This window comes from Bacillus sp. D48C, from assembly GCF_053345735.1.
The window spans coordinates 56,248-113,918 of the sequence record NZ_JBKFAQ010000014.1; the positions used below are offsets into that span (position 1 = coordinate 56,248).

The 57,671-nt window shown below is 34.5% G+C and carries 55 protein-coding genes, 1 riboswitch and 2 other annotated features (1 of these 58 running past the window's edge); of the genes, 40 read left to right on the plus strand and 15 right to left on the minus strand.

The annotated features are described in order from the left end of the window. The first annotated feature begins 245 nt into the window (after positions 1-245). The 6 genes from ACLBXA_RS25225 (at position 246) to ACLBXA_RS25250 (ending at position 4,021) form a co-directional block, all read left to right on the plus strand. Positions 246-641, plus strand: a complete 396-nt coding sequence (locus tag ACLBXA_RS25225; protein WP_000347524.1) for a DUF3942 family protein — start codon at positions 246-248, stop codon at positions 639-641. A gap of 110 nt (positions 642-751) precedes the next feature. Next, a complete protein-coding gene (locus tag ACLBXA_RS25230; protein WP_000495050.1) occupies positions 752-1,165 on the plus strand; it encodes a BlaI/MecI/CopY family transcriptional regulator in 414 nt (137 codons plus the stop codon). 4 nt (positions 1,166-1,169) lie between these two features. Next, positions 1,170-1,982: a M56 family metallopeptidase gene (locus ACLBXA_RS25235; protein ID WP_000871954.1), complete on the plus strand. Its 813-nt coding sequence runs from the start codon at positions 1,170-1,172 to the stop codon at positions 1,980-1,982. Between the two features lie 54 nt (positions 1,983-2,036). Continuing rightward, complete coding sequence (gene ccdA / locus ACLBXA_RS25240; protein WP_000990435.1) at positions 2,037-2,750, plus strand: cytochrome c-type biogenesis protein CcdA; 714 nt, start codon at positions 2,037-2,039, stop codon at positions 2,748-2,750. Between the two features lie 18 nt (positions 2,751-2,768). Next, positions 2,769-3,323, plus strand: a complete 555-nt coding sequence (locus ACLBXA_RS25245) for a TlpA family protein disulfide reductase (RefSeq protein ID WP_000733184.1) — start codon at positions 2,769-2,771, stop codon at positions 3,321-3,323. Positions 3,324-3,340: 17 nt separating this feature from the next. Continuing rightward, entirely contained in the window at positions 3,341-4,021 is a 681-nt protein-coding gene (locus ACLBXA_RS25250; protein WP_000454851.1) for a prolipoprotein diacylglyceryl transferase family protein, read from the plus strand. Positions 4,022-4,144: 123 nt separating this feature from the next. Here the strand turns inward: ACLBXA_RS25250 and ACLBXA_RS25255 are convergent, their stop codons facing one another. Beyond that, entirely contained in the window at positions 4,145-4,282 is a 138-nt protein-coding gene (locus ACLBXA_RS25255; RefSeq protein WP_000724012.1) for a hypothetical protein, read from the minus strand. Continuing rightward, the gene (locus ACLBXA_RS25260; protein WP_000114844.1) at positions 4,282-5,376 is read right to left on the minus strand and encodes a response regulator aspartate phosphatase; all 1,095 of its coding nucleotides are present in this window, start codon (positions 5,374-5,376) and stop codon (positions 4,282-4,284) included. Before ACLBXA_RS25260 ends, ACLBXA_RS25255 begins: the two co-directional genes overlap by 1 nt. Positions 5,377-5,519: 143 nt before the next feature. On the opposite strand from ACLBXA_RS25260, the gene ACLBXA_RS25265 reads away from it, so the two are divergent. Further along, a complete protein-coding gene (locus ACLBXA_RS25265) occupies positions 5,520-5,696 on the plus strand; it encodes a hypothetical protein (RefSeq protein ID WP_003309331.1) in 177 nt (58 codons plus the stop codon). 39 nt (positions 5,697-5,735) lie between these two features. Here ACLBXA_RS25265 and ACLBXA_RS25270 read toward each other — a convergent pair whose 3' ends face one another. Continuing rightward, complete coding sequence (locus ACLBXA_RS25270; protein WP_000427637.1) at positions 5,736-6,281, minus strand: helix-turn-helix domain-containing protein; 546 nt, start codon at positions 6,279-6,281, stop codon at positions 5,736-5,738. Positions 6,282-6,431: 150 nt separating this feature from the next. Here ACLBXA_RS25270 and ACLBXA_RS25275 point away from each other — a divergent pair, with 150 nt between their 5' ends. Continuing rightward, positions 6,432-7,763, plus strand: coding sequence for a D-serine ammonia-lyase (locus ACLBXA_RS25275; RefSeq protein ID WP_000658546.1), 1,332 nt, complete (start codon positions 6,432-6,434; stop codon positions 7,761-7,763). Positions 7,764-7,917: 154 nt separating this feature from the next. Then, positions 7,918-9,165, plus strand: coding sequence for a DUF445 domain-containing protein (locus ACLBXA_RS25280; RefSeq protein ID WP_000058309.1), 1,248 nt, complete (start codon positions 7,918-7,920; stop codon positions 9,163-9,165). A gap of 32 nt (positions 9,166-9,197) precedes the next feature. Here the strand turns inward: ACLBXA_RS25280 and exsE are convergent, their stop codons facing one another. The 4 genes from exsE to ACLBXA_RS25300 are packed head-to-tail and all read right to left on the minus strand — an operon-like array spanning position 9,198 to position 12,136. Next, on the minus strand, positions 9,198-10,154 hold the full coding sequence (gene exsE / locus ACLBXA_RS25285; protein ID WP_001261433.1) for an exosporium protein ExsE: 957 nt from the start codon (positions 10,152-10,154) through the stop codon (positions 9,198-9,200). Continuing rightward, positions 10,151-11,221, minus strand: coding sequence for a hypothetical protein (locus tag ACLBXA_RS25290; RefSeq protein WP_001039098.1), 1,071 nt, complete (start codon positions 11,219-11,221; stop codon positions 10,151-10,153). Before ACLBXA_RS25290 ends, exsE begins: the two co-directional genes overlap by 4 nt. After that, positions 11,214-11,657, minus strand: coding sequence for a hypothetical protein (locus ACLBXA_RS25295; protein ID WP_000972351.1), 444 nt, complete (start codon positions 11,655-11,657; stop codon positions 11,214-11,216). Before ACLBXA_RS25295 ends, ACLBXA_RS25290 begins: the two co-directional genes overlap by 8 nt. Next, a complete protein-coding gene (locus ACLBXA_RS25300) occupies positions 11,654-12,136 on the minus strand; it encodes an RNA polymerase sigma factor (RefSeq protein WP_001195483.1) in 483 nt (160 codons plus the stop codon). The genes ACLBXA_RS25295 and ACLBXA_RS25300 overlap by 4 nt, the downstream gene beginning before the upstream one ends. A 283-nt stretch (positions 12,137-12,419) precedes the next feature. On the opposite strand from ACLBXA_RS25300, the gene ACLBXA_RS25305 reads away from it, so the two are divergent. The 6 genes from ACLBXA_RS25305 to ACLBXA_RS25330 all read left to right on the plus strand — a co-directional run bounded on the left by ACLBXA_RS25305 (position 12,420) and on the right by ACLBXA_RS25330 (position 18,854). Next, positions 12,420-13,058, plus strand: a complete 639-nt coding sequence (locus ACLBXA_RS25305; protein ID WP_000694093.1) for a response regulator transcription factor — start codon at positions 12,420-12,422, stop codon at positions 13,056-13,058. A gap of 4 nt (positions 13,059-13,062) precedes the next feature. After that, the gene (locus ACLBXA_RS25310; RefSeq protein WP_000397660.1) at positions 13,063-14,163 is read left to right on the plus strand and encodes a sensor histidine kinase; all 1,101 of its coding nucleotides are present in this window, start codon (positions 13,063-13,065) and stop codon (positions 14,161-14,163) included. A 136-nt stretch (positions 14,164-14,299) separates the two neighbouring features. Continuing rightward, positions 14,300-15,238, plus strand: a complete 939-nt coding sequence (locus tag ACLBXA_RS25315; protein WP_001093814.1) for an ABC transporter ATP-binding protein — start codon at positions 14,300-14,302, stop codon at positions 15,236-15,238. Between the two features lie 37 nt (positions 15,239-15,275). Beyond that, positions 15,276-16,385, plus strand: coding sequence for an ABC transporter permease (locus ACLBXA_RS25320; RefSeq protein ID WP_001020189.1), 1,110 nt, complete (start codon positions 15,276-15,278; stop codon positions 16,383-16,385). A gap of 1 nt (position 16,386) precedes the next feature. After that, on the plus strand, positions 16,387-17,532 hold the full coding sequence (locus ACLBXA_RS25325) for an ABC transporter permease (RefSeq protein WP_000651861.1): 1,146 nt from the start codon (positions 16,387-16,389) through the stop codon (positions 17,530-17,532). A 110-nt stretch (positions 17,533-17,642) separates the two neighbouring features. Continuing rightward, the gene (locus tag ACLBXA_RS25330; RefSeq protein WP_000591944.1) at positions 17,643-18,854 is read left to right on the plus strand and encodes a phospholipase D-like domain-containing protein; all 1,212 of its coding nucleotides are present in this window, start codon (positions 17,643-17,645) and stop codon (positions 18,852-18,854) included. A gap of 54 nt (positions 18,855-18,908) precedes the next feature. On the opposite strand, the gene pyrH is transcribed toward ACLBXA_RS25330, so the two are convergent. Next, the gene (gene pyrH / locus ACLBXA_RS25335; RefSeq protein WP_001248060.1) at positions 18,909-19,652 is read right to left on the minus strand and encodes a UMP kinase; all 744 of its coding nucleotides are present in this window, start codon (positions 19,650-19,652) and stop codon (positions 18,909-18,911) included. A gap of 376 nt (positions 19,653-20,028) precedes the next feature. On the opposite strand from pyrH, the gene ACLBXA_RS25340 reads away from it, so the two are divergent. The 6 genes from ACLBXA_RS25340 to ACLBXA_RS25365 all read left to right on the plus strand — a co-directional run bounded on the left by ACLBXA_RS25340 (position 20,029) and on the right by ACLBXA_RS25365 (position 30,161). Beyond that, positions 20,029-21,300, plus strand: a complete 1,272-nt coding sequence (locus ACLBXA_RS25340) for a cation:dicarboxylate symporter family transporter (protein WP_000713293.1) — start codon at positions 20,029-20,031, stop codon at positions 21,298-21,300. A 24-nt stretch (positions 21,301-21,324) separates the two neighbouring features. Next, entirely contained in the window at positions 21,325-22,764 is a 1,440-nt protein-coding gene (gene aspA, locus ACLBXA_RS25345) for an aspartate ammonia-lyase (protein ID WP_000224183.1), read from the plus strand. A 75-nt stretch (positions 22,765-22,839) separates the two neighbouring features. Continuing rightward, positions 22,840-24,552 carry an oxaloacetate-decarboxylating malate dehydrogenase gene (gene malS / locus ACLBXA_RS25350; RefSeq protein WP_000033289.1) on the plus strand — a complete coding sequence of 571 codons (1,713 nt, stop codon included), beginning with the start codon at positions 22,840-22,842 and terminating at the stop codon, positions 24,550-24,552. Between the two features lie 63 nt (positions 24,553-24,615). Beyond that, on the plus strand, positions 24,616-25,914 hold the full coding sequence (locus ACLBXA_RS25355; protein ID WP_086398502.1) for a sensor histidine kinase: 1,299 nt from the start codon (positions 24,616-24,618) through the stop codon (positions 25,912-25,914). Between the two features lie 2 nt (positions 25,915-25,916). Continuing rightward, positions 25,917-26,849, plus strand: a complete 933-nt coding sequence (locus ACLBXA_RS25360) for a response regulator (RefSeq protein WP_000500296.1) — start codon at positions 25,917-25,919, stop codon at positions 26,847-26,849. Between the two features lie 117 nt (positions 26,850-26,966). Continuing rightward, the gene (locus tag ACLBXA_RS25365; protein ID WP_000011069.1) at positions 26,967-30,161 is read left to right on the plus strand and encodes a DEAD/DEAH box helicase; all 3,195 of its coding nucleotides are present in this window, start codon (positions 26,967-26,969) and stop codon (positions 30,159-30,161) included. Positions 30,162-30,262: 101 nt separating this feature from the next. Here ACLBXA_RS25365 and ACLBXA_RS25370 read toward each other — a convergent pair whose 3' ends face one another. Next, positions 30,263-30,397, minus strand: coding sequence for a DUF3934 domain-containing protein (locus ACLBXA_RS25370; RefSeq protein ID WP_000047588.1), 135 nt, complete (start codon positions 30,395-30,397; stop codon positions 30,263-30,265). A gap of 406 nt (positions 30,398-30,803) precedes the next feature. Then, positions 30,804-31,062, plus strand: a binding site (T-box leader). A 70-nt stretch (positions 31,063-31,132) separates the two neighbouring features. Here ACLBXA_RS25370 and asnA point away from each other — a divergent pair. Further along, positions 31,133-32,116 carry an aspartate--ammonia ligase gene (gene asnA, locus ACLBXA_RS25375; protein ID WP_000284912.1) on the plus strand — a complete coding sequence of 328 codons (984 nt, stop codon included), beginning with the start codon at positions 31,133-31,135 and terminating at the stop codon, positions 32,114-32,116. 62 nt (positions 32,117-32,178) lie between these two features. On the opposite strand, the gene ACLBXA_RS25380 is transcribed toward asnA, so the two are convergent. Next, the gene (locus ACLBXA_RS25380) at positions 32,179-32,631 is read right to left on the minus strand and encodes a VOC family protein (protein ID WP_001107256.1); all 453 of its coding nucleotides are present in this window, start codon (positions 32,629-32,631) and stop codon (positions 32,179-32,181) included. Between the two features lie 226 nt (positions 32,632-32,857). After that, positions 32,858-34,087 carry an aspartate kinase gene (locus ACLBXA_RS25385; protein WP_000448041.1) on the minus strand — a complete coding sequence of 410 codons (1,230 nt, stop codon included), beginning with the start codon at positions 34,085-34,087 and terminating at the stop codon, positions 32,858-32,860. Positions 34,088-34,289: 202 nt separating this feature from the next. Further along, a riboswitch (Lysine riboswitch) is annotated at positions 34,290-34,476 on the minus strand. A gap of 191 nt (positions 34,477-34,667) precedes the next feature. On the opposite strand from ACLBXA_RS25385, the gene ACLBXA_RS25390 reads away from it, so the two are divergent. The 3 genes from ACLBXA_RS25390 to ACLBXA_RS25400 are packed head-to-tail and all read left to right on the plus strand — an operon-like array spanning position 34,668 to position 37,817. Further along, positions 34,668-35,576, plus strand: coding sequence for a DoxX-like family protein (locus tag ACLBXA_RS25390; RefSeq protein WP_000823953.1), 909 nt, complete (start codon positions 34,668-34,670; stop codon positions 35,574-35,576). Between the two features lie 4 nt (positions 35,577-35,580). Further along, on the plus strand, positions 35,581-36,192 hold the full coding sequence (locus tag ACLBXA_RS25395; protein ID WP_000002648.1) for a DUF4166 domain-containing protein: 612 nt from the start codon (positions 35,581-35,583) through the stop codon (positions 36,190-36,192). Between the two features lie 5 nt (positions 36,193-36,197). Further along, complete coding sequence (locus ACLBXA_RS25400) at positions 36,198-37,817, plus strand: YndJ family protein (RefSeq protein WP_000789396.1); 1,620 nt, start codon at positions 36,198-36,200, stop codon at positions 37,815-37,817. Positions 37,818-37,852: 35 nt separating this feature from the next. On the opposite strand, the gene ACLBXA_RS25405 is transcribed toward ACLBXA_RS25400, so the two are convergent. Continuing rightward, positions 37,853-38,338: an 8-oxo-dGTP diphosphatase gene (locus ACLBXA_RS25405; RefSeq protein WP_001130579.1), complete on the minus strand. Its 486-nt coding sequence runs from the start codon at positions 38,336-38,338 to the stop codon at positions 37,853-37,855. Between the two features lie 137 nt (positions 38,339-38,475). On the opposite strand from ACLBXA_RS25405, the gene ACLBXA_RS25410 reads away from it, so the two are divergent. Next, positions 38,476-39,738, plus strand: coding sequence for an MFS transporter (locus ACLBXA_RS25410; RefSeq protein ID WP_001161167.1), 1,263 nt, complete (start codon positions 38,476-38,478; stop codon positions 39,736-39,738). Positions 39,739-39,952: 214 nt separating this feature from the next. Here the strand turns inward: ACLBXA_RS25410 and ACLBXA_RS25415 are convergent, their stop codons facing one another. Continuing rightward, complete coding sequence (locus ACLBXA_RS25415) at positions 39,953-40,417, minus strand: hypothetical protein (protein WP_000823339.1); 465 nt, start codon at positions 40,415-40,417, stop codon at positions 39,953-39,955. Positions 40,418-40,820: 403 nt separating this feature from the next. Here ACLBXA_RS25415 and ACLBXA_RS25420 point away from each other — a divergent pair, with 403 nt between their 5' ends. The 4 genes from ACLBXA_RS25420 (at position 40,821) to ACLBXA_RS25435 (ending at position 45,584) form a co-directional block, all read left to right on the plus strand. Next, complete coding sequence (locus tag ACLBXA_RS25420; protein ID WP_000427314.1) at positions 40,821-41,624, plus strand: polyphosphate kinase 2 family protein; 804 nt, start codon at positions 40,821-40,823, stop codon at positions 41,622-41,624. A 152-nt stretch (positions 41,625-41,776) separates the two neighbouring features. Further along, positions 41,777-42,316, plus strand: coding sequence for a PadR family transcriptional regulator (locus ACLBXA_RS25425; RefSeq protein ID WP_000678344.1), 540 nt, complete (start codon positions 41,777-41,779; stop codon positions 42,314-42,316). Between the two features lie 36 nt (positions 42,317-42,352). Next, positions 42,353-44,101, plus strand: a complete 1,749-nt coding sequence (locus ACLBXA_RS25430) for an MFS transporter (RefSeq protein WP_000438123.1) — start codon at positions 42,353-42,355, stop codon at positions 44,099-44,101. A 208-nt stretch (positions 44,102-44,309) separates the two neighbouring features. Continuing rightward, entirely contained in the window at positions 44,310-45,584 is a 1,275-nt protein-coding gene (locus tag ACLBXA_RS25435; RefSeq protein WP_000884512.1) for an MFS transporter, read from the plus strand. Between the two features lie 46 nt (positions 45,585-45,630). On the opposite strand, the gene ACLBXA_RS25440 is transcribed toward ACLBXA_RS25435, so the two are convergent. Continuing rightward, the gene (locus ACLBXA_RS25440; RefSeq protein WP_000555769.1) at positions 45,631-46,614 is read right to left on the minus strand and encodes a ketoacyl-ACP synthase III; all 984 of its coding nucleotides are present in this window, start codon (positions 46,612-46,614) and stop codon (positions 45,631-45,633) included. Between the two features lie 686 nt (positions 46,615-47,300). Here ACLBXA_RS25440 and hflX point away from each other — a divergent pair. The 7 genes from hflX (at position 47,301) to ACLBXA_RS25475 (ending at position 55,123) form a co-directional block, all read left to right on the plus strand. Further along, a complete protein-coding gene (hflX, locus tag ACLBXA_RS25445) occupies positions 47,301-48,560 on the plus strand; it encodes a GTPase HflX (RefSeq protein ID WP_000393290.1) in 1,260 nt (419 codons plus the stop codon). Positions 48,561-48,771: 211 nt separating this feature from the next. Next, the gene (locus ACLBXA_RS25450) at positions 48,772-49,983 is read left to right on the plus strand and encodes an MFS transporter (protein WP_001149399.1); all 1,212 of its coding nucleotides are present in this window, start codon (positions 48,772-48,774) and stop codon (positions 49,981-49,983) included. A gap of 10 nt (positions 49,984-49,993) precedes the next feature. Then, entirely contained in the window at positions 49,994-50,911 is a 918-nt protein-coding gene (cysK, locus tag ACLBXA_RS25455; RefSeq protein ID WP_000762269.1) for a cysteine synthase A, read from the plus strand. A 79-nt stretch (positions 50,912-50,990) separates the two neighbouring features. Further along, positions 50,991-51,503 (plus strand): GNAT family N-acetyltransferase, encoded by a 513-nt coding sequence (locus ACLBXA_RS25460; RefSeq protein WP_000771276.1) that lies wholly within the window; start codon positions 50,991-50,993, stop codon positions 51,501-51,503. Positions 51,504-51,596: 93 nt separating this feature from the next. Next, a complete protein-coding gene (locus tag ACLBXA_RS25465; RefSeq protein WP_242297684.1) occupies positions 51,597-52,424 on the plus strand; it encodes a DUF4037 domain-containing protein in 828 nt (275 codons plus the stop codon). Positions 52,425-52,447: 23 nt separating this feature from the next. Continuing rightward, entirely contained in the window at positions 52,448-53,023 is a 576-nt protein-coding gene (locus ACLBXA_RS25470; RefSeq protein ID WP_000505539.1) for a hypothetical protein, read from the plus strand. A 243-nt stretch (positions 53,024-53,266) separates the two neighbouring features. After that, positions 53,267-53,489: a binding site (T-box leader), on the plus strand. A 296-nt stretch (positions 53,490-53,785) separates the two neighbouring features. Beyond that, the gene (locus ACLBXA_RS25475) at positions 53,786-55,123 is read left to right on the plus strand and encodes a sodium-dependent transporter (protein ID WP_001088185.1); all 1,338 of its coding nucleotides are present in this window, start codon (positions 53,786-53,788) and stop codon (positions 55,121-55,123) included. Positions 55,124-55,166: 43 nt separating this feature from the next. On the opposite strand, the gene ACLBXA_RS25480 is transcribed toward ACLBXA_RS25475, so the two are convergent. Next, entirely contained in the window at positions 55,167-55,871 is a 705-nt protein-coding gene (locus ACLBXA_RS25480; protein WP_001227581.1) for a polysaccharide deacetylase family protein, read from the minus strand. A gap of 324 nt (positions 55,872-56,195) precedes the next feature. On the opposite strand from ACLBXA_RS25480, the gene ACLBXA_RS25485 reads away from it, so the two are divergent. The 3 genes from ACLBXA_RS25485 to ACLBXA_RS25495 form a co-directional block, all read left to right on the plus strand. Beyond that, complete coding sequence (locus ACLBXA_RS25485; protein ID WP_000878325.1) at positions 56,196-56,459, plus strand: CD3324 family protein; 264 nt, start codon at positions 56,196-56,198, stop codon at positions 56,457-56,459. 154 nt (positions 56,460-56,613) lie between these two features. Further along, complete coding sequence (locus tag ACLBXA_RS25490; protein ID WP_001015971.1) at positions 56,614-57,300, plus strand: DUF421 domain-containing protein; 687 nt, start codon at positions 56,614-56,616, stop codon at positions 57,298-57,300. A gap of 110 nt (positions 57,301-57,410) precedes the next feature. Next, on the plus strand, positions 57,411-57,671 hold the 5' portion of the coding sequence (locus tag ACLBXA_RS25495; RefSeq protein WP_000387066.1) for a FusB/FusC family EF-G-binding protein. The gene runs 381 nt beyond the window's last position; only the first 261 of its 642 coding nucleotides appear in the window; the start codon lies at positions 57,411-57,413; its stop codon lies beyond the right edge, outside the window.

Consider the following 57,671-nt stretch of genomic DNA (forward strand, 5'->3'; position numbering starts at 1 on the left):
AGAAACCATTCATTGATATATAATATTTCATACTAATGTTTCAAAAAATGGAAAAAATATGTTTAAATAGATATAATGAAGTATTAATTCATATTGAATTTATATTTATATTTTAAAAGGAAATCGGAAATAATAGCGATTTTCCAAAACAGTTTTTACTTTTAATAGGAAGTTGTATTACAATATGGTAAAATTATTTCAATATATTTATTTAATATGAAATACAAAGAAGGAGCGTGAAAAAAGTGGATTTTCGATTTGAATTTACAACGAAGCTGAAAGAATACTTAGACGATGAGAAGGATGAAAAAATAATAAAAGATGGGCACAGAGATGTAATTTTTCACTATTTATATGCGTTAGAGACTGAAATTGGCGTTGTTAAAAATCCTAATTTTACTTTTTTTGCATCAGGAAGACGTTCACATATAGTGTTAGAAAATGTTGAATTTAAAACAGAAGTAAATGTAAAAAGTAATATAATTGAAATTACAAAAATAGTGGATAATGTAGCTATTCCGTTAGATACTATCGTAGCGAAAGATCGGGAATTATTTGCACTTGGGCGTAATGAGAAGTTTAGTGTACAAATATTAGAGCAGTATCTTTTTGATACATTTGGAGATAAGTTAGGCTTATAATTAATGGAATGGCGTACGTATTTATAAGTAGTGAATTTTAGTGTATCTCATTCGTGTTTGACCTTTTATTTAATTTGTACTACAATTCGTAGTGTGAAAGGAGTCATACTATGTTTACTCAAAACTATAAATTAAATGAGCACGGGTTAAATCATTTCTTTGGACCGCTTGAAGCGAAAATTATGGAGATTGTTTGGTCTAACAAAGGTATTACGATTAAAGAAGTGCAGCAGAAATTAAGTGAAGAATCGCCTGTGAATTTTAACACTGTTATGACAGTTATGAACAGGTTAGTAGAGAAGTTACACTTAGAAAAACAGATTGTAAAAAGAAGTGGCATATATCGTGCTGTACAAACAAAAGAAGAATTCTTATCCAAGCAAACGAAGAAAATGACACAGGAATTGATGGGGGAATTTGGAGATTTAGTTGTAAATCATATGTTAGATGAGTTAGAGCAGGCTGATCCGACTTTAATAAAAAAGTTAGAAGACAAATTGAGTCAGTTAAAAAAAGAGGATTAATGAAATGAAATGGCAAATGCGTAAAATCGTATTGTTAGCAGTAATTGTTAGTACCCTCTTTTTCAGTATGTTAGTGTATTACGTTACATATCCATTTCTGTTTCAAAATAAGATGTTCTTTCTTTCAAATTTTTGCTTGTTCCAGTTAGAAAAACATATGAAAGAATTATCGCTGATTCGTATTATAATCGCTGGATTATTATTACTTACTATATTAATCGTGTGCAAAAGAATTTGGCGACAATTTTTCTATAGTAAAAAATTACAAAAAGTACTTATCCCTTTCATCCGAAAAGGAAAACAAATATATATATTGCCGACTACGGAAGTTGCGGCATTTACAATTGGATTATTCCGTCCGAAAGTTGTCATGTCGGAAGGTTTGCTTCAGACGTTTTCAGATGAAGAAATTGATGCAATTATTTTCCATGAAGAATATCATCAAAAGAATTGGGATCCGCTAAAATTATTTTGTTTTACGTTATTAGCAGAAGGAATGATGTACATCCCGATATTAAAAGGGTTGTTACAGCGATATCATACGTATCAGGAGCTAGCTGCTGATAAATATGCGATGCAAAAAATGGAATCTTCATTTGAGTTAGGTAGCGCGTTATTAAAATTAATTAAAATAAAGACAATGGAAAATCGATGTGTTACCGCTTCATTTGCAAAAACAGCAATAAATTTACGAATCGAGCAAGTGTTAAATGAAAAGGTTGTTAAGCTTACTATTCCGTTACATACGAATTCGGTATATGTAACAGTAGGTTTATTCTGTATGTCGGTTGTACTTATTGTCGGAGAGTGCATATAGCCTCTTTTTTTTAAGAATAAACACTACTTATTGTAGTGTTTTAGGGGGAATAAAATGAATGCAGCAGATTTAACAATTTGGCTTGTGGCTGGGGCGGGAGTATTGTCATTTATATCACCGTGCTCTTTACCGTTATATCCATCTTATTTATCTTATATTACAGGTGTGTCTATCCAAGATTTAAAAGAAAATCGTGGGATTATGCAAAAATCAGCGATTATACATACCATATTTTTTATGATCGGATTTTCGGTTATATTTTACGCGTTAGGTTTATCGGTAAGCTGGATTGGAATAACATTTTCATCTAACCAAAAATTGATTCAACAAATTGGTGGGATTTTTATTGTTTTAATGGGGCTATTTATGACGGGCTTGTTTCAGCCTAAGTGGCTTATGGCAGAGAAAAAGGTGCAGTATAGAAGTAAATCGACTGGATATATTCGCTCGATTTTAGTCGGTATGACATATGCAGCGGGTTGGACGCCATGTGTTGGACCGATATTTTCAGCTGTACTCATGCTTGGCGCGACGAATCCTGAAGGGGCACTTCTTTATATTACAGCGTATACTCTTGGGTTTGCGGTTCCATTTTTCGTGATGGCATTCTTTATTGGGAAGGTAAAATGGATTGTTACATATGCGAATGTCATGATGAAAATTGGCGGTGGAATGATGATTGTAACAGGTATTTTATTGTATACAAATCAAATGACGAAAATTACAGCATTCTTTATTCGTCTATTCGGTGGATTTACAGGCTTTTAAAAATGAGGAGGAAGAAAAGTGAAGAAACTAATTGCTATTATACTAGTAGGTGCTCTCGTTTGGGCGGGGGTTAACTTTTATAATTCAAAGAAAGAAGAAAAGGAAAGAAAAGCAAAGCAAGCAGAGTTACAAGAGAAAGAAGTATTACCACAAGTAGGTTTTAAAGCACCTGGCATCACATTAAAAGGATTAGACGGAAAGTTGCAGTCGTTAAATGATGCCAAGGGAAAACCGTATATTATTAATTTTTGGGCATCATGGTGTGGGCCGTGTGAAATGGAGGCACCTGACTTAGTTCATATGTATGATAAATATAAAAAGGATGTTGAAATTTTTGCGGTGAATGCAACTGTTAGTGACCCAGTACAAGAAGCAAGCGCATTTGCTAATCGCTATGGGTTTGAGTTTCCTGTTCTACTAGATATGGACGGAGTAGCTGGACTAGATTATAAAGTATTCTCTTTACCGACGACATTTTTTGTTAATAAAGATGGAATCATAGTAGATCATGTACGAGGTGTATTACCACCAGATCAATTAGAAAAGAAATTTAAGAAATTGATTGAGAATTAAAAGGAGATTTCGTGACGATGGAGTGGATCGTGAGGTTACAACCCATATCTCTTATAATTGGAAGTCTATTTGGATTTATGTTGATGAAACGAAAGATGAGGCATCAAAATGTATCATATGAAAAAATGATGGATGCCGTAACAAATGCTTTTCTTATCATCGTATTTGTATGGAAGTTTGCGCCAGTAATTTTAAATCCTGTATGGGCTTTTGGGGCGCCAGTGCAAGCAATATTAGCTGTTGGGAGTATGCAACATATTGTAGTAGGATGCGTAATTGCGAGTGTATACATTGTTTGGAAAAGTAAAAAGGAGCAATTTTCGCTTCGTATTTTACTTGATGTATTGCCTTTTAGTCTGTGTGTGAGTATTATCTTTTATTTTCTATTACATCATGAAGTAGGCGCACAAACGACACTACCATGGGGAATAAAAATATATGAATCTAAACTTTTATATCACCCTATTTTCGTATATGAGATCATCCTTGCTCTTTGTATAATGGGCTTTTTATGGATGAAAAATGAAAGGCTTGGAAATGGAAAGAATATAAGTGTTTTTCTAATTATTGAGGGGTTTGCTCAAATCATTATTTCGCTTGTTAGTGAACAAAATTCGGTTCTGTTTGGTCTATCAGCACAGCAAATAATGAGCTTTTGTATTATTAGTTTAGGGATTTTGTTAGTGTCGAAAAAATAAAAAATAGCCATGTACAGAGAGTATCTGTGTATGGCTATCTTTTATAAGCATATTTCTTCATCATATGCTAAATCATTATATTGTAGAAATCTAAAAACCCCTTTATTAGGGGTTTTTAGATTTCTATAGGTCTGCATGTGTTTCTTGTTTATCTGTATCCCATTTTGGAAGTTGTTTTGCTTGTTGACTTTCAGTAAAATTATTAAATCCAAAAGCAAGTATGCATGTAAAGGTTAAAATAGCTAAACTAATCTTTTTCATTATCTTAGTGCCTCCTTAGTTAATAATTTTTGTTTTGCTTCGTAAGTTTTGAAAAAATATTTTTGAGATTTCTCTATTTTATTCACTTTATGAAATTCTACTGCTAATAATTCGTAATATTCTTGTGCATAATCGTATAATTCTTTACTGTTAAAATATGTAGTGCCTGCAATGATTGCGTTTTCTAAGTCGTCTAGAATACCAGTGTGTTGTGTTTTTAAGATAGTGAAATGGTGTTTATATTCTTGATTATTTAATTCATTACAAATTTCTAAGCCTTTTTGAACCCAATGGTTTGCAAGTTCTTTTTCATTTAAAATAAAATGTTCTTTGGCTTGTAGAAAATTGGCTTTTAGGTGTTTAGGTAATTTGTTTGTAACTATTGTAAGATGTCTAATAGCAAGGGTTGATAGATTTTGAGAAGAGTAGAGCCAACCTAAGTTATTTCGAACTTTTAAGATTAGTGTATCGTCTTTCAGCTTTTGTAAAATATTGATTGCTGAATTATAGTTCTCTTCGGCTTGTTCGAATTGTTTTAAATAAACAGAACATGAGCCTAAAATGTTTTCGCATAGAGCTATTTTAATTTCATAACGTGGATATTTTGAGAAAATCTCTTTAGCTTGATTTGCATAATTGATTGCTGTAAGTGGTTTGTTTGTATGGTGATTAAATATAGCAAATTTATATTTATATTCAGCTTCTTCTAGTTCGCCTGGTACATGTTTTAAAAGGGATTCAGCTTTTTCGTATTCTTTTTTTGCTTCATCATAATTTCCAATAATGGTAGCATGTTCAGCTTTAAAAAAGTGATAATAATAAGTAATAAAGTCTTCAGTTATTGGATTGTCTAAACGAACAATTTGACTAAAAGTATCATACTTAATGTTTGTCCAATCGGTTAGGACCTTATATTTAAAGTTTAGTAGGGAGTAGTAAAGCGATAGATTTTGATCAGCTTCAATTTTATTAATCTGTTTCTCTATTTTTTCTTTTAATTGTTTCGCTTCAATTAATTGCTCCGCTACCATTACTTGATATAAAATGTTTAATTCGTTGACAATCTGTTCATGCCCTTTTAATAACACACTCATTATATATTCCCCCATCCGATAAAAGTATCCTAATTTAATTATTTCTATAATAACAAAATAGAAGAAGTATAAGAGTGATTTTACCATATTTTTCAACAAAATTCTGAAAAATCAATTAATTTTTACGTATTTCTTATTTTTATGTGAATATTACAAGTGCCTCTGGTAGTGGTGGGATGAATCTGACTCATGATACGTTAGCATCAATGGGAGGGATAGTTTCAGTTGTAAATATGTTTTTAGGAGGATTGTTCGGATTGGGTCCAACTGTTAAGTTTTTAACAAAAATTTCACTTTCTTATTTAATAAAAACAGGATAATCCGCATTTTATAAGAACCATCCTGTTTTTATTTATACATTAAAAAATCGGCGGAGTAACAGAAAATAAAACTATCGCGTTTTTTTCAAAATGATTCACCCATTTATGCTTTAAATAAGCAGGTATCTTTACACTGTCACCAGTTTCTAATACGTATTCTTCCTCGTTTAAATATAATGTGATTTTCCCATCTAAGACAAATGCTAATTCTTCTCCTTTATGTTCTAGCACATTTTCTGATGAAGCTGTATTAGGCGGGACGGTCATAATTGCTGTTGCTAAATTTCCAGTGAAATCAGGTGAAAGCATTTCATATGATAAATTATCGATAATCATTTTCTTTCGTTTATGGGAACGTACAATTAAATCGTCTGTATTTGTATCTTCAAGTAAAAAGCTAAATGTTGGAACATCAAGAGCTTTAGCAAGTACTTTTAATGTTTGAATAGAAGGGTTAGCCGACCCACGCTCAATTTGACTTAACATAGATGGTGTAATATCGGCCATCTTTGCTAGTTCTTTACTAGTTAAACCTTTTTCTTTTCTTTGTTTTTCAATTTTTTTACCAATATCTATATTTTCCATAATGAAAATCTCCTCAAGGATTATTAAATTATATTTAAATAAATTAAATTAAAATTAACTAAAGTGAACGATTTGTGTTAAACTATATTAAAATTAATTTAATTATAATTTATTATATGGTGAGCTACAAGGATATAAGGAGGAAACAAAATGAAAGAAATAGGGGCATTACAAGCAGAATACCCATTAGTGAATAAACTTATTGCAACAAAAGAAGTATTTTGGATAAACCCACACATAGAAAAGTATGAAAGGGCAATAAAAGATTCACCACTTAATGAAGAGAATGTAAAAGATGCGGAAGAGAGATTAAAGCGTTTTGCGCCATATATTGCGAAAGTTTTTCCTGAAACGAAAGGGACTAACGGCATAATCGAATCACCTTTAGTAAAAATACCTTCTATGAAAGAAGCTTTAGAGACAAATTACAAGCAACCTATTTTAGGAGAATTATTATTAAAATGTGATAGTCATCTCCCGATATCAGGATCAATTAAAGCTAGAGGTGGCATTTATGAAGTGTTGAAACATGCTGAGCAACTAGCATTGCAGCACGGAATGTTAACAGAAGAAGATGATTATTCCATTTTAGATAGTGATACATGTAGAGAGTTTTTCTCGAAGTATTCAATTGCGGTAGGTTCTACAGGGAATTTAGGACTTAGCATAGGAATTATGAGTGCGAATCTAGGTTTTAATGTAACTGTTCATATGTCAGCAGACGCAAAAGAATGGAAGAAAAGTTTATTAAGAAGTAAAGGTGTAAACGTTATTGAATATGAAGATGATTATAGCAAAGCAGTAGAAGAAGGAAGACGACAGGCAGATGCGGATCCTAGCTGTTATTTTGTAGACGATGAAAACTCACATGATCTATTTTTAGGATACTCAGTAGCAGCATCACGATTACAAAAGCAATTAGAAGAGTTAGAGGTTGTAGTAGATGAAGATCACCCTTTATTTGTTTACCTTCCGTGCGGAGTAGGAGGAGGACCTGGCGGAGTAGCATTCGGTTTAAAGTTATTGTATAAAGACAACGTTCATTGTTTCTTTGCAGAGCCAACACACTCACCATGTATGTTACTCGGCTTAATGACAGGCCTTCATGACAAAATTGCCGTTCAAGATATCGGAATTGATAATGTAACAGATGCGGATGGACTTGCGGTAGGAAGACCGTCTGGATTTGTCGGGAAAACGATGGAACCATTTTTAAGTGGAAATTATACAGTAAACGATGAAGAGTTATATAGATTGTTAAAAGAACTAGCTGATACGGAGAATATTTATTTAGAGCCTTCTGCACTAGCAGGTATGATAGGGCCAGTGAAAGTGTGTAAAGAAGATGAGTATTTACAAAAGCAACAGTTAACAGAGAAAGTGAAAAAAGGTACTCATATTGTGTGGGGAACGGGTGGAAGCATGGTTCCTAAAGATGTAATGAATGAATATTATAGGAAAGGTTTGGAATTAACGATATAAGAAAAATGAGGCTAGTTGTAGCCTCATTTTTTCATGTACATAAAAATCTTTGTTATTTTCACAATAGTTCTTTATAGTATATATAAAGGATAACTAATATTGAATAAATATAACAAAAAAGCTTTATTTTACATAATAAGAGGATGTGTATACGATGTCATTACAGACTAAATATATAGCGGGTATTTCGCTTGGGGTTATGGGTGTCGGCTTTGCGGCTTCTATCCCTTTTCAAGGAACGGTAGCTGGAGAGATTATACAAGGTGGATTTGAAGCTGGATTGGTTGGGGGACTTGCGGATTGGTTTGCAGTTACTGCTTTATTCCGTCATCCGATGGGTATCCCAATTCCGCATACAGCTTTGTTACCTAAAAACCGTAAACGGGTAACGAAAGGGCTCATTCATACGTTAGAAAATGAATGGCTAACGAAAGAAAGTATTACGAATAAAGTAAAAGAGATGCAGTTAGCACAAATGGTACTGCAAATTGCTGAGAGAGAAATGCAGTCTGATGCTGTGAAAAAGGGGATTGTAACGATTGCAGAGAAAGCAATTGTAACAATAGATACAGAAAAGTTAGCTGTTATTATTGAAAAAGAATTAAAAACATATTTACATACAATTAATACAAGTAATATTTTACAAGTGCTTGTTGATCAATTAGTTGTGCAAGAATATGATGAAAAGACACTTGATTACATATTAGTGAAGGTAAAAGATTGGACAGCGCAAGATGAAGCTCGTTACCAGCTCGGTAGCTTAGGTATGAAGGCGATGGAAAATATAAAAGTAGATGGATTCTTGCAGTTTACTTTGAAATCATTTATGAATATTGTAGATGAAGATAAAATTGGCGGTATTTTGCAGAAGTTTATCATTAGTAATATTAACAGCTTACAAGAGGCTGATAATAGCACAAGACAACTTATATTAGCGAAGATTCGTCAAGAGATTATCAATGTAAAAGAAAATGAAGCTTTATTACAGGAATTAGAAAATTGGAAAGAAAAGTGGATTGCGAATTGGAATGCTACTGACAAAATAAAAGAGATGCTAGAGCAAGTACAACAAAGAGCAGTTGCTTTTGTAAATAATGAAGAATTTGCTAATCAATATGTTATTCCATTTTTACAAAAACAAATGAATAAAATAAAAGAAGATGAACAGACAGTTCAAAAAATAGAAGATTGGTTACAAAAACAAGTTGTGAATCTTATTGAGAAGAACCATTCGAAAATTGGTAAGCTTGTACAAGAAAACCTTGATAAGTTAGACGATAAAACGTTAATCGAAATGATTGAAAATAATGTCGGTAAAGATTTGCAGTGGATCCGAGTGAACGGGGCGGTTTGCGGATTTATGATTGGATTAGTGTTAGAAGGAATTAAAGCGATTATATAAGAAAAACCTTCCGCAATTGCGGAAGGTTTTTCTTATTTTTCAATAACGCTCATATTTAAATTATAAGTTTTCTCAATATTTAACTTGTGCGTGCCATTTCCAGTTTTAATTGAATTTTTATACCAATGTTCTTGGTTGTTTAATTCTGGATGTTCTTCTGAAGAAGTATTTTCTTTTTTTGTTAAATCTTCTACTTGTTCCCAAGGTGTGCTTCCGTGTGTTTCTTTTTGATTCGTTACTGCTGTTAAAGAAACATCACTCTCTTTTGCAAGATGGACAGACACTCTTGAGCTTTCTTGTACAAACCAATTATTTTGTAATTGACCTGGATAAAGAGATAGTTCGTTATTTGAAGCACGGATTTCCACATTTTTATTTTGTGGAAGAACAAGCGTTGGTTTCACTTGTGGTGCTGAACTAAATAACGTATGTTGAACAGGTAATGATTTTAAATTGATATACATGGTTTCTCCAGCCGTTTGAACTGAAAGGAAATCATCTTGTTTTAAATTGAGTTTTTCATTTGCTTTCGTCGTCATTTCATAAGTTCCCAAAAGGTGAATTTGATTTGTATTATTTCCCTCTATCGTTAGAGGCTGATGCCCTGCATCTACTACAATTTTTTTGATAGATTCAGGTATATCAAATTGTCCGTCTGGAATATTACTCGTTTGTCTCGTTGTGTTAATAGAATGACGAAATTCTTCTAGTAATCCAGTTGATAATAAACAGTAAAAAGCAATTCCGACGCTTCCTAAAACGCCGATAAAGAAAATGCTGAAAATATCATATTTAATAAATGATTGTTCCTTCTTAGAAAATACAAGGTATAGTAAAACTTCAGCTCCAAGTATGATAAGTAAAACTGGCCACCATGCAGTTAGTGTATCTAATACTTGAATTCCTTTTACGACTGAAAATAGTAAAAAGCATCCTAACGATATAATAGAAAGCCCCATTGAGAATGTTCCAACACGCCAAGTCCTCATTCGCTTGTCCCACCTTTGTTTTCTTTATTTCCAAGTAACAATTTAAAGCCGCCGCCAATTAAAAGGAGCGCAACGATAGATGTTTGGAAATAGCGATAATATAGTTCACTAAGATGAATATTAAATATAGTTACAAAATAATCATTCAAAATAGGAAGGACTGTTTGATCTAATAAATAATAAACACCGAGTGTAATTAATCCGATACCAATCCATCTTTGATGATTTATAAAATAATCGATAATGGGTTCGTCTTGTACTCGTTCTTTTCCGTATTTTGCTGTTTGCTGTAAAGCATCAAAAAAGCTATAGAACCAAATGATTGGCACTAAAAATAAAAACGCAGAAAGTCTTAATAAGTCGAGTAAATAAATAGATAGTAAAAAGGCTGCCATAAGCTGAAGACCACGGCGTTGTAAGCCTAAATACATATGACCTGCTCCGGGGAACATCGCTAAAATAGAAGCAAATGTTTTATTTTTCTTTCCTTGCTCGCGGTGCTCTTCAAACTCTTCGAAAATAGTACGATCATCTAATTGCTCGCCACGTTCTTTTTTCTGGAGTTGCTGAACAACGTCAAAGAAATTGTAAATCCATAAAACAGGTAATGTAATAAGGAAGATAAGAAAACTTTCTTGCGATGTTAAAAGTGCAACGAAAATGATCATACTTCCGATTCCTGTGCAAGCTACTAAAAATGTAAGTCCGCGTTGCATAAGTCCTAATTGAAAATGGCCAAGTCCAGGGATGATGGATAAGAGAATGATATAAAATCGTTCGCTCTCTTTAGAGGATTCTATGAATTCTCCGGCAGCTTGTTTTTTCGATTGATTAATAATAGTGATAACTAAATCTAATAAATTGATTGCCCATAACACGACTAGTAAAAATAGAGAAAGAAAAGCAATATCACGGGCTCCTAATGCTATTGTACAAAATGCTGCAAAGATAAATAGAAATACAGCCCCTCCGCTATATAAAATAAACCGTCCAAATTTCTTTAAATATAAATGTCCAAGCCCAGGAATTAGCCCTAATACAAGTGCTAAAAAGGGATTTTTATTCATGCTTTGAACCTCCGTCCTTTTTCGATGTGTCTACCGATTTGTTTACAATTTGTTGTGAGATAGAAGACTCGTTATGTTTTGAAGATTTCTCTAAATTTGATGTCGCTGTAAAAATATACTGAAATAAACCACTTACCATAAAAATAATTGTAGCCGCAGTCGCAATTATGTAGTGAATGATCGTGCGCTTTAGTGAGGTTGTTTTTATATTTTCATTAGACTGTAGTGTTTCAAAATTAATTTGCGTCATAACTTCGTTCGTAAATGAATCATCATTTATCATTGGAAGGTTTTCATGTTGTTCATCAATACTTTCCATATAAAGTGCTAAACAATGATCACATTCATAAAGATGTTCTTCCATAGATTCACGTTCATTGCTTTCTATAAAATCTAATGTATAATTGCGCCAATCTTCTTTTGAATAATGCATCATAGAAACTCTTCCTCCTTCCAATGTTTTTTAATCCATTTTCTTGCCCGATACAGTTTCATTTCGACTGTTTTTACTTCAATGTTTTCCTGTAAAGCAATTTCTTGATAGCTTTTTTCTTGTAAGTAATGTGCGAGAACGACGTCACGGTAATTTTCAGGAAGTTCTCTCAGTTTTTGAGCAATGAGTAATTTCTGCTCTTTCGTCAATAATAAAGCCTCAATATTATGAGAGGACTGTATATTTTCCTCATTTTCTTTACATAAGGAGAGTTCTTCACTTTCTCGAGCTTTCTTCCTCTTATAATCAATAGCGTGATTGGTGGCAATACGTGCCATCCACGTTTTTAATCCGCGAAATTGATAATTTGGGAGAGAGGCGTGAATTTTTACGAATACTTCTTGTGTAACATCTTTCGCATCTTCTTCATGTCTTACAATAGAAAAGATAACTTGAAAAATATAATGACGATATGTTTGCACGAGGATACGAAAAGCATGTTCGCTTCCTTGTTGTGCTTTTTCAATTAATTGTTTTTCCTCAATGGGTCTCTCCCTCCTTTTTGACGCATTCTATTATATAGACGTAAAGAATGATAAGTCACCCTACACATTTTGTAAAAAAAGAATAATATATTTTTTGCAGAAGAGCTAGATGAAAAAAGTGTGAAAAAATGGTAAGCAGAAGTATATAATGAGCAAGTAGGAAATGTTATACGGAGAAAGGATGTGAATGTTAGTAGGAGGAAGGTCCATACTAACAAACATGAAAATTAAAATATTAATAGCAGACGATAATTCTTTTATTAGAGAAGGCATGAAAATTATTTTAAATACATATGAAGAGTTCGAAGTGGTAGATACAGTAAATGATGGAGAAGAAGCTGTAGCATATTGTAAAAAGCATGAAGTTGATATTGCTCTTTTGGATGTTCGTATGCCAAATATGAACGGTGTAGAGGCGACGAAGTTTATTTGTGAAGAGACGAAAACAAAACCGCTTATTTTAACGACGTTTGATGATGATGAATATATTTTGGATGCAGTAAAAAACGGAGCGAAAGGGTATTTATTAAAAAATAACGATCCGGAGCGTATTCGTGATGCAATAAAAGGGGTATATAATGGCCAAACTGTTATGCAAGATGTAGTTCTCGATAAAATTAAGTCCAATTTAATGGAAAGTAAAGAGGAAGAATGTAAAATAGATAAAAGTCTTTTTACTGAAAGAGAGCTTAGTATTATCGCATTAATTGCAAAAGGTTTCTCAAATAAAGAAATTTCGAAACAGCTTTTTATATCTGAAGGAACAATCGCAAATTATATTACATCAGTTTTAGGGAAAACGGGACTTGAACATCGCACACAAATTGCGATTTACTACTTAACAGGGAAAGTAGATTAATGATATGGAATTTTGGTTAACTGTAAGTAAATTAATTGTCTTTATATATATTGTGTTCAGTTACATACATTCAAATGTTACGAACTTACCATGGGTTATATTTGCTTTGCTTTTATATCTTTCTGTAAACGTGCTAATCTCTATATTAAAAAAAGATACGTACAAAAAAATATTGATTTGTATTTCAATTAGTGTAGTTATGTTATTAACATGGAGGGTTCATCCGTTTTTTATTTTGTTTTTACCTTTGAATTTATACGAAATTACATTCCATTACATAGACAAGAATTGGTCACGCTTTGTTATTATGATGCTTCCAATTACAATTACAGATGAAAGCATTCGAATGACTTATGGATTAATTGTTGCATTTTCTTTTCTCGTTTTAACTATGGCAGATCGATATATATCACGTGTAGTAAAGCTTGAATCGCAAAATGATAAGATGCGAAAAGATATGCAACGACTTACGAAAAGCTTACATGAAAATAAAGAGTACATAAGACAATCAGAATACACATTTAAGCTAGAAGAGAGAAATCGGTTATCACAAGAAATTCATGATAAAATTGGTCACTCGATGACAGGTGCATTAATTCAAATGGAAGCTGCAAAGAGATTAATGGGGATAGATAAAGAAAAATCTGCGGAGTTATTACAAAATGCAATTCATATTTCAAAAGATGGAATTGAAAGTATTCGCATTACATTAAAAAATATGAAGCCACCAACTGAGCAAATTGGCATTCACCGTATGAAATTATTCATAGAGGAGTTTGCTAGTAAGCATGATGTAAACATTCCTTTCGTATATAAGGGAAACTTAGATATGATTTCTCCCATTCAGTGGAAAATTATTGGTGAAAATGTTACCGAGGCACTAACAAATGCGATGAAATATGCTGATGCGACAGTTATTTCTATAGATATTCATGTACTTAATAAGATGGTTAAGGTGCAAGTGAAGGATAACGGAAAAGGCGCAGCTCTTGTTAAGAAAGGTCTCGGTATTATGGGGATGGAGGAGCGAACAGCGTCTGTAAATGGGAAAATTATTGTAGATGGAACAAGTGGTTTTTCAGTGACGATGTTGTTGCCGATATAAGAGAATGGGACGAAGATGAACCATCTCATATGAAAAAAGTGAATAATCTCATGTGAAAAGAATGAACTTCTGCACTGAGCAGGTTCATTTTTTTTGTTTATACTAAAAGCAGAGAAACCGAAATAGGGGTGAAATGATGAATACATTAGAAATTAAAAATTTAACGAAAAAATTTGGTGATTTCATCGCGGTAGATAATATGTCTTTATCTATTAAAGAAGGAGAGATATTTGGCTTTTTAGGATCAAATGGTGCTGGTAAAAGTACAACGATAAATATGATTGCTGGGTTGTTAAGAAGTAATGAAGGTGAAATTAGCATATTAGGAAAAAATATAAAAAAACATAATCGATTTGCGAAGATGAATATCGGTATCGTTCCGCAAGATATTGCGATTTATGAAGAGTTAACTGCCTATGAAAATGTGAAATTCTTTGCTGGATTGTACGGTTTAAGAGGAGCAGAGCTAAAAGCAAGAGTAGAGGAAGCGCTTCAGTTTGTGGGGCTTAGTGATAAACATAAAAGTTATCCGAAAAACTTTTCTGGCGGGATGAAACGAAGATTGAATATCGCTTGTGCGATCGCTCATAGACCGAAGTTAATTATTATGGATGAGCCGACAGTGGGAATTGATCCACAGTCAAGAAACTATATTCTCCAGTCTGTTCGAAAATTAAATGAAATGGGAAGTACCATTATTTACACGAGCCACTACATGGAAGAAGTAGAAGAGATTTGTACGAAAATAGCAATTGTAGATCACGGTAAAGTAATTGCAGAAGGTACGAAAGAACAGTTAAAAGCGATTATTACTGATACGAAAGATATTTGGGTTGAAGTGAAGTCAGTAGAAAATTTAGATGTAAAAAAGTTAAAAGAGATAAACGGTGTGAAAGCTGTTCAAATTGAAGAGAACGTAATTAAAGTAAACTCGGATGCAGGAGTAAACAATTTAAATAAAATTATTCAGCACTTCATTAATCATGATATTGAAATTCGTTCGGTAGAGGAGCAGGCCCCGAACTTAGAAACAGTATTCCTTACGTTGACTGGAAGAAACTTACGAGATAAATAAAAGGTAAATGAAGAAAAGGTAAAGGGAGGTTCATCAATTGAACATCTTCAATATTGCAGTTATGCATATTAAAAGAGATTTCAGAGACGTAAGAACTTTAGTTTTTATGTTAGCATTTCCGGTTGTACTTATGCTTGTGTTAGGAACAGCGTTAACGAATGCATTTGATAGCGATAGTCAAGCGATTAAAGATATACAAGTGCTCTACAAAGATGAAGCGAGTAGCACATTTTCTCAATCGTTCGAAGCATTTACGAAAGAAGTCGATAAATCGGGTATTCATTTTAAAAAAGCTTCCGAAGGTATAGATGGGAAAGAAGAAGTGAAGCAAAATAAATATGCTGCTTATGTAGAGTTAAATAAAGATGGTGCAAAATTTTATGGAAGTGACAAAAGTAGTGTTGAGGGAAGTATTGTGGAAGGCATGCTTACAACATTTGTTGATAAGTACAATGTAGCGGCCGAAGTTGCAAAAGTAGATCCTAGTAAGGTGAGCACAGTTTTTTCAAGCGGAAATCATAATGATTATATAAAAGAAACATCTTTACAAGCTGCGAAAAAACCAGGTTCTATGGATTACTACGCGGTTGTAATGACAACGATGATTGCACTATATGCTGCGATGGGAGCGAGTTCTTTAATTCGAGGAGAACGAATACGTAAAACAGGAGATCGTCTCATTGCTGCACCTATAAGTAAGGCTGAAATATTCATTGGAAAAGTACTTGGTAGCCTAGTAGCAAATGCTCTGTGCATATTACTCGTCATGTTATTTAGTAAATTTGTTTTTCAAGCGAATTGGGGCGACCATCTTGGAATCATATTTCTTATTTTATTAACACAAATTTTTCTAGCAATTAGCTTCGGTTTAGGAATTGGATATATTACAAAAACACCGGAATCATCTAGAGCAATTATTATGGTTATTGTGCAATTATCCTCTATTTTTGGTGGTGCATATTTCGTAATAGAAGAAAATTTCGTTACGAATTTATCACCATTAACGTGGGCAAACACAGCTGTTATGAAAATTATTTATGCAAATGATGTAGGAGCAGCACTACCGGTAATATGTTTAAACCTTGGCATTTCAGCACTCTTTTTATTAATTGCAATTATTGCATTACGTAGACGGGAGGGGCTATAGTATGAAAGATATTTTATGGCTCATACAAAAAACGTTATCTGTACTTTTGAAAAATAAAAAAGGGTTATTCATTATTATTAGTTTGCCGATAATTGGAACACTAATCTCCTTCTCGATGTATGGGAATATGGGGCAAGGGACGTTAAATATCGGGGTTATTAATAAAGAAAATCAATCTATAGCAAATGATACGGTGAAATTTTTAGAAGGATTAAATCATGTAAAGGTAAGTAAAATTAAAGAATCTGAAGTAGAAGATAAACTCACTTCCAAAAAACTTGATGGAGTTATTACATTAGATTCTGGTTTTTCAAAAAGTGTTCGAGAAGGGAAACCAAATCATATTGAAATTTCATCGATTAAAGGTGATCAAGTAACAGGATTTATAAAATCATATTTATACAATTATATTGATAATGTAGCAGCTATTAGTAAAGTAGCAGGAACAGATCAAAGTGCATTTGATACTATGTACGCAGGATATCAAAAAGGTTCATTTAAAATGAAAACTGAGACGCTAGAAGATACTTCGAAAAATAAAGATATGACAAACCAAACGATGGGTTACCTTATTATGTTTATGCTATTTTCAGCAGCGAACTTATCAGGTTATATTTTAAAAGAAAAGGAAAATAGAACGTATTTTAGACTCTTATCAACGCCGATAGATGGGAAGAAATTCATATTATCTAATGTCGGGGTAAATATGCTGCTATTAACAGTACAAATTCTGATTACAATCTTATTCCTAACGAATATTTTTCATATAAATATCAATATGCCTTTCATAGTGATGATTGGTGTACTCATGCTATTTGCTTTAATAGCGATTGGAATATCGTTAGTCCTTGTCGCTTTTTCGAAAAACTCAGCATCAGCAAATGCACTGCAAAATATGATTATTGTACCAACATGTTTACTGGCTGGATGTTATTTTCCTTATGACATTATGCCAAAAGCGGTACAAAAAGTAGCTGATTTTCTTCCGCAGAGATGGCTATTAGACACAGTATCAAAACTACAACAAGGAATTCCAATTTCAGATTTGTATTTAAATATTTTAATCTTATTTGCCTTTGCAGTAGCATTCTTCTTAATTGCTATTTATAAGTTTGGAAGAAATAATGATGCGAGAAACTTTGTTTAACATGAAAAGGGTGTGACGTTAAGTCGCATCCTTTTTTGTATGAAGCATGAAATCTAAATTTGAATGACAAAATAGAAAGGTGGAAAGAAAATGAGCGGAAGGAAATCAAAATGATTAAAAAAATATTGCGAGTTACTTCTATTGTAATTACTATTTTCGTTTTTGTTTTAATTTGGATGCATATTGACGTTACGCTCGGAAGAAAAATGGAAGTCGGGAAAAATATGCCGACAGAGTACGCTCCTCATTATAGTGATTTTCAATTATATGTAGAAGGAAAGTCATTTTATAAACAGTTATTTACTGATATAAGAGAGGCGAAGCAATCTATTTACACGTACTTTTTCATTTTGTCGGATGATAAAAGTAGCCATACTTTTTTAAACTTATTAAAAGAGAAGGCGAGAGAAGGAGTAAACGTATATTTATCTGTCGATTTACTTAACGATTTATCATTTGAAAGAAAGGTGAAAAAAGAATTACAGGAAAGTGGCGTGCATTTTACATATAGTAGAAAACAGGAATTACCATTCGGGTTTTATTCCCTACATCATCGTAATCATCGCCGTATTACGACGATTGATGGAGAAATTGGCTATACAGGCGGATTTAATATAGGAGATGAGTACTTGGGGAAAGATAAGCGATTTGGATATTGGCGTGATTATCATGTACGGCTTAAAGGAGAAGGAGCAAAAGATTTAGAGGAGCAATTCGCTTTAGATTGGAAGCGAGATACGAAAGAAGAGATAAAGAGAAGTACGAATAAGGCTAGCAAAGGGAATACATTACATACTATGACTAGTTACAATGGCCATTACGTTGCTGAGAAATATATAGAGCTCATAAAACAAGCTCAGCACTCAATTGTAATTGCAACGCCGTATTTTATAGCGAAAAATAAAGAATCTATGAATGCTTTAATCGCGGCGCAAAAGCGTGGTGTTACAGTAAAAATACTTTGGTCATATAAACCAGATCTACCTCTTATAAAAGAAGCGGCGTATCCATACATACGTCAGGCTGTTAATAATGGGATTACTGTATATGGGTATAAAAAAGGAATGTTTCATGGAAAGTTAATGCTGATTGATAATGAGTTAACTGTTATAGGTACAACAAACTTTACTTCGCGTAGCTTCAATATAAATGATGAAATGAATTTTTATATTTATGGTGGTCCTATTGTAGAACAAGTTAATAAGGCGTTAACAGAGGATTTTCATGATTCGAAAGAAATGACGAAAGAGTTTTTTGAAAAGTTATCTTTTTGGGAGCGTTGTAAGGAGAAAGTAGCGGGATTGGTTGACTTCTATTTGTGATGATGAATTAGGAAAGGGTGCCTACAAAAGACACCCTTTTTTGGTGGGAAATCATTATTTTTCATGCACCAGCAATGAAGCATCATCATTAATCAACGTCCCTACATGCTCCCCTAAACAAATTCGTTTCATCACTCCAGGCTCATCAAAGTTAAAGACATGTGCTGGTAAATTGTAGTCTCGGGCAAGCAGTAATGCTGCTTGATCCATGACTTGTATATTTTGTCTAACAACATCATTATAGTTTAGTTTGCTGTACATTTTTGCTGATTTGTTATGCTTTGGATCACTTGTAAAAACGCCGTCGACACCTTGTTTTGCGACTAATATGGCATCACTATTCATTTCAATAGCTCTTTGTACGCTTGGATAATCTGTCGTCACGAACGGTTGCCCGTTTCCGCCTCCAAAGATAACGATATAACCGTTATCTAAATGGTGGACTGCACGCAAACGAATGTATGGTTCAGCTACTGCATTAAATGGAATGGAAGTCATAACGCGCACTTCTCTATTTGTTTTACTTGTTAAAACACCGCGAAGCATTAAGCTGTTAATAATTGTACCTAACGTACCGATATTATCAGCTTCTACGCGATCAATTCCCCATTCTTCAGCTAGATGACCTCTAAAAATGTTACCGCCACCGATGACGATGGATACTTCGATACCTAAATCAACAATGGATAAAATTTCGTTTGCGATATGTTCTAATCGTTTGGAGTTAAAGCTATTTCCAGTTTGATCGGCAAGTGCACCGCCGCTTAATTTAATTAAGACACGTTTATATGGTCTCATAACTATTCCCCCTATATAGATCGCAATAAAAAAGGAACAAAGGCGAATGCCTTTGTTCCTTTTTAAGAAAATGAAAAAGAAAAGAAGAAGATAGGACGAATTTCTTTGTATAGTTTCTCATAACATCCACTCCTTTTCATTTCGATTTTTTTTAAGTATATATCTTTTTGATTATACGAAACAATCTGATTACTTATCAAGTTTATTTTATCGTTTTTTAACAAAATGGTGTCAATGAAAAAAAGAAGAAAAATATTTGAATTTTTTGTGACGAACTTGTAGGTTTTTGTATGATTTTGTAGGTTCGCTTATAAGATGTGTAAGTAGCTTTTATAAATTCAAATTGAAAGCGTTCGCATGAAGGGGATGAACATAAATGAAAAAATTCGGATTGGCAACACAAATTTTTGTAGCGCTTGTTTTAGGGATTGTAGTAGGGGCAGTCTTTTATGGCAATAAAACGGCGATTTCTTATATCACACCAATTGGAGATATATTTATTCACTTAATTAAGATGATTGTAGTACCAATTGTTATTTCAGCATTAATTGTTGCAGTAGCTGGTGTAGGAGATATGAAAAAGCTTGGGAAACTGGGCGGTAAGACAATTCTTTATTTCGAAATTATTACGACAATTGCTATTTTAATGGGATTACTTGCAGCGAATATATTCCAACCAGGTACTGGTGTTGATATGAGTAATTTACAGCAAAGTGATATTTCTTCTTATAAACAAACTGCAGATGCAACCGAGAAGAAAGGTTTTGCTGAGACAATTGTTCACATTGTACCGAAAAACGTATTTGAATCGATTGCACAAGGTGACCTATTACCGATTATATTCTTCTCAGTATTATTCGGCTTAGGAGTTGCGGCAATTGGGGAAAAAGGAAAGCCTGTCTTTAACTTTTTTGAAGGCGTACTCGAAGCCATGTTTTGGGTTACAAATCAAGTGATGAAATTTGCACCATTTGGTGTATTCGCATTAATTGCCGTTACGGTTGCAAAATTTGGTGTAGCGACATTACTTCCGCTAGGAAAACTAGTGCTAGCTGTATACGTAACTGTTATACTATTCGTTGTGATTGTATTAGGTATTAATGCACGAATGGTTGGCGTAAACATTTTTACATTAATGAAAATTTTAAAAGAAGAACTGATTCTTTCGTTTACGACAGCAAGTTCAGAAGCTGTTTTACCTAATATAATGAGAAAAATGGAAGAGTTCGGTTGTCCAAAGGCAGTTGCCTCTTTCGTAATTCCGACAGGTTATACATTTAACTTGACTGGATCGGCTATTTATCAAGCGTTAGCGGCATTGTTTGTTGCACAAATGTACGGTGTGCACATGTCATTAACGGAGCAAATAACGTTATTATTCGTTCTCATGTTAACATCCAAAGGTATGGCGGGAGTTCCAGGTGCATCGTTCGTTGTTGTATTAGCAACGTTAGGTTCAATGGGGTTACCACTAGAAGGTATCGCGTTAATTGCGGGAATTGACCGCATTTTAGATATGATTCGCTCATCTGTCAATGTATTAGGAAATGCATTAGCGGCCATTGTTATGTCGAAGTGGGAAGGCGAATTCGATAATGAGAAAGCAAAACAATATGTAGAAACAGTCAAAGAAACAAAAGCAGCATAAGAAATCGTTAAGGAGTGAATAATCATGGCAACATTAACTGAAGTTAAAAATGGTGTTCGAATTGAAAAAGATTTTTTAGGTGAAAAAGAAGTGCCAAACTATGCATACTACGGCGTACAAACAATGCGTGCAGTAGAAAACTTCCCAATTACAGGATACAAAATCCATGAAGGCTTAATTAAAGCATTCGCAATTGTAAAAAAGGCTGCAGCGCTTGCTAATACAGATGTAGGAAGATTGGAATTGAACAAGGGCGGCGCGATCGCAGAAGCCGCTCAAGAAATTCTTGATGGAAAATGGCATGATCATTTCATCGTAGATCCAATCCAAGGCGGAGCAGGTACTTCAATGAATATGAATGCAAATGAAGTCATGGCCAATCGTGCTCTTGAATTATTAGGAATGGAAAAGGGAGACTATCATTATATTAGTCCAAATAGTCATGTAAACATGGCGCAATCAACAAACGATGCATTCCCAACGGCGATTCATATTGCAACATTAAATGCATTAGAAGGCTTATTACAAACGATGGGTTATATGCACGATGTATTTGAATTAAAAGCAGAGCAGTTCGATCATGTTATTAAAATGGGTCGTACACATTTACAAGACGCTGTGCCAATTCGTCTTGGACAAGAATTTAAAGCGTATTCTCGCGTACTTGAACGTGATATGAAACGTATCAAGCAATCACGTCAACATCTATATGAAGTAAATATGGGAGCAACTGCAGTTGGTACAGGCTTAAATGCAGATCCAGAATATATTGAAGCAGTTGTAAAACATTTAGCTACAATTAGTGAACTGCCACTTGTTGGTGCAGAAGACTTAGTAGATGCAACGCAAAATACGGATGCATACACAGAAGTATCAGCAGCACTGAAAGTATGTATGATGAATATGTCTAAAATTGCGAATGACCTTCGCTTAATGGCATCAGGTCCACGTGTTGGCTTAGCGGAAATTATGTTGCCTGCTCGTCAACCAGGTTCATCTATTATGCCAGGGAAAGTAAACCCTGTTATGCCAGAAGTAATTAATCAAATTGCGTTCCAAGTAATTGGTAACGACCATACAATTTGCCTTGCTTCAGAAGCAGGACAGTTAGAATTAAACGTTATGGAACCAGTACTTGTTTTCAACTTACTTCAATCTATTAGCATTATGAATAACGGTTTCCGTGCCTTTACAGATAATTGCTTAAAAGGAATTGAAGCGAATGAAGATCGCTTAAAAGAGTATGTTGAGAAGAGTGTAGGAATTATTACAGCCGTGAACCCTCATATCGGTTATGAAGCAGCAGCTCGCGTTGCGAAAGAAGCAATTGCAACAGGTCAATCCGTTCGAGAACTTTGTGTGAAAAACGGTGTACTGTCACAAGAAGACTTAGAGTTAATTCTAGATCCATTCGAAATGACGCACCCAGGGATTGCAGGAGCAACTCTTTTAAAGAAAAATTAAAAGAAGAGGGGGGACAATCCCCTCTTTTTTGTTTACAATATAGAAATGCTATATATGAATAGAGGTAGGGATGTTATGAGTAAGTTTACAGTAGCTTCTAATGGTTCATTAGAAACGACATTAAGAGGAGTAGAAGTATTATCGACACCACTTTTAAATAAAGGGGTCGCTTTCACGCAAGAAGAGAGAGAAGAATTAGGTTTAAAAGGGTTATTACCGCCAGCAGTTTTAACATTAGAAGAACAAGCACGCCGAGCATATGAACAATTCTGTTCTCAGCCGGATGATTTATTAAAGAACGTATATTTAACAGCGTTACATGATCGAAATGAAGTATTATTTTATCGTATATTAACAAATCACTTACGTGAAATGTTACCAATTGTATATACACCAACAGTCGGTGTAGCAATTCAAAGGTATAGTCATGAATACCGTAAACCGCGTGGTGTGTATTTATCAATTAACGATCCGTCGGGTATCGAAGAAGCATTCGCCAATATCGGTGCAACAGCTGAAAACATTGATTTAGTCGTTGTAACAGATGGAGAAGGCATACTTGGAATTGGTGACTGGGGTGTTGGTGGTATAAACATCGCAATCGGGAAATTAGCTGTTTATACGGCCGCAGTTGGTATCGATCCTAGCCGTGTATTACCGGTAATTTTAGATGTGGGTACAAATCGTGAGGAACTATTAAACAATCCATTTTATATTGGAAATCGTCACCCTCGTATAACTGGTGAAGCTTACGATGAATTTATTGATACATTTGTACAAGCAGTGAATAAACAATTCCCGAAAGCACTTTTACATTGGGAAGATTTTAGTTCTCGAAATGCACGAAAAATTTTAGATAAATATCGTCATGATATTTGTACATTTAATGATGATATTCAAGGTACAGGTGCAGTTTCACTTGCTGCTGTGTTATCGGCAGTGAAAGCTTCTGGTGTACCATTAAGTGAACACCGCGTTGTTGTATTTGGTGCTGGTACGGCTGGAATCGGTATCGCAGATCAAGTTAGAGATGCGATGGTCCGCGTAGGCGTATCTGAAGAAGAATCATATAAGCGTTTCTGGTGTATTGATCGTAACGGATTAGTTACAGATAATATGGAAGACCTTCTTGATTTCCAAATTCCGTACGCAAGAAAAGAAGCGGAAGTAAGTGAGTGGAAGCAAAATGATATGATCGGACTTGCTGAAGTTGTGAAACATGTAAAACCGACAATTTTAATTGGTACATCTACTGTTGCGGGCGCATTTAAAGAGGAAATTATTAAAGAAATGGCTTCTCACGTAGAAAGACCAATCATTTTACCAATGTCGAATCCAACACCGCTTGCTGAAGCAAAGCCAGCAGATGTAATCGAGTGGACAGAAGGAAGAGCATTAGTTGCAACAGGAAGTCCATTTGAACCAGTTACATATAACGGTGTAACGTATGTGATTGGACAATCAAATAATGCACTTATTTTCCCAGGGCTTGGTCTTGGAACAATTGTAGTACGTGCAAGCGTTATGACGGATGGAATGTTCGCAGCAGCTGCGGAAGCAGTTGCAAGTATGGTAGATACAAGTCAGCCAGGAGCACCTATTTTACCAGAGGTCGAAGAATTACGTAATATCTCAGAAATGGTTGCAATTGAAGTAGCTAAAGTTGCAGTTGCAGAAGGTGTTGCAAGAGTGAACTTAAGTGATAACGATATTAAGATGGCAGTGAAAGAAGCAATATGGGAGCCGGAGTACCGCCAAATAAAAGCGGTAGAAAAGGTTAGAATATAGAAAAAAAGCCCGTTTATAACAATAAGCGGGCTTTCGCTTTACTACTGAAAAAAAGTATAGGAAGTGGCACCTTTGAATTGGAATCAATTATGGAAGAAAGATATGTCCCTTTTAATTATATTAATGGTCGTTGTTCCTATTGCTGGGGAGCTGAACTTTCATCCCTTTAATGATACGTTTCGAGTTAGCTTCGGTACACCGCTATTTTTCTTTTTATTATTATTTTTAAGAAGAGTACCAGCAGGAGTTGCAGGTATTCTTGTTGGTATATCTGTAGTCTTATTCCGAGTATGTCTTGACTGGATCATGCAAGGTTCATTTCATATGACAGAATCATTTTATTTGCGTTATCCTGTGTTCTTCTATTATTTTATTTATGGCAGTCTTTTTTCGCTTTGCAGGGTAAATAAGTTCCATCAGAAACCAATCATTATTGGATGCCTTGGCATTTCAATTGAAATTGTTGCAAGTATGTCAGAACTTGCGTTCTATCACATGTTAGTACTCGGTACAACAATAACGATTTCTGAAGTAAATAAACTTATTATTATTGCTATTTTTCGTAGTTTCTTTGCACTTGGTTTTTTAAATATGATGAATTTATATGAAACGAAATTAAAAGAATCGCAAGTTCGAAAAGAAAATGAAAACATGTTAATGCATCTTTCTAATTTATATGTGGAATCTGTTCATTTGAAAAAGACATTACAAAATGCAGAGTTAATTACACAAGAAGCATATCAACTATATCGAAATTTACAAGCGAACGATGATCCCAATAATAAAACAGCATTGAAAATAGCAGGAGAAGTGCACGAAATAAAAAAGGATAATCAAAGAATTTTTGCGGGATTATCTAAACTCTTATTAGATAAAAATGTAGCTGAGTATGTAGAAGGACATGAGCTTACAGAAATGATTGTAAGAATAAATGAAAAGTACGCTGGAATGCTAGAGAAAGATATACGTTTTGCTAAATATATAGAAGGTGAACACGCTGCATATCACGTGTATACAGTGCTATCAATCTTTAATAACTTAGTTGCCAATGCAGTGGAAGCAATTGAAGATAGAGGTCTCATTCATATTGATTTATATAAACGAGAGCAACATGTAATATTTGAAGTAATTGACGATGGCCCTGGTATTGCACAAAAGTATAAAAAATTAGTATTTAAGCCCGGGTTTACTTCCAAGTATGATCAAACAGGAACACCGTCAACAGGCATTGGACTTTCTTACATACATGAAATGGTAACAGAGCTAGGCGGAGAAGTAAGATTAGAAGACAATGAAACCGGAAAAGGGTGTAAGTTTATCGTTTGTTTACCGGAGTGCAGTTTAAAGCGGGAAGGGGAATAGATTTGTTTTATTATATCGTAGACGATGATGAAGTTTTCCGTTCAATGCTGTCGCAAATTATTGAAGATGGAGATCTTGGAGAAGTAATTGGTGAGGCGGATGACGGAGCTTTTATTGAAGCGGATCAACTAAATTTTAAAAAAATAGATATTTTATTTATTGATTTGTTGATGCCGATGAGGGACGGAATTGAAACGGTTCGTCACATTGCGTCAACTTTCACGGGGAAAATTATTATGATTTCTCAAGTGGAATCGAAGCAGCTTATAGGTGAGGCATATACATTTGGTGTAGAATATTATATTACAAAACCATTAAATAAAATCGAAGTTGTATCTGTTGTACGCAAAGTGATAGAGCGTATTAGATTGGAGCGTTCTATACATGATATTCAAAAATCATTGAATAACGTGTTTCAGTGGGAAAAACCGCAATTGCGTACTGAACCAGTACAAGAAGGAAAAAAGATAGGGGATTTAGGGCGCTTTTTACTATCAGAACTCGGTATTGCGGGAGAGAATGGAAGTAAAGATTTACTTAGTATGCTGGAATATTTATATGGTCAAGAAAAGGCACAGACATTTGACTTTGGCTTTCCTGCGTTAAAAGAAATTTTTCATCATATTACGATAAGGAAATTAGGGGATATAGCTTTAGAGGCGGATATTGATAAAGAGAAAAAAGCGTCTGAACAAAGAGTACGTCGAGCTATTTATCAGTCGTTAAATCATTTGGCTTCTTTAGGACTAACAGACTTTTCAAATCCAAAATTTGAAAGCTATGCTCCAAAATTTTTCGATTTCACTGTAGTTAGAAAACGGATGACAGAAATGACGAAAGATGAACTTGCATCTTCTGGTCATACGCGAATTAATACAAAGAAGTTTATTCAAGTGTTGTATTTTGAGGCGAAGAGGTTGATGGAAATAGAGTGAAGAAGATGCTTATAAATAAGCATCTTTTTTGTTAAATCAACATTTTATATTTTCTCGTGGAGCATGTAAAATGTTAAGTAAGAGAAAATGGTTTTATATTAAGGAAGTGTCAAAGCGATGAGTTTCACATTGAATAAATCGATTATTAAAGAAGTGTGCGGAGAGACCTCATATAAAAGAGGTGAAGCCTATTATAAATCAAATAAAGTGATAATAAATCATTATGATAAAAATAAAGAAATTTGCGAGGCTACAGTAAAAGGGAACGAGGATTTCCATGTTACAGTAGAAAAAGCTAAAAAGGGTGATGTTGTTGCAAAATGTAGTTGTCCTTCATTATCGTCTTTTCAAACGTATTGTCAACATGTTGCAGCAGTATTAATACAAATAAACTATAATCAACAAACAGGTGGAATGAGCTCCACTAGTAACAGAAACGATCAATTGACAAGTGGTATGTTTCAGCTGTTTGCGGACAAACCACTGAGGCCAAAAAGTAAACAACACCGTTTTGATACACGCGAAATATTAGATGTTGAGTTTATATGTACACCAGTAGCTACGAGAAGTGGTGGAGCTCTACTTGGAATTCAATTGAAACTTGCCAAAGTGTATTTCATAAATCATATTAGAGAATTTCTTTCTAAGGTGGAGAAAAGAGAGTCTTTTCATTGTTCAAATGAATTTACATATACGCCAGATGTACATAGTTTTAAACAAGAAACGGATGCGATTATCCAGCAGCTCATTAAAATGTATCATAACGAAAAAATGTATGAGGATGCGCTAGAAGTACATGCGAAACAAGATGAAAGTATGATATTCATACCACCAGCTTCATGGAAAGATATGCTCTCTTCACTTTCTAAAGTTGAATATGTACAGCTGAAACAAAATGAACAACTGTTTCAGGGATTACAAGTTTCAAAAGGTTTGTTGCCGTTACACTTTGAATTTACAAAGGGAAATAATGGCGGATTTACACTTCATATAGATGGTCTAAATCGTGTACGAGTTATGGATATGTATAACAATGCACTTTACGATGGGAAATTATATCACTTACACATTGAAGATTGTATGCGACTTATTGAATTACAAAAGATGATAAGTCGCTCAAATAGTAATCAGTTTTATATTCCAGAAAGTAAGATGAAACATTTCGTCGGGAAAGTTGTACCAGGATTAATGAAGCTCGGAACTGTACACATTGATGAAGTAATATCGGATCGTGTTGAAACACCTTCGCTAAAAGCGAAATTGTATTTAGACCGCGTGAAAAATCGCTTATTAGCAGGTCTTGAATTTCACTATGGGAACGTCATGATTAATCCGCTAGAAGAGGATGGACAGCCGTCTGTTTTTAATCGTGATGAGAAAAAGGAAAAAGAGATTTTAGACATTATGAGTGAAAGTGCCTTTGCAAAAACAGAAGGCGGTTACTTTATGCATAATGAAGAAGCTGAGTATAACTTTTTATATCACGTCGTGCCAACATTAAAAGGTTTAGTTGATATTTATGCGACGACAGCAATTAAATTGCGAATTAGTAAAGGGGATGTAGTTCCTCTTATTAGAGTGAGAAGAAAAGAAAGAATTGATTGGTTGTCATTTCGTTTTGATATAAAAGGAATACCAGAAGCAGAAATTAAAGATGTATTAGCGGCCCTTGAAGAGAAACGTAAATATTATCGATTGGCGAACGGTTCTTTTTTATCGCTAGAGAGTAAAGAGTTTAATGAAATTAATCAGTTTATAAAAGAATCAGGTGTTCGGAAAGAATTTTTACATGGAGAAGAGGTAAATGTTCCGCTTATTCGGAGTGTAAAATGGATGAATGGACTTCATGAAGGCAATGTTTTAAGTGTGGATGATTCTGTTCAAGAGTTAGTAGAAAACATTCAAAATCCGAAAAAATTAAAGTTTGCTGTGCCAAATACTTTAAATGCAGAAATGAGAAAGTATCAAGTATATGGGTTCGAATGGATGAAAACACTTGCTTATTACCGTTTTGGCGGTATTTTGGCAGATGATATGGGACTTGGAAAAACGTTGCAAAGCATTGCTTTTATAGATTCTGTTTTGCCTGAGATTCGAGAAAAGAAGCTGCCTATATTAGTCGTTTCACCATCATCTCTTGTTTATAATTGGTTTAGTGAATTGAAAAAATTCGCCCCGCATATTAGAGCGGTTATTGCAGATGGAAACCAAGCAGAGCGCCGGAAGATTTTGAAAGATATAGCGGAATTTGATGTCATAATTACGTCATATCCATTACTGAGAAGAGATATAAGATTATATGCAAGACCATTTCATACACTATTTCTTGATGAAGCACAGGCGTTTAAAAACCCTACAACACAAACGGCAAGAGCTGTGAAAACAATTCAAGCTGAATACCGTTTCGGACTAACGGGGACACCTGTAGAAAATTCATTAGAAGAGCTATGGTCTATCTTCCATGTCGTTTTCCCGGAATTATTACCAGGAAGAAAAGAGTTCGGTGATTTAAGGCGTGAAGATATAGCGAAGCGAGTGAAACCATTCGTATTAAGACGGTTAAAAGGGGACGTATTAAATGAGTTGCCAGAGAAAATAGAGCACTTACAATCATCGGAGTTATTACCCGATCAAAAGAGTCTCTATGCTGCTTATTTAGCGAAGTTAAGGGAAGAAACGTTAAAGCATTTAGACAAAGACACGTTACGTAAAAATAAAATTAGAATTTTAGCTGGTTTAACGAGATTGCGACAAATTTGTTGTCATCCCGCTTTATTTGTTGATGATTACAAAGGAAGTTCAGCTAAATTTGAACAACTGTTAGAGATTCTAGAGGAATGTAGAAGTACAGGGAAGAGAATATTAATTTTTTCTCAATTTACGAAGATGCTTTCTATTATTGGTCGTGAGTTAAATCGACAAGCAATTCCATACTTTTATTTAGACGGGAGTACACCAGCGCAGGAACGTGTAGAGCTGTGCGATCGGTTTAACGAAGGAGAAGGAGAGCTATTTCTCATTTCTTTAAAAGCTGGTGGTACCGGACTTAATTTAACTGGTGCAGATACAGTAATATTATATGATTTATGGTGGAATCCAGCTGTTGAACAACAAGCGGCCGATAGAGCGTATCGAATGGGACAAAAAAATACAGTGCAAGTTATAAAGCTAGTAGCTCAGGGAACAATTGAGGAGAAAATGCATGAACTGCAAGAAAGTAAGAAAAATTTAATCGCTGAAGTGATTGAGCCGGGAGAAGAGAAATTGTCCTCAATCACAGAGGAAGAAATTCGAGATATTTTAATGATTTAATATAAAAAAGCTATGCCTTCAAATTGATGAGGGCATAGCTTTTTTGTTGTAATAATTATATTTTGTTTTGTACAAAGTAAAGAAATCAAATGTTATTTAAATTACTTCTTTGTACCTTTACTTTTGTATGGTTTGGCAGCTGCCTTTTTCTTTGCACTTGATTGCCAACGGTTCCATCCTTTACTTCCTGTACCTTGTCCTACACCTTTTTTCGGTTTTGCTTTCGTTTTACTCATATGATCACTCCGTTATATAAAAATCTTATTTGATAATAGTCAATGATTTAGAAAATACTCTTTATAAATGACTATGATTACTTTAAGTAAAAATAAACTGCTTGAATGCTATAGTATATCATGAAATTGCAAGTAAACTGAAAGGAATTATAAAGAAAATGAAAATAATAAGAAATACTGCGGATTCTATATTCCGAACGATCACATTAATTGTTGTGTATACGTTAGTTTCGATCAGTGAAACATTTTTTGGATTGACGAGGCAGAAAAAGTAAAGATGTTAAATTAACAACAATCAATAAAGCCGTAAAATAAAGAATTGAAAAACATTTTAAAACTTTTTGTTGACTTTCTTTATTTTTTGTATAGAATAATCATTAATAAAATGTTTCAGAGATGTGACAACAAAACGACTATGAAAGGACGAGTAGTAGTAGGACGTAGTTTAAGCGAGTCAGGGGTGGTGTGAGCCTGATACGAAGCCTATTATGAAGAACCTCCTGGAGTTGCTAACCGAAATCCTTTATAGGAAAGTAGACTTAGCCGGGAACTTCGCCGTTACAAGAAGAACAGTATCGAGATATTTTATCTCCGTACTGTATAAGTGAGCAACCTCTGTTGCTAATTTGGGTGGTACCGCGGAACCAAAGCCTTTCGTCCCAGTTTTTTGGGAAAGAAGGGCTTTTTTTGTTGGCTTCTTTTCACAACATCCAAACATTTTAGGAGGAAACCACCATGTATCAATCATTAATGACAGTAAGAGAGACTCAAATCGCAATTAAGGAAGTTAAAACATTTTTCGAGGACCAATTAGCAAAACGCCTTGAACTATTCCGCGTATCTGCACCATTATTCGTAACGAAAAAATCAGGATTAAACGATCACCTAAACGGTGTAGAACGCCCAATTGAATTTGATATGTTACATTCAGGAGAAGAATTAGAAATTGTTCATTCACTAGCGAAATGGAAACGATTTGCATTACATGAATACGGATACGAAGCTGGTGAAGGTTTATATACAAACATGAACGCGATTCGTCGTGATGAAGAACTTGATGCAACGCATTCCATTTACGTTGACCAATGGGATTGGGAAAAAATCGTTCAAAAAGAATGGCGTACTGTCGATTACTTACAAAAAACAGTACAAACAATTTATGGAATATTCAAAGATTTAGAAGATCACTTATTTGAAAAATATCCGTTCCTTGGAAAGTATTTACCAGAAGAGATTGTTTTCATTACTTCTCAAGAACTAGAAGATAAATATCCAGAATTAACACCGAAAGATCGTGAACATGCAATTGCGAAAGAACACGGTGCAGTCTTTATTATTGGAATTGGTGATGCACTTCGTTCAGGTGAAAAGCACGACGGACGCGCAGCTGATTATGACGATTGGAAATTAAACGGTGATATTTTATTCTGGCACCCAGTACTACAATCTTCATTTGAATTATCATCAATGGGAATTCGTGTTGATAGTAAATCACTTGATGAGCAGTTAACGAAAACTGGTGAAGACTTCAAACGTGAGTATGATTTCCATAAAGGTATATTAGAAGACGTACTACCATTAACAATCGGCGGTGGCATTGGACAATCAAGAATGTGCATGTACTTCTTACGTAAAGCACATATCGGTGAAGTTCAATCTTCTGTATGGCCTGACGATTTACGTGCAGCTTGTAAAAAAGAAAACATTCATCTGTTTTAATAGAAGTGAGGGAATAGCTTAAATATAGAGCTATTCCCTCTTTTTTACAAAACGTCACTTGCTTACTTATTACCGAGTTCTTCCGCCAAACCGATTAAAATTCCTTCGACTCCACGAATGTAGCAGAGACGATACGAGTTCTCGTACTGAACTACTTCGCCAACGAGCTCTGCACCATGCTTAGTGAGTCTCGATACCATTTCGTCAATATCTTCAACGGTGAACATGACGCGTAGATAACCGAGGGCGTTTACAGGAGCTGTTCGGTGATCTGCTATAGTAGGAGGGGTGAGAAATCGCGAAAGTTCAATTCGGCTGTGGCCATCTGGAGTGGCCATCATAGCGATCTCTACGCACTGAGAACCGAGTCCAGTTACGCGACCAGCCCATTCACCTTCGACATTGGCTCGACCTTCGAGATTCAAGCCAATCTCCTCAAAGAAAGAGATTGCGTTATCAAGGGATTCTACAACGATGCTGACATTGTCCATTCGTAGTAATTTGTTTTTTGCCATAGTCTTATCTCCTTATGTATAAAAGTCTATTATTTAATTATCCTCATAATTATACTACTAAGTAGTTACAAATTCCTTTCAGTTAAAAATACCTTGTCACAGTATAGGAAAATGTGACAAGGTGTTTTTTAATATGTCATATAGCATCGTGTTAACGAACAGCTTTTTATTTAATAGGAATGTAATACATTAATATGATTTTTTTAGTATTACTAAATAGATGAGATTAGCTCATTTGCACGAAAGGCTCAATTTTCGCCATAAATGATTGATGCAGCGCCTCAACGCCTGTTACTAAATGAAGGCGGTCAATAACGACAGACACTTTAATTTCTGATGTACTTACCATTTTAATATGAATATCTTCTTCTTTTAAAGTAGTGAACATATTTGCAGCGACACCTGGGTTAGATACCATGCCAGATCCTACGATTGATACTTTTGCTAAGTGATTTTCATGTTCTACAGATTCATAGTGAAGAGTTTCTTGATTTTGTTCCAAAACTTCTAAAGTTTCTCTTAAATCATTCGAATGAATGGAGAAGGAGAGGTGTACAGTTCCTTCATTTGTAATACTTTGAATTATGATATCTACATTAATGTGTGCTGCTGCTAATGTAGAGAAAACTGTTGAAAGCGAGCCTTGTTCTAATCCTTTAATTGTGACACGTGTAATGTTATCCTCAAATGCAATACCTTTAACGATTGATTGTTGTTCCATGTTACATTCTCCTTTTACAATTGTTCCGTTTTCTTGTTCCATACTTGAGCGAACTTCTAAAACTACGTTATGATTTTTAGCAAACTCAACAGCGCGCGGGTGTAATACGCCGGCACCGAGATTAGCAAGCTCTAACATTTCGTCATAAGAAATTTCGTCTAATTTGTAAGCATCTTTTACAACTCGTGGGTCCGTCGTATATACGCCTGTCACGTCCGTATAAATATCACATTTTTTTGCTTTAAGTGCAGCGGCTAGTGCGACAGCAGTCGTATCAGAACCACCACGGCCAAGCGTTGTAATTTCATTTTCTACACTTATACCTTGGAAACCAGCTACGATAACAATCGTGCCTTCAGCAAGATAAGATTGAATACGATTTGTATGAATGTCAGTAATCCGTGCACTACTATGTACAGATTCTGTCGTAATACCTGCTTGCCACCCTGTTAATGAAATTGCATGATAGCCTTTTGCTTGCAGTGCCATTGTTAATAATGAAATAGTTACTTGTTCTCCTGTAGATAGAAGCATATCCATTTCACGTTTACTTGGATTTTCTGTGATAGCGTTAGCGAGTGCGACAAGTTCATCTGTGCTTTTTCCCATTGCTGAAACGACAGAGACAATGCTATGACCTCGTTCATATTCTTCAATAATTAAATTTGCTACATGTTGAATGCGTTCGACGCTTCCGACAGAAGTGCCACCAAATTTTTGAACAATTGTTTCCATTACAAATTCCTTCTTTCGTCTATTTTTAAGAATAGATTAGGAAATATATAAATCCCAATACTCCTGTAGTTACCAGAAAGACAAACAAAAAACACCATCTCAAATAAGTGAGGATGGTGCTGTTACAGGAAAAGGGAAACAGAAAACGGAGCTAATAAAAAAACCGCCAAAAAAGGAATATCATAAAAAATGATATCTCTTTTTTGTAGATAGCTCTTCATACGTACACGTCTGTACATATGACAGTTCTGTTTCTATTCGAAAACAGCCCCAATTGACAAATGCAGAGAAATTTATCAATTTCGGCAATACTTCCTTTCATCTAAGTTCATAGACATCTCTGTGTCTCCATTAGAATACTCATAAGTATCGCAACCTCTATCTCACGTTTTAGGCGAGAGTGTTTGATTTATGAAGTTATTGGTAACATTTGTTTTATAATAATTTAAATTTTTCGGGGAATCAAGTGTTTTACATATATTTTAAAAATTCTTTCTTTTTACAGAAAAGTTTGTGAAAAATGTAGCAAAATAAATTCATTGCATGTACATTAAACTTATAGTGCATAGGAGGTGGGAGAATGAAAAGGAAACAGCCTATTTATGTTGCGACAAAAATGAACACGACGATGGAAAAATTATGGAGATATACGCAAGAACCAGATATACATACAGAGTGGGATGCTCGCTTTACTGAAATTTCGTATTTAGGGAAAAAAGAAGGAGAACCACAGAAGTTTTTGTATAAAACAAAGATTGGATTTGGGCTTGAAATAGCTGGAGAAGGGGAATCAATAGGTGAAATAAGAAAAGAAACTGGTGAAAGAATTTCCTCTTTAAAATTTTGGACGGATAATACATTATCTCTTATTCAAATAGGACGTGGTTATTGGAAGTATACGCCGAATAAAGAATACATCCATTTTGAGACACAATATGATTATGATACAAGATTTGGTCGTATAGGAAATGTAATAGATTCCTATATTTTTCGTCCGTTATTAGGTTGGGCGACCGCTTGGAGTTTTGATGCCTTAAAATTATGGTTAGAAAAGGGGCTTCATCCTAGGTTACTAATTAGAAGAACAATGACGTATTGGCTCGTATGCTTTTTATTTGCTTTTGTATGGATATATCAAGGGATAGTGCCGAAACTACTGTTTACTCATTCAGAAGAAGTAAAGATGCTTTCTGTATTAATTGGTTCAAATGAAAGTAGTGTATATATACTTAAAATAATTGGGGTGTTAGAAATAATTTTCGGTGTCGTATGGCTGTTGCCACTAACAAAACGAAAATTATTTATACTGCATATTATTGTATTACTAGTTTTAACGTTAGCGGCAGGATTTACGAATATCGCAAGCTTTACAGGGCCGTTTAATCCGATTACATTAAATGTTCTTCTAATGGGGTTATCAATTGTCGGTTATATAAATAGTTTCGATTTACCAAGCGCGAAAAATTGCAAGAGGGCGAGAAAGGGATAAGTGTATGGCTAATATGTATGAACGATTATTAGGGGATACCTATAAAAATCTTCATCCTGAATTGCAGAAGCGTTATGCCATTACAGAAGAGAATAGTTTTACAGGGGAAGGAAAGATGGATGAAATTTACGGTGGCTCTTTTTTCGTGAAATTTATATTGAAAATTGCATCGAAGTTTCGAATGTTTTTCTCGGAACGAGGAGAGGAAATTCCATTTACGATACAAAACATAGCTGAGCGAGATGAATATGGACAAGAATTAGTAAGGTGGAACCGTACTTTTTATTTTCATAATAAGAAAAGATATTTTAACGCAGTTATGCAATTGGATGAAAACGAAAATGAAATTGTAGATTATTTTGGCGAACCACATTTACTCGTTTCTACACTACATTTTCATATCGATGAGTTAGGGGCAATGCATATTGCTTCAAAGAAACAATGGTTTTATATGTTTGGAAGAAAAATTCCGTTGCCAAAATTCTTGTATGGTGAAGCAAAAATTGTTGAAAGTTATGATGCAACACTACAGTGTTTTCGAATTCATGTACAAGTACGAAACCCGTTAATTGGCTCGCTTTTTTCATATAAGGGAACATTTGTGGAAAGGAAATAAACGATATGAAAAATATAATATTTGGGCTTGCTGGTTATGTTGTTTTTCTATTATGTGAGCGGTCGAATATAAATCCTGTTGAAGCAATTATATTATTATCTGTTTTATTATTTATACCAATGTCACTTTGTATTATTGATAAAAGAAAAAGAGATGGATCGTATTTATTATTTTATAAATTCGTATCGTTTTTATATCCAATTGCAGCAATTTGTGCAATGCTAGCTTTCGTCACAAATCACTATGTATTTGCGCTAGTTTGGTTTGTATATACAGGAATTGTTGCGTTATTTGGTGTAAGTAGATTGCTAGAAAGAGGATGGAAGCCGTTAGAAGAGACCGCCATAGATAGTGCGTTTATTTATTTGTTTTTAGGTGGTTTTTGGTTTTTTGCTTCAGTAGCAAAACTTTCAATTATGCAGTTTAGCTCTGACATTGTTTTACTCACAGCTGCACATTTTCATTATTCGGCGTTTCTATTGCCATTATCAGCTGGTTTAATAGGGAGAAAAAGAGAAAAGAGAAGTAAAGTATATGATGTTATTATGTTTATCATCATGATTTCACCTATGACAGTCGCAATAGGAATTACATACTCGAGAATATTTGAATTTTTTGCAGTGTTTCTATATTTATGTGCGATTTATGGGTATGGATTTTACGTTTGGAGAGCAAAATTTAATGCTATCAGTGCAAAGATTCTACTAATCGTTTCGTCTAGTACACTCATGGTTACAATTATGTTCTCACTTATATACTCATACGGGAATTTGAAGCATGTAATGACGATTACAATTGCTCAAATGGTTTGGATTCATGGTGTTGTCAATGGAATTGGAGTAGCGTTACCGGCATTTGTCGGCTGGATGATCGAAAAGAGTGTTCCGAATTATAAATACTATGGGAAACCAATGAGTAAATTAAGAGGAAGTGTGGCAATTGGTGAGGCTTTTTTATATAGCGGCAATTTAGTAGGCAGTAAGGAATACAACGGTTTAGTTGATCAAATAACTGATTTTCATAGTGAGTCATTTGACGTGACGAAGGTACCTTTAAGTATTATTCGTTTTTATGAAAATACAACAGAGTATGAGTTGCAATCAAATATTAAATGGGCTCGTTGGTTCCGCCCATTTGCATTTTGTTATGAGAAAATGAGTAAGCGTGTGGGACAAATACATTTAGGGATGGGCGGCAATTGGGAAACGATGCATGGCTCTATCATTAATGTAATAGATGAGAAAGATGGAAGAGAGAATGTAAGGGCTTGGCTAAGGAAAAATGAAGCAGGTGAATCTATTTTTGTAGCTCTTTATTCAAAGCATACAAATAAGAATGAGACATATATGAATATCGCCTTACCTTTACCTTATTCGAATATGACTGGTATTTTGAAAATATATAATGATAGTCATGATTTAATCATTACTAGTAAGTTAAGAGAAAATGGTCAGGGAGATGAGGGTATTTATTTACATACTCAGTTCTTAACAATCCGTTTACCGTTAGCAGAGACTTTCGTCATTACAGAGGATAAGGATAAAATGTTAACAGCTCATCATAGCATGTGGATATTTGGACTTAAATTTTTACATATTCATTATAAGATTGAAAAAATTACTTAGAAGTAAGAAAGGCTTGGACAGGTTTCCAAGCTTTTTTATGTATGGGTAATTGTCATAGAAATTTGTTTATTTAGCTCATTATCCCAAACACGTTGAATTTCAAAAGTGCCTGTTTCAAAAAATAATGGGAATCTCTCTTTAAACCAATCTTGCATAGGAAGATGTAGTGCTGTATCGATTGGTATCCATAATAATTCGCCCTCAGGAGGGTTTAAAAGAAGTTCACCTTCAAATGAGTCTGTCCAGTAGTTAAATACCATGTACCGAACATTACCTTTCGGATTTACATATTCATCTAATCCTTTAAAAGTTAAATTCGAAACAAGTAATCCAGTTTCCTCTTTTACTTCTCTTATAGCGGCTTGAACGATACTTTCGGGGAAATCTACTTTGCCGCCAGGAGCGATGTAGCCAGGGAAACCTCGATGGTTGGGGCGTTTTATGAGTAAAACTTCATTGTTACGTTGGATCATACACATTGTATAGATCTGGTGTTCGATGTTATGTGAATTTAGAGGCATAATGATGTATTCTCCTTTATATTTTTTTGATAATTTTACCATAACATAATTGTTTCTTATATAATTATAAATTGAATATTATAAATTTTAAGTTATAAATTATAAATTCTATAGTCATTCGAAAAGAGGGAAGAGACATGCAAGGAGAAATACAAAAGGAGAAAAGTTTAGGTTATGTTGGTAAATTATTATTACCGGTTAAAGTATCACCACACTTTAAATTTTTATGGATTGGACAATTACTCTCGGCCTTAGGTAGTTCGATAACTATGGTCATACTCCCAGTTGTTGTGTATTCATTAATTGGCTCAACAGTTGTGATGGGAATGACAATGGCAATGTACATGCTACCTAATATTCTCGCTTTACCGTTTGCAGGTTTAATTGTAGACCGAATTGATCGGGTTAAATTAATGTTATTTACGGATATACTCCGCTGTATATTAATGCTATTACTTGCATCGCTTATATTTATGGATTTATTAACAATTACAGTTTTATACATTCTCGTTGCCTTATACGGACTTATGGAAGGGATATTCCAACCAGCATATTCTGCTGTAAGGGCGAAAGTATTCGTTCCTGAAATTCGTAATGCAGCTAACGCACTCACTCAAATGAGTAATCAAGGTATACGATTAATTGGACCAGCACTTGGTGGGTTAATCGTATCGGTTGCGTCTGCAGGGATAGGTTTCGGACTAGATGCAGTAACGTACTTATTATCATTTTTATGTTTATTATTTTTAAAAGAAATTAAGTTTGAAAAAGTAAAACCCATTGAAAAGAGTAAGCTTAATTACAAACAAGAGTTTATGGAAGGTGTATTAGTTTTAAAAAGTCATCCGTGGCTGTGGATTACAATTTTAGTTTTTTCTTTTATAAATATTTGTTATGCCGGCATTATCGTCGTATTAATTCCGTGGTTATTTAATGTTCATCATCATTTTGAAGCTTACGTGTATGGACTTGGCATGGCCTTTTCTGGTGGTGGGGCTGTAATTGCTGCATTAATATTTGGTGGGAAAGAGCGGTGGCATAAGAGAGGATTACTGGCTTATGGAGGTGTTTTAATGAGTGGTATTGCTTTATTAATTATGCCATTCATTTCTTGGGCACCCGCTTTAATATTCTTAATGGCAATTGAAGGATTTGGCATGATGATATTTGGACTCATTTGGGAAACGAGTTTACAGGAACTTGTACCAGAAGAAGCATTCGGAAGAGTGGCAAGTCTTGATATGTTGGGTTCTTTTGCTTTATTGCCATTAGGGTATGTAGTTGTAGGCTGGTTAGCTACTGTCATAGGTGGCGAGATAACTATTATAACACTAGCTAGTTTAGTAATTTTAACAATTGGAATAGCATTGTCTGTACCGAGTATTCGTCGATTTAATTGATTATATGGGAAAAGAGGGCTAGACCTATATAGAAAATAACCTAGCATATAATCAACCAGTATTAATAAAACAACTTTGTAATGAAAAGCCTTCCATACATATTTGGCGCAAAAAATTAGTATCGAAGCAACAAAATTAGAAATCACAAAAGAAGTGACGGAAGCGATACAAGCAGGTTTCAAAAAAGAAGAATAAGCCCTAAAGAAATTAGGACTTATTCTTCACTAAATACAAATGTTTGTTTCATTTTTTTACCTTCATTTACCGGATGGCCGTTATAAGAGAAATTCTTTTCTTCCCAAGTGATCACAACTTTAAAATTATGACTATTAAAGTCTAATGGGAATACCATGTACTCAAAGCTTGTATGACTTTTAGAAATATTTTCATTAGGTGTAGTAGGTTTAAAGGTAGCCTTAGAGGTAGGATTGTTATCAAGTATTTCCACAGATACGTTTGATACATCATGACCGATGTTTTTTACGAGTAAACTATACGTATCAAATACACCTTGCTTTGGCTGGATTGCTTGCTTGTTTGAGTTATGAGATTTATCAATTTCGACATACCATTGTTTAGACTTTGACGCAATCGGTAGTGACTGAAATGTGTAAGCACTAGCTTGCATTGGTAGTGCTAAACATATAAGCGTAAAGAGAGTTAATATTTTTCGTTTCATTTTTTGAGAGCTCCCATTCTTTAATGGATTTACTTGTTATTATCTTCTTTTTACGAGTAAATATACCATATAATGTAAAGTGAGTATTGTGAGTAGTGAATCAATATCTTATTCACTACTCTTATAGCTGGCATAATTACGTATGTAGTAAGAAAGAATAAATTTGTTTTTTCTATACTTAGATTACTGCCCTTTTTAAAAGGGCTATTTTTACGTTTTAAAAAAAGAATATACTAAGAGTTCCGTATAAATTATTTATTTTAATGTAGTTAAATGTGCTTGTAGATGTGAAATTAGAGAAGGAAGCTGTGTAGAGATGTTCCTACACAGCTTTTTAGGATATGAAAAAATTACCAAAAATATGTTAAAATAACATTGTCATACAACAAGGGGGATTTGTTTTATGGAAAATGGACATCTTGCTAAAGTAGATTTAACGAAAAAAATTGAATCAAAATCTAAGTACAACAAGAAACTCGAAAAATATCAAAGGCGCTTATTAGCATTACAACAAATTTTGAAAGAAGAAAAAATCGCGGTTATGCTTGTTATGGAAGGATGGGATGCGGCTGGTAAAGGTGGGGCAATTAAGCGGGTGACGGAACATCTTGACCCACGTGGGTTCCAAGTAGATCCAATTGGAGCGCCTGCACCTCATGAAAAACGTTACCATTATTTGCAACGTTTCTGGCGCAAAATTCCACAGTACGGGCAAATTACCATTTTTGATCGCTCATGGTACGGTCGTGTGTTAGTTGAGCGTGTTGAAGGTTTTGCTACAAAGGAAGAGTGGATGAGAGCATATGATGAGATTAATGATTTTGAAAAACTACTAACAGATGACCATTACATAATAGGGAAGTTCTTCTACCATATAAGTAAAGAGGAACAGTTAAAGAGATTTAACGATAGAGAGAAAAATCCTTTGAAAAGATGGAAAATTACAGATGAAGATTGGCGTAATCGTGAAAAATGGGATGAGTATGTTGAAGCGATGGAAGACATGTTTGAAAGAACAAGTAAGCCAAATGCGAAGTGGCATATTATTGAAAGTAACGATAAATTGTATGCCCGTGTGAAAACGTTAAAAATCATTATTTCATTCATAGAGGATTATTTCTTAGAACATGGTATAGAATTGCCTTCTTATTATTATGAAATGAAAGAGGATATTGAAGTTTTGCAAGATGTAGGTGTGAAGGAGTAAATAAGAAAATGGCCCTGTGAATTGGTAAAACCAAATTATGGGGCTTTTTTATTTAGAAACATTTTACAATTAACAGAATAAGGTATATAATCAATAATCATATTAACATTGTTAATATGATTATTGATTATATAATATGTGGGGGTTTTACTTTGAAGGGAAGAGATGTTGTTTTAGGTTTATTAATGGGAAAAGAAATGTCTGGTTACGATATTAAAATTGTTTTTGAAGACGTATTTACCCACTTTTTTGATGGAAGTTTTGGAATGATTTATCCAACGTTACGACAATTGGAGAATGAGGGGAAAATAAAAAAAGAGGTTGTCATGCAAGAGGGGAAACCGAATAAGAAAATGTACTTTATTACAGATGAAGGACGTGAAGAGTTTTATCAATATATGCAGACGCCTGTAGAGAAGGATGTTTTACGTTCGGATTTTTTAATGAGAATGTATTTTGGCAACTATAGTGATGATGTGACGATAAAAAAATGGATTAAAGATGAAATTGAAAGAAAAGAAGCGTACATTGCAGATCTTCGATTGAAATATGAAAAGTGGAGAGTAGGTATTACTTTCGTCGAAGAAATTTCACTAGATGTAGGTATTGCATCGTATAGTGCACAAGTAGAGACTTTGAAGAAAAAATTAGAAGAGTTAGAGGCGGAAGAAAACAATAAAACAGAAGAATGAAAAACGCGTTCACAATAAATAAAGGGGTATATAAAGATGGAACAATCAAAGGGTATTAAGATTGTCTTTTTAATGTGTCTAGGTATCTTTCTTTGTATGATTGATACGACAATTATGAATATAGCTTTACCAGCAATACAATCGAGTGTAAATACTTCATTAGAAAAGATGTCTTGGGTATTAAATGTTTATACAATGACGATTGCAGTACTTGCCATTCCGTTAGGGCGGATAGCTGATATCTTTGGAAAAGCAAAGATGTATGTTCTTGGTCTGGTGATTTTTGGTGGTGGATCGGTACTTTGCGCTTTTGCTAATACAGGTGATTTTCTTATTTTTTCTCGTTTTATACAAAGCATTGGGGCAGCGATTTTATTTCCAACAAGTATGGTAATTGGTGTATCAGCTATGCCATTAGCTAAGAGGCATGTTGCGCTTGCGATTTTAGGAGTAACACAAGGATTGTCAGCTGCTATGGGACCAGTGATAGGTGGAATTATTACACAAAATTTCGGTTGGAGATGGGTGTTCTTCGTAAATGTTCCAATTTGTATTCTTGGAATCATTTTATGCTGCATTATGCTGCAAATAAAAAATGAAGAACGTATTATCTCAAAAATAGATTGGGTAGGACTACTATTAAGTAGTACAGCAATTTTTTCATTTACTCTCATATTAGTAAAAGGTAATACATGGGGATGGCAAAGTAATATTGCTTTGTCTTGTTATGCAATTAGCACTATTTCTCTTATTCTATTTGTTTTAGTAGAACGAAAGATTCATAATCCAATGGTGAATTTAAAGTTATTTCAAGATCGAATGTTTGTCGGAGCGTCGATCGTTGTTATATTAAGTAATTTATTTTTAATTGGAGTTACTGTATTGCTTCCAACGTTCTTGACGAAACTACAAGGTCGAACGGAAATTGAAGCGGCTTTTTTAGTGACACCTATTTCAGCAATGATATTTTTTGTCTCACCAGTTGCAGCAACTTTAATTAAAAAACTCGGAAAAGTAACTATTATTTTGTCAGGATTTCTTGTTATGGGGCTTTCCTACTATTGGTTGCAAATGATTGATGTTCATTCAACAAATATAGAAATTATTATTCCGTGTATGATATTAGGTGTTGGATATGGTTTAGTAGTGGGGCCAATTACAGTTTTAAGTGCGTCTTCGTTTGAAGGAGAACTGTTAACTGCTTCTCAAAGTGTTGTATCAATGTTACGACAAGTTGGAATTGTATTGGCGGTTGCAATATTTGTCTCTAACTTAACTCACAATTTAACTGTAAATAAAGAAAAAGTATATCGTTATGCAGAAGAAAAGGTGCGTAATATTCATGTGAATAGTGCTGAGCAAACTGAAATTTTACAAATGACTAAAGAGAAAATAGAGAATCAAAGTTTAGAGTCGAATATAAATAAGAAACAAAATGCAATGACAATAGGATTAAGTAAAGAGAAAAAGGAAGAATTGATTCGCGACAAGACGGATGAAATATTAAGAGAAGTTCCAGTAGAATATAGAGATGTAAAAAGAGAAGAAGTTATGAGGCAAGTGACAAAAGAAGTTGAAAAACAAGAGGAAAGTATAAAGAAAGAGGTACTCACATTTTCAAATGATGTGAATCATTATGCCAAGAATCAGATGGCTATGAGTTTTACAGATTTATATAAAGCAAGTGTGCCAATTATTTTAATTTGTGCTTTCGTAAGTTTGTTGTTTTGGGAAGGGAAAGCTTTGAGTAAAAAGAGAAGGGGAAGATTAGTAGAAGAAGCGTAAAGAAAAACAGGCTATAGCAGCCTGTTTTTTTCATTGTTTCCTCCTTGCATATTGTGAATAGTAGTATTTTTAATATAGCATGGGATAAGTCGAGTATGATTAGAAAGTTTTTTAGAATGAAAGGGATGAATGGAAAATGCCATTGAATATGTAACGTTATACATAGTACATTAACAAGAGGGCTTAATTTTAAAAGGAGGATGGGGAATTGCTAGATAAGGCAGGGGCTTTAATAGATAATCATGTGTACACAGAAGAAGAGCAACAAAAACTATACAAACGAACGTTAATAATCGTCAGCATTTCACAAATGTTTGGCGGTGCAGGACTAGCTGCTGGTATTACAGTGGGAGCACTTCTTGCGCAGCAAATGCTTGGAACAGATGCATTTGCAGGATTACCAACTGCTATGTTTACATTGGGATCGGCATTAGCAGCTTTCATAGTAGGGAAGCTTTCGCAACGATATGGACGCCGGATAGGTCTTGCAACAGGGTTTATAGTAGGTGGATTTGGAGCAATTGGTGTTGTAATGGCAGCTTTAACAAATAGTATTATTCTTTTACTTATTTCTTTACTCATATATGGTGCCGGTACAGCCACGAATCTACAAGCTCGTTATGCAGGTACAGATTTAGCAGATAAGAAGCAGAGAGCAACGGCTGTTAGTATTACGATGGTAATGACGACTTTCGGTGCAGTTGCAGGACCAAATTTAGTAGGGGTAATGGGAAGTTTTGCTCATTCAATTGGAGTTCCTAAACTTGCAGGTCCGTTCATACTATCGGCAGCAGCATTTATACTGGCGGGTCTAGTTCTTTTTGTTATGCTTCGTCCAGATCCGTTAATTATTGCTAACATAATAGAAAGATATAAACAGGAACATACATATAAAGGGCAACCAATAACAGAAGAAGCGAAAGAAAATAAACGAGGTATTACAGTTGGAGCAATCGTAATGATACTTACGCAAATAGTGATGGTTGCGATTATGACGATGACGCCAGTTCATATGGGACACCACGGTCACGGTTTAAGTGCAGTAGGACTTGTGATAGGTTTTCATGTAGGTGCAATGTATCTTCCATCTCTCATTACAGGAATGTTAATTGATAAAATTGGCCGAACTACAATGAGTATAGCTGGTGGAGTGATTTTACTTGCAGCGGGTGTCATAGCTGCGATAGCGCCAAGTGATTCTTTATTATTATTAATCGTTGCTCTTTCTTTACTTGGGCTAGGATGGAACCTCGGATTGATAAGTGGTACAGCACAAATCGTTGATTCCACAACACCGTCTACACGTGCTAAAACACAAGGGAAAATAGATGTTTGTATTGCGCTAGCTGGAGCTTCTGGTGGAGCGATGTCAGGTATGGTAGTAGCGAATTCAAGTTATGCGGCATTGTCATTGGCTGGAGGCGTGTTAGCGTTATTACTTATTCCTGTTGTGATATGGTCTCGAAAAGGGGCAAGAAATTAAATGAAAAAGAGGTTCTAGTTACTGACTAGAGCCTCTTTTTATACACTTAAATTAAATTCCACTCTACAATAAGCCCTAAATGTGTAAGACCACCACCGAATCCGTATAGTAAAAGTGTGTCTCCATTATTTAACTTCCCTTCTTTTATAGCTAAATCTAGAGCGAGTGGAATGGTGACTGAAGAGGTATTCCCCATATATTCCACGCTCGTTAATGTTTTTTGTATTGGAATTTGAGATTTTTCGCAAATAGATTCGATCATTCGTAAGTTAGCGCTGTGGGGTATGAACCAGTCTATATCATCTACTGGCATATTTGCGGTATGTATTAAATCTTTTATGCCTTTTGGCACTGTACGTGTTGCCCATTTATATACTTCTCTTCCATTTTGAACGATTTTTTCATTTGTTTGCAGTGGTGTGCCATTCATAGTAGTAGATAAGTTTGTTCTATATAGATGAATGCCGCCATCACCGTTTGTTCCCATGTGAGCAGCGATAAAGCTTGGGGTGTCTTCATCTCTTTCTAATAAAATAGCTCCAGCACCATCACCGAATAAAATACAGGTCGTTCTATCGGTATAATCAGTAACTTTAGATAATGTCTCTGTCGCTACGACAAGTACTTTTTCATGTGATCCAGAAGTGATTAAGCTATTACCGACGTGTAGTCCATATGTAAAACCAGCACAAGTTGCATTTAAATCAAAAGCTAGTGTATGAGGTATGTTGAAGTATTGTTGTATTTGGCAAGCAACGCTAGGGAAAACGTAATCAGCAGTAGTAGTAGCGACAATGATACAGTCGACATCTTCTAAGTTTTTCTTATATGTTGTACATAAATTTTTAATTGCTTTAATGGCTAAGTTTGAGGAATATTCTTCTTCGCTAGCGATTCTTCTTTCCTTCATTCCTGTTCTTTGTACAATCCATTCATCATTCGTATGGACCATCTTTTCTAAATCGTTATTAGACAATATTTGATTTGGAACATAAGTACCAATTGCAGTAATACGAGATTTAGAATGCATAGGAACATCTCCTAATTTTTATTTTTATAACCTGATACTAATATTAGGTTATAAAAATGTCAATATAGATTTTTGATGTATTGAACGACTTAACTTACTATGAAGGAATTTAGCGAGTGTTGTAAAAATAATATACGAGAAGTTTCTAAAATTGATAATTGCTTTTGTTATTTTTATTGTGAGAAAAATTCGCAAAAAATGACGATTAAAGTAAAAATATAACGATTTTCTTTAGTGTGATATAGGTTGTTAAACCTTGTGAAAGCGAATTACTTATGCTACACTTTATGTAACTTAAAATGAACGGAGGGGCTTCCTTTGATCTTAATCAGATTACGTCTCAATACTTTGTGCCAATAATTGAATAGCGCTCAAAGGCTCTGTCTGTGTACAGAGTGAACGGGATTGGTCTGCCTATTTTAAAGGAACCCTTTATTAAGCTTATATGTGAAAAAGAGGGAGGGACGAATACGCCCTCTTTTTGTTTTGCCTTTATAAATAGAATGGGATTGTATAGGTGAACACTTATTGTGGATACGTATACGATTTTGGGACTTTTTTTACTATGAGATAGGATGAAAGCACAGCTTTCTTCTATTTCTTTGATGAACCCTTATCCGTTTACGAAAACACAGGCAGCGACCTGTGTTTTTTATTTTACGTAATCGAAATGGAGGAATAAATATATGGAAGAAGTATTACAAAGAGCAGTTTTAGTTGGAGTAAATGTAGGTAATGAAGATGATTTTGCATATTCGATGGAAGAGTTAACAAATCTTGCGGAAGCTTGTGATGTAGAGGTAATTGGGCAAGTAACGCAAAATTTACAACGAGTAAATCCATCGCATTATATCGGAAAAGGAAAGATTGAAGAAGTAGCAGCGTATGTACAAGAAATAGATGCGAATATGGTCATCTTTAATGATGAATTATCTCCTTCACAAATTCGAAATTTAGAAGAGGATTTAGATTGTAAGGTAATTGATCGTACCATTTTAATTTTAGATATTTTTGCGCAACGTGCGAAAACGAAAGAAGCACAGCTACAAGTAGAAGTAGCCCATCTTCAGTATATGATGCCTCGTTTAATCGGTCTTCGTGAATCGTTAGGAAGACAGAGCGGCGGCGTTGGTACGAAAAATAAAGGTGTCGGTGAGAAGAAGTTAGAGTTAGACCGTCGTAAAATTGAAGAACAAATTTCAGTTTTAAATAAAGATTTAGAAGCGCTCGTTGCCCAGCGTCAAACGCAGCGAAAGCAACGTAAGAAAAATGAAATACCTGTTGTAGCATTAGTAGGTTATACGAATGCAGGAAAGTCAACGACGATGAATGCAATGCTTGAAATTTATAATGGTACAGAAGAAAAACAAGTACTTGAAAAAGATATGTTATTCGCGACGTTAGAAACATCTGTACGAAATATTGATTTGCCAGATAATAAATCATTCTTATTAACAGATACAGTTGGATTTGTAAGTAAATTACCACATCATCTTGTGAAGGCGTTCCGTTCAACGTTAGAAGAAGTAGCGGAAGCAGACCTACTTATTCACGTCGTAGATTACGCAAATTCAAATTATGAACAATTAATTGATATTACAAATGAAACGTTAAAGAAAATTGGAGTAGAAAATATTCCAACGATCTATGCTTATAATAAATCAGATATGGTAGATGTTGAAATTCCGAAAGTGCAAGAAAATCGCGTTTATTTATCAGCGAAGAAACATGTTGGAATTGAAGAACTTGTAGAAATGATTCGCTCACACATCTATAAAGAGTATACGAAGTGTGAAATGTTAATTCCATATGATCAAGGACAGGTAGTTTCGTATTTCAATAATCATGCACACGTTTTATCTACGAGTTACGAAAACGAAGGTACCAAATTAGAAATAGAATGTAAGACGAGTGATTACGAGAAGTATAAGCATTTTGCAATTTAATGTAAGAGGCAACCCAGTATGTGATTGGGTTGTCTTTTTTTGTACTGTTTTACCGCTGAAAGTTACAAGGATGCAAGCCAATGACGGGAGTTAAGTTATATTTCTGGAAAAAGAAATGAAAGCAGTATAGAATAGAAATGTTTCAAAAGTCAGAATTTATTACACCTACTGTAATAAATATATAATTTGTACAGAAAGGGGAGATTCACATATGCAGGCAGTTTCACACAAAAAAACTGTAGAAACACCGACAATATATCGAATTTTATTTGCGATTAGCTTTGGGCATTTTTTAAATGATTCGATGCAAGCAGTTGTGCCGGCGTTGTTTCCTATTTTGGAAAAAACGATGAATTTATCCTATATGCAAGTAGGGTGGATTGCGTTTGCTTTAAATATGACGTCATCGATTATGCAACCGGTGTTTGGTATGTATTCAGATAAGAAGCCATCACCATTTTTATTACCACTCGGTATGTTTTCAAGCATGCTTGGAATGATTGGACTCGCGTTTGCACCAAACTTTATTATTGTTATTATTTCTGTTTTATTTATTGGTTTAGGTTCCGCAGTTTTTCATCCAGAAGGCGCTCGTGTTGCGTATATGGCGGCAGGTGCAAAACGAGGGTTAGCGCAAGCGATTTATCAAGTTGGGGGAAACACGGGGAATTCCTTAGCTCCTATTTTTACAGCGCTAATTTTCGTTCCACTCGGTCAAATTGGTTCATTAGGTTTTACAGCATTTGCAGCAGTAGGAATTGTATTATTAATTTTCGTATCGAATTGGTACAAAAATGAATTAGCAACCGGCGCTGTAAGAAGGAAGAAGAGGGCTGCGCTTGAGGCGGAAAATGCAATTGTAAGTACACACATTAAATTCGTTATTATACTTCTTGTTTTTCTTACTTTTGTACGTTCTTGGTACGGTGCTGGTATCGGGAATTTCTATCAATTTTACTTAATAGAGCATTATGGTTTATCTATAAAAAATGCCCAGTATTTCGTATTCGCATTTATGATTGCTGGTGTGTTAGGAACTTTCTTCGGAGGACCGTTAGCAGATCGATTTGGTAAGAAAAATATCATCGTATTTTCAATGTTAGGTTCAGCGCCACTTGCACTGTTATTACCACATGTCTCACTTGTGTGGGTCGTACCGTTATTTTTATGTATCGGTTTTATTAGTTCAAGTAGTTTTAGTGTAATTGTTGTATATGCACAAGAGCTTGTACCTGGAAAAGTGGGAATGGTGTCAGGATTAATCGTAGGTCTTGCGTTTGGACTTGGAGCATTAGGTGCAGTAGTTCTTGGGAAATTAGCAGATATATATAGCCTGCAATTTATTATGCTATTATGTAGTTGTCTACCATTAATTGGACTCACTTCATGGTTACTGCCAAGTGATAAGAAAACGATAGAATAGGGGATGCGCTATGAAATTATGTGAAAACGTAACAGAATTAATAGGCGATACACCTGTCGTCCGATTATCTAAATTTATTCCGGAAGACGCAGCAGATGTGTATGTGAAACTAGAAATGTTTAATCCATCGCGCAGTGTGAAAGACCGTGCTGCTTATAATTTACTTCACGTTGCAGAAGAAAATGGTCTCATCAAACCAGGAGATACAATCATTGAACCGACAAGCGGGAATACAGGGATTGGTTTAGCGATGAATGCAGCAGCTAAAGGGTATAAAGCGATTTTAATTATGCCAGACAATATGTCAAAAGAGCGTATTAATTTATTAAAAGCATACGGGGCAGAAGTAGTTTTAACACCAGCAGAACAAAGAATGCCAGGAGCAATTGCGAAGGCGTTAGAATTGCAAAAGCAAATACCGAATAGTTTTATTCCGCAACAATTTGAAAACCCAGCTAATCCGAATATTCACCGCTATACGACTGCGCTTGAAATTTATGAACAAATGGATGGAGAGCTTGACGCCTTTGTTGCAACGGCAGGAACAGGCGGAACGATTACAGGGACTGGTGAAACGTTAAAAGAGAAATTACCAAACTTATATATTGCAGTAGTGGAACCGAAAGGATCTCCCGTTTTATCAGGTGGTGTACCAGGTCCTCATAAACTAGTAGGAACAAGCCCAGGGTTCATCCCGAAAAACTTAAATATAGAAGTGTATAACGAAATTATTCAAATTGCAGACGAAGAGGCTTTAACGACAATGAGAAACTTAGCTAGACAAGAGGGATTATTAGTTGGGCCGTCTTCTGGAGCATCTGTTTACGCTGCAATCATGATAGCGAAACGTCTAGGCGCTGGTAAAAAAGTTTTATGTATTGCGCCTGATACAGGGGAACGTTATTTGAGTATGGGGTTATTTGAATAAAAAGGATAGAAACACCTTAATAGTGAATAGCTGCTATTAAGGTGTTTGTTTTATGGAATGAAGAAGGGGGAGAAGAACAATGAAACTATTAAAACCAATCCATGAATATAGTGAGCATATTACGGCGTATAGACAGGCATTTTTACAATCAGGGGAACAACCACATGGAAGTAGTTCTTTACAAAACTTTGATTCTCTTGATGAATGGTTTGAAAAAGTGAGTAAACAAGAACTAGGAGAAAATATACTAGCTAATCGAGTGCCATCTAGCCAGTTTTTAAGTTTTGAAAAAAGGGAACTTATAGGTTTTGTGAATATTAGACATAGATTAAATCCAGAATTATTACGGGAAAGCGGTCATATTGGATATAGTGTCCATCCAAATAAGCGTCGCCACGGTTACGCTACGAAACAACTACAACTTGCATTAGCTGAAGCACAAAAATTAGGATTACAGAAAGTGTTAATAACTTGCGATAAATCCAATATCGGTTCTGCTAAAACGATTCAAAAGGTTGGCGGTGTGTTAGAAAATGAAGTAGTTTCTTCTCGTACTGGTGAAGTTATTCAGCGCTATTGGATAGAAATATGATGTAGTAGGAATTTGAAAAGGTAATGCAAGCTGTAAAATCGAAATAGATAAATGAAAAGTAAGGGGATTACTGCAATTTTAGGAGGAAATGAATTGGGATTAAAAGAGAAAGCAATAGAGATGGCAGAGATTTATAGGAAAAATCCGAAAGTGGAAGCTATTATTTTAGCGGGTTCAGTAGCTAGAAAACTTGAAGATGAACATTCAGATATAGAATTACATATTTTATGGTCAACACCGCCGGAAGATGAGGATCGTAGGGCCCCTATTTATCATATTGATGGGAAAATATTATCGTATCATCCGTATGAGGAAGAAGAATGGTCGGAAACGTATTTAACGAAAGAGGGAATTAAATTAGAGATTAGTAACTTTTTAACAGAGACAGTAGAGAAAGTGATTTCGGATGTGGTGGATCAATATGATATAAGTTATGAAAAACAATGTATTGTATCATCTGTTCATGATGGTGTTAGTTTGTATGGAGAAGGGAAAGTGAATGAATTAAAAGATAGAGTAGCGGCATATCCAGATGAACTAGCAAAACGGATGATTTCAGAAAATCTATGGTTAAGTAATCGTTGGCACAATCGAAAGGCGCTTTTAAAACGGAAAGATTGGCTTATGCTTTATGACGTTATTTGTGAAGTACAAAGGAATGTATTTGGTGTTTTATTTGGTTTGAATAAAATGTACGTATATCATCCAGCGTTTAAATGGATGCCTAATAATGTGGAACGAATGACTATTAAACCTGAAAAATTATATAAACGTATGGCAGATACATTAATAGGGAGTCCAGAAAATAGTGTGCAGGAGTTAGAGTTGCTAATAGAAGAAGTATTGCAACAAGTTCATACATACGCGCCAGGAGTAAATGTGGATGAGCAAGAAAAATCTATTTTTTATTTTGTGAAATAGAAAATAGTAATAAGGGGGAAGTTATGGGTTTTTTTAATAGGTTTTTTAAAAAAGTTGAAAAAGTAAATGAGCAAGAAGCCACTCTTCATGAATTAAGTGAAGAATTGTATGTTGAATCACCGGTAGAGGAAGCGACTAGTTACTGGGTATCAATGGCACAAAATATAATTATTAATGCTGTAAAGGCGGCTGACAATGATGTGGAACGTGCCTTCGTATTATTGAATTTGAAGAAAGGTGAGGCTTCATTTGATATTTTTTATCAAATAAATGGGCAATTGTATTTCTGGGATCAGCTAGAAAATGAGACGATAAGAAATAGAATTCAGAACGAGTTGTTACCGCAAGCTCCAGAAGTTTCAAATGCAGTAAATGAGCAATTTCATGAAGCTGATCACCCTATAATTTCGTTTGCGCAATTGCAGTTTGAATGGGAAACGAAAGCTTGGTTTTCACATATAATTTGGGAAGATAACCTTGCTGCTCAATTGCCCAAAACTCAAATTCTAAATGAATGGTTTCGTGTAATTAAAGAAGAAACGAAAAATAGACCACTGGATAGTGATGCGAAATTTTCTTGGTATCCATCAAACTCTTAAAAAATGAATACAGAGAGACAGGTTATGTTTCTAGATGATTTGTATTATTGAATAAGTATCAATAATACGTAATTCTTTTTCTATTGCCTGTTAGAATTCGTTATGTACTAATCCACTTGTTTTCTAAACTAAAACTTATATTTCGAATTTTTAAATAGATTGTAATACATAAAAATTCAAAATATAAGTTGACACTATTTTTAATGTGTGATAAAAATGATAGTAATCAATTCGGAAAATAATATTTGGGCAATGAAAGGGTATAGTAGTGAATATCTCCCTATTTCAGAGAGCTGATGGTTGGTGTGAATCAGTATATAGATTATTCATGAAGTTCGTCCTGGAGCATCTTTCATAAATCTCGCATTATGAGGAAATGAAAGACGGTAGTTTATACCGTTATCAAATAAAGTGGTGAAGATTTTTTCACAACTAGGGTGGTACCGCGATATTTATCGTCCCTACGTATTTACGTAGGGACGTTTTTTATTTAGGTCCTAACTTTGGTGTGGCTTCATAACTAGGGTGGTACCGCGATATTTTATCGTCCCTACGTTTTTGCGTAGGGGCGTTTTTATTTAGGTGGTTTCTTAGTGTTCTTCACAACTAGGGTGGTACCGCGATATTTTTGTCGTCCCTACGTATTTACGTAGGGACGTTTTTTTATTAGGGAGGAAGTGAACGTATTAGAAAAGAGTATTGATAGAACAATATAAATACCGAATTGTAACAAAGAAAAAGAGATAGAGAGGAGATTAACAAATGAATTCACAGCAATGGACATCGAAATTAGGTTTCGTATTAGCTGCAGCAGGTTCGGCAATTGGTCTTGGGGCGATTTGGAAATTCCCATATATGGCCGGCATTGGAGGAGGCGGAGCGTTCTTCTTAATTTTCATCGGTTTCACATTATTAATTGGTTTACCGCTATTATTAGCTGAATTTGTTATTGGAAGAAGTACACAAAAAGAGGCTGTCGATGCATATAGAGAGATTGCTCCTAAAACGTTATGGCCTTGGTTAGGTAAATTAGGAATTGTAACATGTTTCATATTACTTTCTTTCTACAGTGTTGTAGGAGGCTGGATTTTATTATATTTATGGAATGCAATTACAGGTAGACTATGGGAAGGAAATGGAGCATACGAAGCTACGTTTGGTGAAATCATTTCCAATCCATATTTAGCAGTTGGATCACAGCTATTATTCATCCTTATTACTATTTTCATCGTAAGTAAAGGTGTACAAAATGGTGTTGAAAAAGTAAATAAATATTTCATGCCAGCACTATTCGTTTTATTCTTTGTATTAATCGTTCGTGCACTTACATTAGATGGTGCTGGAGAAGGCGTTCGTTTCTTCTTACAACCTGATTTCTCACATGTAACATCAGAAGTTATATTATACGCAATGGGGCAATCGTTTTTCTCATTATCTGTCGGGGTAGCCGTTATGGTAACGTATAGCTCATACTTACCGAAAGAAGAAAGCTTACCACGTTCAGCATTTTCTATCGTAGCCTTAACTCTTGTTATTACATTACTTGCAGGACTTGCAATTTTCCCAGTTGTGTTCGCATTTGGAATGGAACCATCTCAAGGGCCGGGACTATTATTTATCGTGTTGCCAGCTATTTTCAGTAAAATGGCATTCGGAAAATTATTCTTCATCGTTTTCTTATTACTATTCTTCTTCGCTACGATTACATCAGCAATTTCGATGTTAGAAATTAGTGTTGCATCGTTAACATCAAAAGGTAAAGGGAAACGTGAAAAAATGGCCTTAATCGTAGGGTTATTAATCTTCGTTGTTGGGGTACCATCAGCATTATCATTCGGTATATTAAGTGATCTGAAGATTTTCGGAAAGACAGTCTTTGATTTAGCGGACTATGCAGTAAGTAACGTTTTAATGCCACTTGGTGTATTATTAGTTTCTATCTTTGTTCCTTTAAAAATGAAGAAAGATGTATTAATGAAAGAGCTAGGTGTAAGTAAAAATAAAGGTTATAAACTATTCGTATTATGGTTATTCTTACTTCGCTTTATCGCACCAATTGCGATTATTATCGTATTCTTAAATGTACTTGGCATTATATAAAAAGAAAGGTGGCGTATCATACAAAGATACGCTACCTTTCTTTTTATTTTGCTCTTTTTTGCAATTCATTTACTGTTACGAACTGATAGCCCTTCTTAGATAAAGAATCTAAAATACCTTCAATCGTTTTTAAATTGTCATCAGACTCATCATACATAGAATGCAGTAAAATGATAGAACCTGGTTTTACATTTTTATTAACATATTTAATTTTATCAGCCGCAGATTTATAAAAAGTATCGGGCTCAAGATCCCATATAATCGTTTCAATATTATTTTTATTTAAATAATAGGGTAGTCCAATTAATTTTTTTCCGTTAGGCGGTCTAAAATCAATTTCGTCTGTAAATCCTGTTTGGCGGATTAATGAATTCGTTTTTTCTATTTCATCTTTAATAAAAGAAGGTGTTTTGAAAATCATTCTTTTATGAGAATATGTATGGTTTCCAAGCTGGTGCCCAGATTGCGCGATAGCTTCTCCTAATGATAGACTTTTCTCTAATTCATTTCCAATTAAAAAGAAAGTAGCTTTAGCGTTGTATTTATCTAGTAACGGTAATATTTGTTTTACATTGTTAGTAGGGCCATCATCAAAAGTTAAAGCGATCACTTTTTCATTTGTTTCTACGCGTTGTGTTAAATCTCCAAATAATTGAAAGCTTCTTGCGTTCATCAATTTGTATGTTCCGAATAATGCCGTGATAATAAAGAATAGTGTAACGATTGTAATGATAATTTTTTTCCTCATAACGTAACCTCACAATGATTTTTGATTCAATAAAAAGTATTATATCAAAATTAATTATTTATTGCTGAAAAAGTATGAAGATGCAAGGAGAGGGATTTTATCATATAATAAAATGCAAAAGGTATATTAGGAGGTGTTTATATGGCGATTATAATTCAATTGCCAGACACTGCAACGTCTCATGCAAAGCCAAGTATGGAAATGGCGATACTTTGCGTGAGGTAGACAAGTAATATACAATCGCCTATATGAGCTCGTATCATTTTTTATATTTGGCTTTGCACCTTATTGAAATGAACCATAAAAAATAAGGGGCGAGCAGAAATGAAATACGTAAAAGCTAATGCTGTTTTACCAGAGAGTTTAATTACTGAAATTCAAAAGTATATACAAGGTGAAACAATTTACATTCCGAAACAAGAAACGAAACATTATAAATGGGGTACACGATCTGGCGGAAGAAAACAACTAGATGAAAGAAATAAAGCAATTAAAGAAGCGTTTAAAAGTGGGATTGCTATTCATCAACTTGCAGAAGAATATTTTCTTTCTGGGGAAACGATTAAAAAGATTGTGTATTCTAAATAAGAGGAAAAGAGTCTGATTCATATATTACTTTGAATCAGACTCTTTTTGTTTTGTATTTATTGGATGTGAATGGACATGATAATAGCGACAATGTGCCATTTTTTACTAAATTGGATACATAACATTTGAGTGAAAAGCAGAAAGGTGAACATATATGAATCATCTTGGACAAATAACGATAGAACTTTTTGTTGGTTTTTTTGTTTTATTAATTGCTACTAAAATATTAGGGAAAACACAAATATCGCAGCTAACACCTTTTGATTTTATTTCTGCCATTGTACTCGGAGAATTGGTTGGAAATACGATATATGACCCTGAAGTGAAAGTCTGGTCCATTTTATATGCGGTACTAGTATGGACAGTATTAATTTACGCAATAGAAGTGATAACGCAAAAATATAGGGGGACAAGAAGGTTTTTTGAAGGATATCCTTCTATTATTATTCGTAATGGATATATTGACAGAGATCAATTAAAATCGAATCATTTGGATATAAACCAATTACAACAAATGCTTAGGCAACAAAAAGATATATTTTCAATCCGAGAAGTTGAATATATGATATTGGAACCTAATGGAAACATAAGCGTTCTGAAAAAAAGTAAATACGAATCTCCTACTATAAATGATTTAAGTTTAAAACATAAGCCTGTCTACTTACCAATTTCATTAATTAGTGATGGGAAAGTAGTTAAGGATAATTTGAGGGAAGCAGGATTTGATGAAGGGTGGCTTTATAAACAAATAAAGCAAAAAGGAATTACTAAATTTGAAGACGTATTATATGCGGAATGGAAAACAGATGATGGCTTCTTTTGTCAGGAAATGCAGCGGTAGAGAATAAGTGATGTATGTAATGTTTGTTTCTAAGTTATCTTTTACATATCAAAAAACGTAATCATTGTATACAATAAAACTAGATCAACAATTTGTATGGAGTGATAAAGATGGAAGCGTTTATTAGAAGTGATCAATATAATTTTATAAAATCACAAGCTTATATTTTAGCAAACGGGCATGCAACGGCAAACGATAGAGGTGTAATTCAAGCGTTAAAATCACTTGCGATCGAAAAGATAATACATGTATTTGAGAATTTAACCGATGAACAGAAAGAGTTAATTGATACGGTATTAACAGTTCAAAATAGAGAAGATGCAGAATCATTTTTAATGAAAATAAATCCGTATGTAATTCCGTTTCAAGAA

Coding starts and splice junctions, on each gene's coding strand:
- ACLBXA_RS25365 (WP_000011069.1), top strand. CDS start 26,967: ATGAGTTTCACATTGAATAAATCGATTATTAAAGAAGTGTGCGGAGAG.
- aspA (WP_000224183.1), top strand. CDS start 21,325: ATGGCAACATTAACTGAAGTTAAAAATGGTGTTCGAATTGAAAAAGAT.
- ACLBXA_RS25260 (WP_000114844.1), bottom strand. CDS start 5,376: ATGAGTGTGTTATTAAAAGGGCATGAACAGATTGTCAACGAATTAAAC.
- ACLBXA_RS25490 (WP_001015971.1), top strand. CDS start 56,614: ATGAATCATCTTGGACAAATAACGATAGAACTTTTTGTTGGTTTTTTT.
- ACLBXA_RS25330 (WP_000591944.1), top strand. CDS start 17,643: ATGATTAAAAAAATATTGCGAGTTACTTCTATTGTAATTACTATTTTC.
- ACLBXA_RS25410 (WP_001161167.1), top strand. CDS start 38,476: ATGCAAGGAGAAATACAAAAGGAGAAAAGTTTAGGTTATGTTGGTAAA.
- ACLBXA_RS25450 (WP_001149399.1), top strand. CDS start 48,772: ATGCAGGCAGTTTCACACAAAAAAACTGTAGAAACACCGACAATATAT.
- ACLBXA_RS25280 (WP_000058309.1), top strand. CDS start 7,918: ATGTCATTACAGACTAAATATATAGCGGGTATTTCGCTTGGGGTTATG.
- ccdA (WP_000990435.1), top strand. CDS start 2,037: ATGAATGCAGCAGATTTAACAATTTGGCTTGTGGCTGGGGCGGGAGTA.
- ACLBXA_RS25385 (WP_000448041.1), bottom strand. CDS start 34,087: ATGGAAACAATTGTTCAAAAATTTGGTGGCACTTCTGTCGGAAGCGTC.
- ACLBXA_RS25275 (WP_000658546.1), top strand. CDS start 6,432: ATGAAAGAAATAGGGGCATTACAAGCAGAATACCCATTAGTGAATAAA.
- malS (WP_000033289.1), top strand. CDS start 22,840: ATGAGTAAGTTTACAGTAGCTTCTAATGGTTCATTAGAAACGACATTA.
- exsE (WP_001261433.1), bottom strand. CDS start 10,154: ATGAGGACTTGGCGTGTTGGAACATTCTCAATGGGGCTTTCTATTATA.
- ACLBXA_RS25480 (WP_001227581.1), bottom strand. CDS start 55,871: ATGAGGAAAAAAATTATCATTACAATCGTTACACTATTCTTTATTATC.
- ACLBXA_RS25470 (WP_000505539.1), top strand. CDS start 52,448: ATGGGTTTTTTTAATAGGTTTTTTAAAAAAGTTGAAAAAGTAAATGAG.
- ACLBXA_RS25315 (WP_001093814.1), top strand. CDS start 14,300: ATGAATACATTAGAAATTAAAAATTTAACGAAAAAATTTGGTGATTTC.
- ACLBXA_RS25460 (WP_000771276.1), top strand. CDS start 50,991: ATGAAACTATTAAAACCAATCCATGAATATAGTGAGCATATTACGGCG.
- ACLBXA_RS25405 (WP_001130579.1), bottom strand. CDS start 38,338: ATGCCTCTAAATTCACATAACATCGAACACCAGATCTATACAATGTGT.
- ACLBXA_RS25395 (WP_000002648.1), top strand. CDS start 35,581: ATGGCTAATATGTATGAACGATTATTAGGGGATACCTATAAAAATCTT.
- ACLBXA_RS25440 (WP_000555769.1), bottom strand. CDS start 46,614: ATGCATTCTAAATCTCGTATTACTGCAATTGGTACTTATGTTCCAAAT.
- hflX (WP_000393290.1), top strand. CDS start 47,301: ATGGAAGAAGTATTACAAAGAGCAGTTTTAGTTGGAGTAAATGTAGGT.
- ACLBXA_RS25380 (WP_001107256.1), bottom strand. CDS start 32,631: ATGGCAAAAAACAAATTACTACGAATGGACAATGTCAGCATCGTTGTA.
- ACLBXA_RS25400 (WP_000789396.1), top strand. CDS start 36,198: ATGAAAAATATAATATTTGGGCTTGCTGGTTATGTTGTTTTTCTATTA.
- ACLBXA_RS25370 (WP_000047588.1), bottom strand. CDS start 30,397: ATGAGTAAAACGAAAGCAAAACCGAAAAAAGGTGTAGGACAAGGTACA.
- ACLBXA_RS25255 (WP_000724012.1), bottom strand. CDS start 4,282: ATGAAAAAGATTAGTTTAGCTATTTTAACCTTTACATGCATACTTGCT.
- ACLBXA_RS25475 (WP_001088185.1), top strand. CDS start 53,786: ATGAATTCACAGCAATGGACATCGAAATTAGGTTTCGTATTAGCTGCA.
- ACLBXA_RS25290 (WP_001039098.1), bottom strand. CDS start 11,221: ATGAATAAAAATCCCTTTTTAGCACTTGTATTAGGGCTAATTCCTGGG.
- ACLBXA_RS25340 (WP_000713293.1), top strand. CDS start 20,029: ATGAAAAAATTCGGATTGGCAACACAAATTTTTGTAGCGCTTGTTTTA.
- ACLBXA_RS25390 (WP_000823953.1), top strand. CDS start 34,668: ATGAAAAGGAAACAGCCTATTTATGTTGCGACAAAAATGAACACGACG.
- ACLBXA_RS25420 (WP_000427314.1), top strand. CDS start 40,821: ATGGAAAATGGACATCTTGCTAAAGTAGATTTAACGAAAAAAATTGAA.
- asnA (WP_000284912.1), top strand. CDS start 31,133: ATGTATCAATCATTAATGACAGTAAGAGAGACTCAAATCGCAATTAAG.
- ACLBXA_RS25325 (WP_000651861.1), top strand. CDS start 16,387: ATGAAAGATATTTTATGGCTCATACAAAAAACGTTATCTGTACTTTTG.
- ACLBXA_RS25270 (WP_000427637.1), bottom strand. CDS start 6,281: ATGGAAAATATAGATATTGGTAAAAAAATTGAAAAACAAAGAAAAGAA.
- cysK (WP_000762269.1), top strand. CDS start 49,994: ATGAAATTATGTGAAAACGTAACAGAATTAATAGGCGATACACCTGTC.
- ACLBXA_RS25310 (WP_000397660.1), top strand. CDS start 13,063: ATGGAATTTTGGTTAACTGTAAGTAAATTAATTGTCTTTATATATATT.
- pyrH (WP_001248060.1), bottom strand. CDS start 19,652: ATGAGACCATATAAACGTGTCTTAATTAAATTAAGCGGCGGTGCACTT.
- ACLBXA_RS25305 (WP_000694093.1), top strand. CDS start 12,420: ATGAAAATTAAAATATTAATAGCAGACGATAATTCTTTTATTAGAGAA.
- ACLBXA_RS25235 (WP_000871954.1), top strand. CDS start 1,170: ATGAAATGGCAAATGCGTAAAATCGTATTGTTAGCAGTAATTGTTAGT.
- ACLBXA_RS25250 (WP_000454851.1), top strand. CDS start 3,341: ATGGAGTGGATCGTGAGGTTACAACCCATATCTCTTATAATTGGAAGT.
- ACLBXA_RS25415 (WP_000823339.1), bottom strand. CDS start 40,417: ATGAAACGAAAAATATTAACTCTCTTTACGCTTATATGTTTAGCACTA.
- ACLBXA_RS25485 (WP_000878325.1), top strand. CDS start 56,196: ATGAAATACGTAAAAGCTAATGCTGTTTTACCAGAGAGTTTAATTACT.
- ACLBXA_RS25295 (WP_000972351.1), bottom strand. CDS start 11,657: ATGATGCATTATTCAAAAGAAGATTGGCGCAATTATACATTAGATTTT.
- ACLBXA_RS25430 (WP_000438123.1), top strand. CDS start 42,353: ATGGAACAATCAAAGGGTATTAAGATTGTCTTTTTAATGTGTCTAGGT.
- ACLBXA_RS25230 (WP_000495050.1), top strand. CDS start 752: ATGTTTACTCAAAACTATAAATTAAATGAGCACGGGTTAAATCATTTC.